50 protein-coding genes and 1 tRNA gene (1 of these 51 running past the window's edge) are annotated in these 55,775 nt (G+C 69.7%); 33 read left to right on the top strand and 18 right to left on the bottom strand.

Going from position 1 to position 55,775, the window contains the following annotated elements:
• Window positions 1-837 precede the first annotated feature (837 nt).
• Together WCD84_RS10325 and WCD84_RS10330 are read right to left on the bottom strand one after the other, a co-directional pair.
• Complete coding sequence (locus tag WCD84_RS10325) at window positions 838-1,770, bottom strand: restriction endonuclease (protein ID WP_343254051.1); 933 nt, start codon at window positions 1,768-1,770, stop codon at window positions 838-840.
• 72 nt (window positions 1,771-1,842) lie between these two features.
• The gene (locus WCD84_RS10330; RefSeq protein WP_343254050.1) at window positions 1,843-2,118 is read right to left on the bottom strand and encodes a polyhydroxyalkanoic acid system family protein; all 276 of its coding nucleotides are present in this window, start codon (window positions 2,116-2,118) and stop codon (window positions 1,843-1,845) included.
• Between the two features lie 83 nt (window positions 2,119-2,201).
• On the opposite strand from WCD84_RS10330, the gene WCD84_RS10335 reads away from it, so the two are divergent.
• Window positions 2,202-2,981 (top strand): FHA domain-containing protein, encoded by a 780-nt coding sequence (locus tag WCD84_RS10335; RefSeq protein WP_343254049.1) that lies wholly within the window; start codon window positions 2,202-2,204, stop codon window positions 2,979-2,981.
• Here WCD84_RS10335 and WCD84_RS10340 read toward each other — a convergent pair.
• Window positions 2,955-3,596 (bottom strand): protein-methionine-sulfoxide reductase heme-binding subunit MsrQ, encoded by a 642-nt coding sequence (locus tag WCD84_RS10340; protein WP_343281344.1) that lies wholly within the window; start codon window positions 3,594-3,596, stop codon window positions 2,955-2,957. The genes WCD84_RS10335 and WCD84_RS10340 overlap by 27 nt on opposite strands.
• A gap of 44 nt (window positions 3,597-3,640) precedes the next feature.
• Window positions 3,641-4,612 carry a protein-methionine-sulfoxide reductase catalytic subunit MsrP gene (gene msrP / locus WCD84_RS10345; protein WP_343281320.1) on the bottom strand — a complete coding sequence of 324 codons (972 nt, stop codon included), beginning with the start codon at window positions 4,610-4,612 and terminating at the stop codon, window positions 3,641-3,643.
• Window positions 4,613-4,719: 107 nt separating this feature from the next.
• On the opposite strand from msrP, the gene serC reads away from it, so the two are divergent.
• Genes serC through aroA form a run of 3 tightly spaced genes read left to right on the top strand, consistent with a single transcriptional unit; the run spans window position 4,720 to window position 8,274 of the window.
• Window positions 4,720-5,826 carry a 3-phosphoserine/phosphohydroxythreonine transaminase gene (serC, locus tag WCD84_RS10350; RefSeq protein WP_343281321.1) on the top strand — a complete coding sequence of 369 codons (1,107 nt, stop codon included), beginning with the start codon at window positions 4,720-4,722 and terminating at the stop codon, window positions 5,824-5,826.
• Window positions 5,819-6,940, top strand: coding sequence for a prephenate dehydratase (pheA, locus tag WCD84_RS10355; protein ID WP_343254046.1), 1,122 nt, complete (start codon window positions 5,819-5,821; stop codon window positions 6,938-6,940). The genes serC and pheA overlap by 8 nt, the downstream gene beginning before the upstream one ends.
• A gap of 17 nt (window positions 6,941-6,957) precedes the next feature.
• A complete protein-coding gene (aroA, locus tag WCD84_RS10360; protein WP_343281322.1) occupies window positions 6,958-8,274 on the top strand; it encodes a 3-phosphoshikimate 1-carboxyvinyltransferase in 1,317 nt (438 codons plus the stop codon).
• A gap of 6 nt (window positions 8,275-8,280) precedes the next feature.
• Here aroA and WCD84_RS10365 read toward each other — a convergent pair whose 3' ends face one another.
• Together WCD84_RS10365 and WCD84_RS10370 are read right to left on the bottom strand one after the other, a co-directional pair.
• Window positions 8,281-8,862, bottom strand: coding sequence for an energy transducer TonB (locus WCD84_RS10365; RefSeq protein WP_343281323.1), 582 nt, complete (start codon window positions 8,860-8,862; stop codon window positions 8,281-8,283).
• 90 nt (window positions 8,863-8,952) lie between these two features.
• Window positions 8,953-9,573, bottom strand: a complete 621-nt coding sequence (locus WCD84_RS10370; RefSeq protein WP_343281324.1) for an energy transducer TonB — start codon at window positions 9,571-9,573, stop codon at window positions 8,953-8,955.
• Between the two features lie 106 nt (window positions 9,574-9,679).
• Between WCD84_RS10370 and serS the strand changes: the two genes are divergently transcribed.
• From serS to WCD84_RS10390, 4 genes are all read left to right on the top strand, one after another.
• Window positions 9,680-11,020, top strand: a complete 1,341-nt coding sequence (gene serS, locus WCD84_RS10375; protein WP_343254042.1) for a serine--tRNA ligase — start codon at window positions 9,680-9,682, stop codon at window positions 11,018-11,020.
• Between the two features lie 160 nt (window positions 11,021-11,180).
• A complete protein-coding gene (locus WCD84_RS10380; RefSeq protein WP_343254041.1) occupies window positions 11,181-12,152 on the top strand; it encodes a LysR substrate-binding domain-containing protein in 972 nt (323 codons plus the stop codon).
• 121 nt (window positions 12,153-12,273) lie between these two features.
• Window positions 12,274-12,361 (top strand) — tRNA-Ser (locus WCD84_RS10385).
• A 149-nt stretch (window positions 12,362-12,510) separates the two neighbouring features.
• Window positions 12,511-13,161 (top strand): response regulator, encoded by a 651-nt coding sequence (locus tag WCD84_RS10390; protein WP_343254040.1) that lies wholly within the window; start codon window positions 12,511-12,513, stop codon window positions 13,159-13,161.
• A 168-nt stretch (window positions 13,162-13,329) separates the two neighbouring features.
• Here WCD84_RS10390 and WCD84_RS10395 read toward each other — a convergent pair whose 3' ends face one another.
• Window positions 13,330-16,422: an Rne/Rng family ribonuclease gene (locus tag WCD84_RS10395; protein WP_449280102.1), complete on the bottom strand. Its 3,093-nt coding sequence runs from the start codon at window positions 16,420-16,422 to the stop codon at window positions 13,330-13,332.
• Window positions 16,423-16,869: 447 nt separating this feature from the next.
• Between WCD84_RS10395 and WCD84_RS10400 the strand changes: the two genes are divergently transcribed.
• On the top strand, window positions 16,870-17,835 hold the full coding sequence (locus WCD84_RS10400; RefSeq protein WP_343279254.1) for an RluA family pseudouridine synthase: 966 nt from the start codon (window positions 16,870-16,872) through the stop codon (window positions 17,833-17,835).
• A 23-nt stretch (window positions 17,836-17,858) separates the two neighbouring features.
• Here WCD84_RS10400 and WCD84_RS10405 read toward each other — a convergent pair whose 3' ends face one another.
• Window positions 17,859-18,200 carry a 4a-hydroxytetrahydrobiopterin dehydratase gene (locus tag WCD84_RS10405; RefSeq protein WP_343254024.1) on the bottom strand — a complete coding sequence of 114 codons (342 nt, stop codon included), beginning with the start codon at window positions 18,198-18,200 and terminating at the stop codon, window positions 17,859-17,861.
• A 107-nt stretch (window positions 18,201-18,307) separates the two neighbouring features.
• Here WCD84_RS10405 and WCD84_RS10410 point away from each other — a divergent pair, with 107 nt between their 5' ends.
• Window positions 18,308-18,901 (top strand): NfuA family Fe-S biogenesis protein, encoded by a 594-nt coding sequence (locus WCD84_RS10410; RefSeq protein ID WP_343254023.1) that lies wholly within the window; start codon window positions 18,308-18,310, stop codon window positions 18,899-18,901.
• A 27-nt stretch (window positions 18,902-18,928) separates the two neighbouring features.
• The gene (locus WCD84_RS10415) at window positions 18,929-20,677 is read left to right on the top strand and encodes a hypothetical protein (RefSeq protein WP_343281325.1); all 1,749 of its coding nucleotides are present in this window, start codon (window positions 18,929-18,931) and stop codon (window positions 20,675-20,677) included.
• 102 nt (window positions 20,678-20,779) lie between these two features.
• Here WCD84_RS10415 and WCD84_RS10420 read toward each other — a convergent pair whose 3' ends face one another.
• Window positions 20,780-21,208, bottom strand: coding sequence for a c-type cytochrome (locus WCD84_RS10420; protein ID WP_343254021.1), 429 nt, complete (start codon window positions 21,206-21,208; stop codon window positions 20,780-20,782).
• A gap of 8 nt (window positions 21,209-21,216) precedes the next feature.
• Window positions 21,217-21,447 carry a c-type cytochrome gene (locus WCD84_RS10425; protein ID WP_343254039.1) on the bottom strand — a complete coding sequence of 77 codons (231 nt, stop codon included), beginning with the start codon at window positions 21,445-21,447 and terminating at the stop codon, window positions 21,217-21,219.
• 339 nt (window positions 21,448-21,786) lie between these two features.
• Here WCD84_RS10425 and WCD84_RS10430 point away from each other — a divergent pair, with 339 nt between their 5' ends.
• From WCD84_RS10430 to WCD84_RS10440, 3 genes are read left to right on the top strand one after another with little or no spacing between them, the layout of a single operon-like run.
• Complete coding sequence (locus WCD84_RS10430) at window positions 21,787-22,911, top strand: efflux RND transporter periplasmic adaptor subunit (RefSeq protein ID WP_343281326.1); 1,125 nt, start codon at window positions 21,787-21,789, stop codon at window positions 22,909-22,911.
• A complete protein-coding gene (locus WCD84_RS10435) occupies window positions 22,911-26,399 on the top strand; it encodes an efflux RND transporter permease subunit (protein WP_343281327.1) in 3,489 nt (1,162 codons plus the stop codon). Before WCD84_RS10430 ends, WCD84_RS10435 begins: the two co-directional genes overlap by 1 nt.
• Window positions 26,396-29,479, top strand: a complete 3,084-nt coding sequence (locus tag WCD84_RS10440) for an efflux RND transporter permease subunit (RefSeq protein ID WP_343281328.1) — start codon at window positions 26,396-26,398, stop codon at window positions 29,477-29,479. Before WCD84_RS10435 ends, WCD84_RS10440 begins: the two co-directional genes overlap by 4 nt.
• Before the next feature lie 150 nt (window positions 29,480-29,629).
• Here the strand turns inward: WCD84_RS10440 and WCD84_RS10445 are convergent, their stop codons facing one another.
• From WCD84_RS10445 to ykgO, 5 genes are all read right to left on the bottom strand, one after another.
• Window positions 29,630-30,880, bottom strand: a complete 1,251-nt coding sequence (locus tag WCD84_RS10445) for a TraB/GumN family protein (RefSeq protein WP_343281329.1) — start codon at window positions 30,878-30,880, stop codon at window positions 29,630-29,632.
• 55 nt (window positions 30,881-30,935) lie between these two features.
• Window positions 30,936-31,841 (bottom strand): carbon-nitrogen hydrolase, encoded by a 906-nt coding sequence (locus tag WCD84_RS10450; RefSeq protein WP_343281330.1) that lies wholly within the window; start codon window positions 31,839-31,841, stop codon window positions 30,936-30,938.
• 61 nt (window positions 31,842-31,902) lie between these two features.
• Window positions 31,903-32,934 (bottom strand): agmatine deiminase family protein, encoded by a 1,032-nt coding sequence (locus tag WCD84_RS10455; protein WP_343281331.1) that lies wholly within the window; start codon window positions 32,932-32,934, stop codon window positions 31,903-31,905.
• A gap of 4 nt (window positions 32,935-32,938) precedes the next feature.
• A complete protein-coding gene (locus WCD84_RS10460) occupies window positions 32,939-33,265 on the bottom strand; it encodes a hypothetical protein (RefSeq protein WP_343281332.1) in 327 nt (108 codons plus the stop codon).
• Between the two features lie 219 nt (window positions 33,266-33,484).
• On the bottom strand, window positions 33,485-33,610 hold the full coding sequence (gene ykgO, locus WCD84_RS10465) for a type B 50S ribosomal protein L36 (protein ID WP_005409283.1): 126 nt from the start codon (window positions 33,608-33,610) through the stop codon (window positions 33,485-33,487).
• Between the two features lie 132 nt (window positions 33,611-33,742).
• On the opposite strand from ykgO, the gene cmk reads away from it, so the two are divergent.
• From cmk to WCD84_RS10515, 10 genes are all read left to right on the top strand, one after another.
• A complete protein-coding gene (cmk, locus tag WCD84_RS10470; RefSeq protein ID WP_343254012.1) occupies window positions 33,743-34,426 on the top strand; it encodes a (d)CMP kinase in 684 nt (227 codons plus the stop codon).
• Window positions 34,427-34,585: 159 nt separating this feature from the next.
• Window positions 34,586-36,274: a 30S ribosomal protein S1 gene (gene rpsA, locus WCD84_RS10475; protein ID WP_343254011.1), complete on the top strand. Its 1,689-nt coding sequence runs from the start codon at window positions 34,586-34,588 to the stop codon at window positions 36,272-36,274.
• Window positions 36,275-36,345: 71 nt separating this feature from the next.
• A complete protein-coding gene (locus tag WCD84_RS10480) occupies window positions 36,346-36,648 on the top strand; it encodes an integration host factor subunit beta (RefSeq protein ID WP_343254010.1) in 303 nt (100 codons plus the stop codon).
• Between the two features lie 46 nt (window positions 36,649-36,694).
• Entirely contained in the window at window positions 36,695-36,949 is a 255-nt protein-coding gene (locus WCD84_RS10485) for a LapA family protein (protein WP_343254009.1), read from the top strand.
• Between the two features lies 1 nt (window position 36,950).
• Window positions 36,951-38,129: a lipopolysaccharide assembly protein LapB gene (gene lapB / locus WCD84_RS10490; RefSeq protein WP_343254008.1), complete on the top strand. Its 1,179-nt coding sequence runs from the start codon at window positions 36,951-36,953 to the stop codon at window positions 38,127-38,129.
• Window positions 38,069-39,151 (top strand): glycosyl transferase, encoded by a 1,083-nt coding sequence (locus WCD84_RS10495; protein WP_343281333.1) that lies wholly within the window; start codon window positions 38,069-38,071, stop codon window positions 39,149-39,151. The genes lapB and WCD84_RS10495 overlap by 61 nt, the downstream gene beginning before the upstream one ends.
• The gene (locus WCD84_RS10500) at window positions 39,152-41,062 is read left to right on the top strand and encodes a polysaccharide biosynthesis protein (protein ID WP_343281334.1); all 1,911 of its coding nucleotides are present in this window, start codon (window positions 39,152-39,154) and stop codon (window positions 41,060-41,062) included.
• The gene (galU, locus tag WCD84_RS10505) at window positions 41,059-41,958 is read left to right on the top strand and encodes a UTP--glucose-1-phosphate uridylyltransferase GalU (protein WP_343281335.1); all 900 of its coding nucleotides are present in this window, start codon (window positions 41,059-41,061) and stop codon (window positions 41,956-41,958) included. Before WCD84_RS10500 ends, galU begins: the two co-directional genes overlap by 4 nt.
• A gap of 118 nt (window positions 41,959-42,076) precedes the next feature.
• Window positions 42,077-42,604, top strand: coding sequence for a hypothetical protein (locus WCD84_RS10510; RefSeq protein WP_343254003.1), 528 nt, complete (start codon window positions 42,077-42,079; stop codon window positions 42,602-42,604).
• Window positions 42,605-42,726: 122 nt separating this feature from the next.
• Entirely contained in the window at window positions 42,727-43,326 is a 600-nt protein-coding gene (locus WCD84_RS10515; RefSeq protein WP_343281336.1) for a hypothetical protein, read from the top strand.
• A gap of 70 nt (window positions 43,327-43,396) precedes the next feature.
• Here the strand turns inward: WCD84_RS10515 and WCD84_RS10520 are convergent, their stop codons facing one another.
• The 3 genes from WCD84_RS10520 to WCD84_RS10530 all read right to left on the bottom strand — a co-directional run bounded on the left by WCD84_RS10520 (window position 43,397) and on the right by WCD84_RS10530 (window position 47,734).
• Window positions 43,397-44,602, bottom strand: a complete 1,206-nt coding sequence (locus tag WCD84_RS10520; protein WP_343281337.1) for an acetyl-CoA C-acyltransferase — start codon at window positions 44,600-44,602, stop codon at window positions 43,397-43,399.
• Window positions 44,603-44,714: 112 nt separating this feature from the next.
• Window positions 44,715-47,087 (bottom strand): 3-hydroxyacyl-CoA dehydrogenase/enoyl-CoA hydratase family protein, encoded by a 2,373-nt coding sequence (locus WCD84_RS10525; RefSeq protein WP_343281338.1) that lies wholly within the window; start codon window positions 47,085-47,087, stop codon window positions 44,715-44,717.
• A 29-nt stretch (window positions 47,088-47,116) separates the two neighbouring features.
• Entirely contained in the window at window positions 47,117-47,734 is a 618-nt protein-coding gene (locus WCD84_RS10530) for a TetR/AcrR family transcriptional regulator (protein ID WP_343253998.1), read from the bottom strand.
• A gap of 224 nt (window positions 47,735-47,958) precedes the next feature.
• Here WCD84_RS10530 and ndk point away from each other — a divergent pair, with 224 nt between their 5' ends.
• The 9 genes from ndk to moeB all read left to right on the top strand — a co-directional run.
• The gene (gene ndk, locus WCD84_RS10535) at window positions 47,959-48,384 is read left to right on the top strand and encodes a nucleoside-diphosphate kinase (protein ID WP_343253997.1); all 426 of its coding nucleotides are present in this window, start codon (window positions 47,959-47,961) and stop codon (window positions 48,382-48,384) included.
• Window positions 48,385-48,530: 146 nt separating this feature from the next.
• On the top strand, window positions 48,531-49,682 hold the full coding sequence (gene rlmN / locus WCD84_RS10540) for a 23S rRNA (adenine(2503)-C(2))-methyltransferase RlmN (RefSeq protein ID WP_343253996.1): 1,152 nt from the start codon (window positions 48,531-48,533) through the stop codon (window positions 49,680-49,682).
• Entirely contained in the window at window positions 49,669-50,496 is an 828-nt protein-coding gene (locus WCD84_RS10545) for a tetratricopeptide repeat protein (protein ID WP_343253995.1), read from the top strand. Before rlmN ends, WCD84_RS10545 begins: the two co-directional genes overlap by 14 nt.
• A complete protein-coding gene (locus WCD84_RS10550) occupies window positions 50,493-51,308 on the top strand; it encodes a RodZ domain-containing protein (RefSeq protein WP_343281339.1) in 816 nt (271 codons plus the stop codon). The genes WCD84_RS10545 and WCD84_RS10550 overlap by 4 nt, the downstream gene beginning before the upstream one ends.
• Before the next feature lie 131 nt (window positions 51,309-51,439).
• A complete protein-coding gene (locus tag WCD84_RS10555; protein ID WP_343253993.1) occupies window positions 51,440-52,084 on the top strand; it encodes a YfgM family protein in 645 nt (214 codons plus the stop codon).
• Window positions 52,081-53,289: an outer membrane protein assembly factor BamB gene (bamB, locus tag WCD84_RS10560; RefSeq protein ID WP_343253991.1), complete on the top strand. Its 1,209-nt coding sequence runs from the start codon at window positions 52,081-52,083 to the stop codon at window positions 53,287-53,289. Before WCD84_RS10555 ends, bamB begins: the two co-directional genes overlap by 4 nt.
• A gap of 94 nt (window positions 53,290-53,383) precedes the next feature.
• Window positions 53,384-54,799: a ribosome biogenesis GTPase Der gene (gene der, locus WCD84_RS10565; protein WP_343253990.1), complete on the top strand. Its 1,416-nt coding sequence runs from the start codon at window positions 53,384-53,386 to the stop codon at window positions 54,797-54,799.
• Window positions 54,796-55,368, top strand: a complete 573-nt coding sequence (gene mobA / locus WCD84_RS10570; protein WP_343281340.1) for a molybdenum cofactor guanylyltransferase — start codon at window positions 54,796-54,798, stop codon at window positions 55,366-55,368. Before der ends, mobA begins: the two co-directional genes overlap by 4 nt.
• 111 nt (window positions 55,369-55,479) lie before the next feature.
• Window positions 55,480-55,775, top strand: the 5' end (the start) of a protein-coding gene (gene moeB / locus WCD84_RS10575) for a molybdopterin-synthase adenylyltransferase MoeB (protein WP_343254038.1). It continues 847 nt past the right edge of the window; the window shows 296 of its 1,143 coding nt (coding positions 1-296); it begins with the start codon at window positions 55,480-55,482; its stop codon lies off the right edge, out of view.

A 55,775-nucleotide genomic window follows, 5' to 3' on the forward strand; every position in this document is an offset into this window, starting at 1 on the left:
CCCCCCCCCCCCCCCCCCCCCCCCCCCCCCCCCCCCCCCCCCCCCCCCCCCCCCCCCCCCCCCCCCCCCCCCCCCCCCCCCCCCCCCCCCCCCCCCCCCCCCCGGGCCCGGACCTTTTGCGCGGTCGGGGGAGGAAGGCAGCGGCTGCGACGTCGAAACCCGGCGGACCGTCAACCGGCATAGCCACGCCACGGTCACGGCTACGCCCACGAGCACGAGCACGGACAAGAGCGCCCGCTCTTGATCTCCGTCCCGAAGCCAAGAAACTCCATGGCCCGTCCCGTGCACAGGGGGTGTGCGGAGAGCCGGCCATGGATGGCCGGCGCCCGGCCGCTGGGAGCAGGACGCGGAGACGGCCGGCGCAGCACACCCCCTGTGTGCGGGACGGGCAGCGCGGACTAAAACGGAGAAATGCGCGGCACGGGCAGCCAGAATCAGGACTGAGCTGCTCCAGACGCAACAAATTGGTCCCGCGCTGTCGTCGATCGCGGCTGTAGCCGCTCCCACAGGCTGGGGAGGCGCCGTTCCCACAGGCTGGGGAGGCGCCGCTCCCACAGGCCGGGGGAGGCCCGCTCCCACGGGCTGGGGTGGCGCCGTTCCACGGGATTGGCCCCGGGCGGCGTGCGAGCCTTGGTTGGGAGAAGAACAAAAAAAGGCCGGGCCCGTTCGGACCCGGCAAGCAACGCAGGTATCTGGAGAGGAGGAGGACGCGGCGGACGGCCGCATCGCGCAGTGGAGGCGCGTGCAGGACGAGGCCCGGGCACTATTCCAGCGGCGAGGGGTGACCCGATGATGTCCGAACGGTGACGGTCCGGTGACAGCCGGGCAGGCGGCGCCTCAGTAGCTGCGGCACTGCCGGAAGCGGACGGCGCGGCCGCTGTCTCGCGGCGGCGTGAGCTGGATGCGCGACGAGGCCAGCGCCGGATAGCGCTCCACGAGCGGGCAGATGGCCGTGAAAGGCTCGCCTTCGCTGCCGGACCACAGGACTTCCAGCGTCGAACTGCTGGTCCAGAAGGCCCTGGATATTCCGGGCAGCGTTGCGATGGCGGCGGCCAGCTCCCGGCGCTCCGCCTGGAGCGTGGCGGCATCCGGCTCGCCCGCCGGGGTGGCCGGTTCCGCGGTAGCCATATCGGCGGCGGCATCCGCGGCAACGCCTGAGGCCGGAGCCACGGCGGCAGCGGACGGCCGCGTTGCGGGCAGCAGGCTGAAAACCGCCACGCCTGCGATCAGGGCCAGCAGCCAGCCTGCCAGGCTGCGCTCACGCGCGCGCTTGGCGGAGGCCTTTTCCATCGGAGCAAGCGTCGGCGCCGGCATCAGCGGCCGGAGTTCGGGCCACAGGGTCGCGCCGTCCAGCAGCTCCACGGCCTGGCCGTGTGCAGTCCGGCGGGCGTCGTCGTCGATGCGCCCTTGGGTGACCAGCAGTCCGCCCACGGCACCGGCCAGGCCCATGGCCGCGGTCAGCTCGTTGACGGCGGCGCGCCCGAGCACGAACGCGCTGCCGTGCTTGGTCGACAGCAGCCAGTGGTCGCCGTTGCGGACCAGGGTGTGGTCGCTCTCGCCGGAGGGCGCCTCGCGGTCCACCAGGCGGTGGTATCCGCGGCGCGACAGGGCTTCGAGCACGATGCGGATGAATTCGCGCCACGACATCGCCGACAGCGCGGTGATCCCGGCGGCGGTTTCGTCACGGCGGCGCAGTGGGCCATGCGCCAGCCAGGTGGCGGCCGCCCCGATCGCGAGCACGACGACGATTGCCAGCGTCCATTTCAGCATGTGTTCCGCCCCTGTCCCCGGAACCCCAAGGATAGACCCGCGCGCGCCCGGTTGGCGGCCGGCGTGCCGCGCTCAGCCGAAGTGCTTGCCCAGCACGCGCCGGATCTCCGATTCGATCGGGCCCTGCATCGCCGCGAACAGGAAGCCGAGCTGCGCGCGCACTTGGACTTCGCCGGGTTGCAGCGAGATGGTCCCGTCCACGCCCGCGCGGCTGAAGCCGAGCACGTCGCCCTGCCACCGGCAGTCCACCCCGAAGCGCTCGACCAGCTTGTCGGCGACCTGCTGCACGGCGTCGCGCGCGGCTGCCATGGACAGCTGGTGCGGGTGGTGGATGTCGATGTCGGCCATGGGCTGCTCCGTGTACTTGGGCCGACATTCTGGAGGCGACGGCGGCTCGATCCAAGGGTGGCGCGTGATAGATTCCACCGCGCATGGACACTCTCAGGCTGCGCTTCGATTCCACCGGCGACGACTACCCCCTGGCCGTCGGCGTGCACGGCATCGGGCGGGCCGCTGGCGACGCCACGCTCGGCCCGGTGCATGACGCCGCCATCGTGAACTTCTGCGTCGACCGCCGCGGCGTCTGGCTCACCGTCCCCGAAGGCACGCGCGGCGTGCACGTCAACGGCCGCCCGGTGCAGCGCATGGCGATGCTGCGCGTGGGCGATGCGGTGTTCGTGGACGGCAGCGGCATGCGCCTGGTCGCACCGCAAGCGCCGCGGCAGCCGGAGGGCGGTTTCGGCGACAGCACCGGCGAGGCTGGCGACGTGCGCGTGGTGCTGCGCGGGGTCGGTGGCCATTACCACGGGCGCAGCTTCACGCTCGAGCGCCCGCGCCTGGTCGGGCGCGCGCCCGAAGCCGACATCCGCATCGACGAAGCCGCGTTTTCCGAGCGCCATGCCCGCCTGGAGATGCTGCGTGGCGAAGTGGTGCTGCGCGACCTTGGCTCGGCCGAGGGCAGCCAGGTCAACGGCGAGCCGGTGCGTGACGTGGTGCTGCGTCCCGGCGACCAGGTGGTGTTCGACGCCCATCATCGCTTCGTGCTCGAGGCGCCGTCCGGTGCGCGAGGGGATTCCAGGGCCGAGGCGGCTCCCGCCGAGGCACCGGCCGCGGGCGGACGCGGCGGCGCGATGCGCTTGCCATGGCTGCTGGTCACGGCCCTGGTGCTGGCGGGACTGCTGGCGCTACTGCTGCTGTTCGGTACCGGCTGAAGCCCGGGCCGGCGACGGCGGCGCGCTTCGCCGGCGCCGCCGGGCAAGCCGCCATCCCAGCAGGACGGCGAGGATCGCCGCGTACAGCAGCGGCTCGCGGACATCGGACTTCACCACCCACCAGAAATGCAGCACCGCAAGCGTCGCGATGACGTAGACCAGGCGATGCAGCCGTCCCCAGTTCCTGCCCAGCCGCCGCATCCAGCCGCGGGTCGAGGTCAGCGCCAGGGGAACCAGCAGCAGCCAGGCCGCGAAGCCCACCGTGATGTAGGGCCGCTCGACGATTTCCATCAGCACCTGGGCCCACCAGCCACGCAGGTCGAGCACCAGGTAGGCGCTGAAGTGCAGACTGGCGTAGACGAATGCGTACAGCCCGAGCATGCGCCGGAAGCGCATCAGCAGCGGCTGCTGCAGGAGCTGGCGCAGGGGCGTCACCGCCAGCGTGGCGAGCAGCAGGCGCAGCGCCCACAGCCCTAGCTCGTGTTCGATCGCGGCCACCGGGTCGGCACCGAGTGCGTCGATATCGGCGCCGCTGCCCACCTGCCAAGCCTGCCAGCCGAGCAGCGCCAGCGGCGTCAGCGCGAGCGCGTGGACGCCGGCCTTGGCCGCGACCAGGCCAGTACCGCTGCGCGGAGCATTCCGCGCCCCGCCGGGCGCGTTCAATACCAGCGTGCCAGGTCCATGCCCTGGTACAGCGAAGCGACCTGTTCGGCGTAGCCGTTGAAGGGGCGCGTGGCCATGCGGTCGGCGAACAGCCGGTTGCCGTCGCCGGCAATCCGCCGCTCGCTCGCCTGGCTCCAGCGCGGGTGGTCGACGGCCGGATTCACGTTGGCAAAGAAGCCGTACTCGCGCGGCTGCATGTCGTTCCATGCGGTGCTTGGCGCCTTGCGGGTGAACTCGATCGCGACGATCGATTTGATGCCTTTGAAGCCGTACTTCCACGGCACCACCAGGCGCAGCGGCGCGCCGTTCTGCTGCGGCAAGGGCTTGCCGTACATGCCCGTGGCCAGCAGCGTGAGCGGATGCATGGCCTCGTCGATGCGCAGGCCCTCGCGGTAGGGCCAGTCGATGATTGGCGCGCGCACGCCCGGCATCTGCCGCGGGTCGGCGAGGCTGGTGAAGGCGACGTACTTCGCGTCCGACGTCGGCTGGAAACGCTTGAGCACCTCGCCCAGCGGCACGCCGAGCCAGGGGATCACCATCGACCAGCCTTCGACGCAGCGCATGCGGTAGACGCGCTCTTCCGGCACCAGGCCCTTGAGCAGCGTCTCCAGCGGCACCGTGCCCGGGCGGGCGCATTCGCCTGAAACCGCCACCGACCACGGCGAGGTCACCAGCGTCTTCGCCGCGCGCGACGGATCGGCCTTGCCGCTGCCGAACTCGTAGAAGTTGTTGTAGCCGGTGGCGTCTTCGTAGCGGGTCAGGGGCTCGTCGGTGTCGAAGCCGGTGCGCGCGCCGGTGCCGGCGGTGCGCGGGACGTCGACCGGTGGTGGCGGCTCGGCGCCGCGGCAGCCTGCCGCGAGCAGGGCCGGCGACAGCGCAAGCATCTGCAGCAATCGGCGCCGGTCGCGGTAGACGGCCTCGTCGGTGAGTGGCTCGCCGGGAAGTCGCGCGTACTGGTAGCGGGACATGTCCGCATCTCGCCTTGGGGGAGGGCCAATCCTAACGCCGGCCAGGTGATGCCGCGCTGCTGCATTGCGGCATACTGGATCGCCCATCCGTACCCCGAGGTCCAGCCATGTCGCGCGCCTACAACTTCAGTCCCGGTCCCGCCATGCTGCCGGAGCCGGTGCTGCTCCAGGCCCGGGACACGATGCTCGAATATGGCGAGGCCGGCGCCTCGATCGTTGAAATCAGCCATCGCGGGCCTGAATTCATCGAAATCGCCGCCCGCGCCGAGGCCGACCTGCGCCAGCTGATCGGCATTCCAGCCGACTACGCGGTGCTGTTCCTCCCCGGCGGCGCCACGGCGCAGCAGGCGCTGCTGCCGCTGAACTTCGCCGCCCCCGGGCAGCGCGCCGACTATGTGCTCACCGGCCACTGGGGCGCGATCGCCACCCGCCAGGCCGCGCCCTATGTCGACCTGAACGTGGCCGCGAGCAGCGAGGCCGATGGCTACCGCAGCATCCCGCCGGCCGCGGGCTGGCGCCTCTCCGAAGACGCGGCCTATGTGCACGTCACCGCCAACGAGACCATCCACGGCGTCGAATTCCGTCCGCCGGTGGCGGGAGGCCACGCCTATCCGGAGACCGGCAAGGTGCCGCTGTTCGCGGACTTCAGCTCCAGCATCGCGTCCGAGCCGATCGACGTCTCGCGCTTCGGCGCGATCTATGCCGGCGCGCAGAAGAACCTCGGCCCGGTCGGCATCGGCGTGGTGATCGTGCGCCGCGACCTGCTGGAACGCGCCGGCCAGCCGCGCGCCGACATCTTCGACTACCGGCTGCAGCTGGCCGCGGATTCCATGCTCAACACGCCGCCGACCTGGAACTGGTACGTCGCCGGCCTGACCTTCCGCTGGATGCTCGAACAGGGCGGGGTGGAAGAATTCGCGCGCCGCAGCGAAGAGAAGGCGAAACTGCTGTATGCGGCCATCGATGGTTCCGGCGGCTGGTACCGCAACCAGGTCGAGCCGGCCGTGCGCTCGCGCATGAACGTGCCGTTCTTCCTGCCCGACCCCGCGCTCGACGAGGCCTTCCTTGTCGAAGCGCGCGAGGCCGGCCTGATCGGCCTCAAGGGGCATCGCGTGGTCGGCGGCATGCGCGCGTCCATCTACAACCCGATGCCGCTGGCCGGGGTGCAGGCGCTGGTCGATCACATGGCGGATTTCCAGCGTCGACATGGCTAGCAAGGACGATAAGGGCGAGGGCGGCGGGTCGGCGGCGAAGCCGGACCTTGCCGCGGTGCGTGCCCAGATCGACGGCATCGACCGTGAGATCCAGGCGCTGATCGCGGAGCGCGCGTTGTTCGCCCGCCAGGTCGGCCGCGCCAAGGGCAGGCTTGCCGCCGCCATCGACTATTACCGGCCCGAGCGCGAGGCGCAGGTGCTGCGGCGCGTGGTCGACCGCAACGACGGCCCGCTGGCCGACGACGTGCTGCTGCGCCTGTTCCGCGAAATCATGTCCGCCTGCCTTGCGCAGCAGGAGCCGCTGAAGATCGGCTATCTCGGCCCCGAGGGCACGTTCTCGCAGCAGGCGGTGCAGAAGCACTTCGGGCACTCGGCGCTGGGCCTGCCGTTGGCCAGCGTCGAAGAGGTCTTCGACGAGGTTGCGTCGGGCGCCGCCGATTTTGGCGTGGTGCCGGTGGAGAACTCGGGGCAGGGCACGATCCAGTCGACGCTCGACATGTTCCTCACCTCGCCGCTGATGATCTGCGGCGAAGTCGAGCTGCGCATCCACCAGTACCTGATGTCGCGCACGGGGCGGATCGGGGATGTCGAGCGGATCTATTCCCACGGACTGTCGCTGGCGCAAAGCAAGAACTGGCTGCGGCAGCACCTGCCCCTGGCGGAGAAATTCCCGGTGTCCAGCAACGCCGAGGGTGCGCGGCGCGCGCGCAACGCCGACGACGCGGCGGCCATCGCCGGCGAAAGCGCGGGCCGGGTCTACGGGCTGAAGACGGTCGCGGGCCCGATCGAGGACCGCAGCGACAACACCACGCGCTTCCTCGTGATCGGGCGCGCCGCGTTCCCGTCGTCGGGACACGACCGCACCTCGCTGATGGTGTCGATCCGCGACCAGCCCGGCGCGCTGTACAAGATCCTCGAGCCGCTGGCGCGGCACGGCATCAGCATGAACCGCATCGAGTCGCGGCCCTCCCATGGCGCGCTGTGGGAGTACGCGTTCTTCATCGACGTCGGTGGACACGCCGAGGAGTCGCCGCTGAAGGATGCGCTGGCCGAGATCGATGCATTCGCCGGCGACGTGCGTGTGCTGGGCTCGTACCCGGTCGCCGTGCCGTGAGCGGCGGGCGAGCGGCGATGGGCGCGAACAACCCGGTGGGCTGGGTGGCATCGCGCGGCAGGGCGCTGTCGGGCGAATTCACCGTGCCGGGCGACAAGTCGATTTCGCATCGTGCGGTGATGTTCGGCGCGCTGGCCGATGGCAGCACCCGCATCGACGGTTTCCTCGAGGGCGAGGACACGCGCGCCACCGCTGCGATCTTCAGCGCCATGGGCGTGCGCATCGAGGCGCCGTCTCCGGCGTGCCGCGTGGTGCATGGCGTCGGCATCGACGGCCTGCAGCCGCCCACCGGCGTGCTGGACTGCGGCAACTCCGGCACCGCGATGCGCCTGCTGGCCGGGTTGCTCGCAGGCCAGCGCTTCGACACGGTGCTTTGCGGTGACGCCTCGCTGTCGCTCCGCCCGATGCAGCGGGTGACCGCGCCGCTGCAGGCGATGGGCGCGGTGATCGACTCCGTCGACGGCGAGCGGCCGCCGCTCCGGATCTGCGGGGGCTTGCCGCTGCACGCGATCGCATACGAACCGCCGGTGGCCAGCGCCCAGGTGAAGTCCGCGGTGCTGCTTGCCGGCCTGTATGCCGATGGCGAGACCAGCGTCCGCGAGCCGCGGCCAACGCGCGACTACACGGAGCGCATGCTGGCCGCGTTCGGCTGGCCGGTGGACGCATCGGCCGGCGCGGTGCGGCTGAGCGGTGGGCATCGCTTGCGCGCGCGCGAGATCGACGTGCCGGGCGACTTCTCGTCGGCGGCGTTCTTCATCGTGGCCGCGACCCTGGTGCCGGGTTCGTCGCTGCTGCTGCGTTCGGTGGGGGTGGATCCCCGGCGCACCGGCCTGCTCGATGCGCTGCGCACGATGGGCGCCGACATTCGCGAGATGGACCGGCGCGCCGGTGCCTGCGGTCCGGTCGCGGACATCGCGGTGCGCCATGCGACGCTGCAGGGCATCGACCTTCCTGAAGCGCTGGTCGCGGACATGATCGACGAATTCCCGGTGTTCGCGGTGGCCGCGGCCTGTGCTCGCGGCACGACGCGCATCAGCGGGGCCGCCGAGCTCAGGGTCAAGGAGTCGGACCGCATCCATGCCATGGCCGTCGGCCTGCAGGCGCTGGGCATCCGCGTGCGCGAGCTGCCCGACGGCATGGAGATCCAGGGCGGGTCGCTGCTCGGCGGCCGCGTGGAGAGCATCGGCGACCATCGCATCGCGATGTCCTTCGCGGTCGCGGCACAGCTGGCCGCGGGCGAGGTCGTGATCGGGGACGTCGCCAATGTCGCGACCTCCTTCCCCGGTTTCGAAGCGATGGCGCAGGCCGCGGGTTTCAGCCTGCGCCAGGGCTGACCGCGCCTAGCCCTCGTCGAGGCGGAAGGTCACCGGGACTTCGACGGTGCTGGACACGGGGTCGCCACCGCTGATCGCCGGCTGGAAGGTCCACTTCCTTACCGCTTCGATCGCGGCCCGGTCGAGATCGCGGGATCCGCTGCGGCTCGCGATCGTCACGTCCCCCGGCCGGCCGTCGATGCCGACCACGGCGCTCACCAGCACCGTGCCTTGCGCGCGGTCGCGGTAGGCCGCCGGCGGGTACACGGGCTGGATGCGGGTCAGCGGTTTCGCGCCGCGATCAGCAGTGATCGCGGGTGCGGCGGGTCGGGGCGGCTCCGGCGTCCGGCGACGGGCGTCATCCGCGGCACGCTCGCGCTCGGCGGCGTCGTCCTGGCCATCACCGATCTCGACGGCCGGTGGCGGCAGCGCTTCGGGCGCGGCGGTGACGCCGGCGCGCTGGCTGTAGATGAACCACCCGAATGCAAGCAGCGCCAGGAGCAGCACGATCCACAGCAGCGGTGCAGCGGTCCTGCGCTCCGGCCCGGCAGCGGGTGGCGGTTGGGGTGGCGGTGGGGGTGTGTTCGGATTGCGGTCCGGATCGGCCATGCACGGCTCCTTGGCTGCGTGCGCAGTGCAGCAGCTGGAGGAAGCCTTCCACAGGCCAGGTCGCGGCCGTGTGTGCAGGCTGGCGCGCGGTCAGCGCCCGCTGTCGAAGCGGATCGGGACGGTCACGGTGCCCGCGCTGGGGCTGCCGTCGCGCATTGCCGGGCGGAAGCGCCAGCGCCGGGCCGCACGCTGGGCCGCGCGGTCGAGGTCCCGGGAGCCGCTGCTCGATGCGACGTCGACCTGGGCGGGGACGCCGCGCGCGTCCACCTGGATGCGCAGCAGCACCTCGCCGGATTCGCCGCGGCGCAGGGCGCGTGCGGGATAGGTCGGGCCCGGTGAACTGATCGGCACCGGGGAGCTGGCCGACAGCTCGACGGGCTGCACGGCCGGTGCGGCGGGATCCGGGGCGCGGCCTGCGGCCAGGGGCGGGGCGCTGGGCGCCGGCTCTTCCACGCGGGCACCGGACGAGGGCATTTCCGGGACGCCCGCGCCCATCGAAGTGCCCGAGCGGGGCGGGGTGGGAAGCGGCTGGAACACCTGCGCGGATGCCCCGGGCGGCTGCACATCGGCGCGATACGGGTCGCTGCCGTCGCGCTGCACGAACCAGAGCACGAGGAAAATGGCGATGCCCGCGGCGATGCCGGCGCCCACGAGCCACCAGCCGCGGCCGGTGGGAAGGGGCAGGGGACGGCGTGACGGGGTGGCTAGCATGTGGCGCCCTGCGATTGCGGATGCCCCGATTCTGCCACGGCGCCGCGGAGCAGATGCCCTCGCGACGCGCGATAATCCCCGGTCCGCCACTTCATGAAGCGACGCGATGCTTGATCCCAATCTTCTGCGCCAGGACCCTGCCGCGCTCGCCCTGCGCCTGCGCGAGGCCCGCGGCTTCGAGCTCGACACCGGCGCGTTCGAAACCCTCGAAGCAGGTCGCAAGGCGCTGCAGGTACGCACGCAAGAGCTCCAGAACCTGCGCAACACGCGCAGCAAGGAGATCGGCATGCTCATGGGGTCGGCTGCGCGCCTCAAGGCTGCCGGTGAGTCCCAACAGGCCGCGGACAGCATCGCGAACGCGGAGGCGATCAAGGCCGAGGTGTCCGGCTTCGGCGATGAACTGAAGGCTTCGGAGGTCGAGCTGGAACGCATCCGCGTCGAGCTGGATGCCATTGCCATGGGCATCCCCAACCTCCCCGACGCGAGCGTGCCCGCCGGCAGCGACGAATCCGGCAACGTCGAACAGCACCGCTGGGGCACGCCGCGCGCGTTCGATTTCAACATCCGCGACCACGTCGACCTTGGCGCCCGCCACGGCTGGCTCGACGCCGACGCGGCCGCGCGGCTATCCGGTGCGCGCTTCACCGTGCTGCGCGGCCAGCTCGCGCGCCTGCACCGCGCGCTGGCGCAGTTCATGATCGACCTGCACGTCGACGAGCACGGCTATGGCGAAACCAGCGTGCCGGTGCTGGTCAACGCCGAGGCCATGCGTGGTACCGGGCAGCTGCCGAAGTTCGAGGACGATCTGTTCGCGACCATCGTTGGCGAGGGCGAGGCGGCTTCGAAACGCTATCTGATCCCCACCGCCGAGGTGCCGCTGACCAATCTGGTCGCCGACACGATCGTGGACGCCGCGGCGCTGCCGCTGCGCATGGCGGCGCACTCGATGTGCTTCCGGGCAGAGGCCGGTGCCTACGGGCGCGATACCCGCGGCATGATCCGCCAGCACCAGTTCGAAAAGGTCGAACTGGTTTCGGTCACCCGCCCCGACGACAGCGATGCCGAACACGAACGCATGACGCGCTGCGCGGAAGTGGTGCTCGAGCGCCTCGGCCTGCCGTACCGGCGCATGCTGCTGTGCTCGGGTGACATGGGCTTTGCCGCGCGCAAGACCTACGACCTCGAGGTCTGGCTGCCGTCGCAGGACACCTGGCGCGAGATCTCCTCCTGTTCCAACTGTGGCGACTTCCAGGCCCGTCGCATGCTGGCACGCTGGCGCGGCGACGCCAGCGGCAAGCCGGAACCGGTGCACACGCTCAACGGGTCCGGCGTGGCGGTCGGCCGCGCGCTGGTGGCGGTCATGGAGAACGGCCAGCAGGCTGACGGATCGATCACGGTGCCCGAGGTGCTGCGGCCCTACATGGGTGGCGTGGACGCGATCCGCTGACCTCCGGCGTGGCTGCAGCCCGGTCTTGGCGCCGCGGTGCAGGCGACGGCATCCGGAGTGGTTCCGTCCTCCGTTCGGCGAGCCAGCCCACCGGCATTCGTTGCATATATGGGACGACTATGCTGAAATATCAGCAATTGTTTCGGTGAGGTAAGGGCAGATGCAGGATCTGAACGATCTTTACTATTTCGCCATGGTCGTCGACCACGGCGGGTTTGCCGCGGCGGAGCGTGCGCTGGGAATTCCCAAGTCGCGGCTTTCGCGGCGCATCAGCCAGCTCGAAACCGAACTCGGCGTCCGCCTGCTGCAACGTTCCACGCGCCGCTTCGCGGTGACCGACGTCGGCCAGAGCGTCTATCGCCACACCCAGTCGATGCTGGCCGAAGCCACCGCCGCGCGCGAGGTCGTCGACCGCCTGAGCGCCGAGCCGCGCGGCATTGTCCGCGCCAGCGTGCCCGTGAGCCTGGCGCAGCAGCAGCTGCCGAAGCTTTTGCCGGAGTTCCTCGCGCGCTACCCGCAGGTGCGCGTGCAGATGCACGTCAACAATCGCCGCGTCGACGTCATCAACGAGGGCTTCGACGTCGCCATCCGCGTGCGCAACAAGCTCGATGACGACGGCAGCCTGGTGATGCGCAGCTTCGGCCAGATCCAGGAGCTGCTGGTCGCAAGCCCGACCTACCTGGATCGCGCCGGCCGGCCGGCCACGCCGGAAGAGCTCAACGACCACACCACCATGACCATGAGCGAGGACGAGGTCCGCCAGCGCTGGGAACTCCAGGGCGTCGATGGCGAAGTACGGCGCGTCGACCTCAAGCCGCGGATCGCGGGTGGCGACTTCCCGATGCTGATGTCGCTGGCCCGGCAGGGCCTGGGCATCACCATGCTTCCGGAAACCCTGTGCGCCGACGCGGTCCGCAGCGGCGAGCTGGAAGTGGTGCTGCCCGAGTGGCGCCTGCCGCAGGGCATCGCGCACCTGGTGTTCGCATCGCGCCGCGGCCTGCTGCCGGCAGTGCGCGTGTTCATCGATTTCCTGGCGGAAAAATTGCCGCCGCTGATCGAGGCGTCGCGCCTGGACTGCGAGAGCTGCGGCGAACGACACGCCGGGGCGGGAGCGCCGGCCGCCGCGGCCTGACCGGCCGGGCAGCACGGAGGGAAGGGCGCCTGCGTCATGTCGTGCGACAATCGCGGCGCGTGATCACCCGGCATCGGATACCGCAGCTCGACGCTCCGGGAAGATGCCGCCAGGCAGTTGCGGAAGAGTGGCCGAGCGGTTGAAGGCACCGGTCTTGAAAACCGGCAATGGGAAACCATTCGTGGGTTCGAATCCCACCTCTTCCACCAAATTGCAAATCGTTTCCCGTCGTTTTCCTCGCGCGCTGCGCGCCGCATCACATTGTGTCCGGTACTGCGTCCCGCTCCTGCTTGCGACACCTCGCCACCGGCGCTAGCCTCGTGGCAGGGGTTCATGAAAGGTGGCGAAGGGGACAAGGATGACCATCAGAGTCTACGTGGTGGATGACCACGCACTGGTACGCGCCGGGATGCGCATGATTCTGTCGGCAGAAGCCGACATCGAAGTGGTGGGCGAAGCCGAATGCGGCGAGGATGCCCTGCCGCAGATCCGGGCGCTGAAGCCCGACATCGTACTTTGTGACCTGCACCTGCCCGGCGTCAGCGGGCTGGAGGTCACCGAGCGCATCGTCCGGGGCGAATACGGCCCCAGGGTGATCGTGGTGTCGGTGCTCGAGGACGGACCGATGCCCAAACGGATGATTGCCGCGGGGGCCGCGGGCTACGTCGGCAAGGGCGGGGATGCGCAGGAGCTGCTGCGCGCTGTCCGCGAGGTCGCGGCAGGACGGAGGTTCCTGGCGAGCAAGGTGGCGCAGCTGCTGGCCCTGTCGGGCCTCGATGCGGCGGAATCACCGTTCGATGCGCTGTCGCCGCGGGAAACCGAAGTCGCGATGCTGCTGATCCAGGGCATGCGCCAGGAAGAAATCGCGCGCCGCCTCAGCCTGAGCGCAAAGACCATCAACACCCACAAGACGCGGCTGTTCGAGAAGCTGCGGGTGCACGACAACATCGCGCTTGCGCGCCTGGCCAGCCAGTACGGCATGGCCGACCCCGCGCACGCCATCGTCTAGCGTACGCGGGGGGGGCTTCGATCAGGCGCCGGTGGGCGCCTGGTCGTCTTCTGCGCGCGGCGCGGGGTTCGCCGCATCCGTGGCCGCGTCTTCGGCATCCGCATCCGCATCCGCGACTGCTTCCGCAGCGGCGTCCGCAGGCGCCGCGGGGGGGGGGGGGGACACGGCTTAGGGAGAGGGAAGGGGGAGGGAGGCGGAGGAAGATACTGCCGGGGCGGGCGACGAGGCTGTGTCGGATGCGGGTTGGAGCCCGTCGAACAGGCCGCGCGGCTGTGGGCTTGCCGGCGGCACGGTCCCGATCGGCGTCGCCTGAAGGGCCTCGGCCGCAGGCGCATCGATCGCCGGGGCTTCGATCGCCGGCGCTTCGGTCGCCGGCGCCACCGGCGCGGCCTCGATCACGGACGTCCCGGTCGCAGGCGCAGCCGTGTCCTCGACCCGGGCCAGGCCCGCGTTCGCGGCGCCCTGCGGTTTCGCATCCGCAGGCTCGCCGATGTTCGCGTCCGCTGGTTCCGGCGTCTGCTGCTGCACGACCGTCGCTGCGACCGCGGTGGCGGCCACGGCTGCCGGAGTGGCGGCGGCTTTCGGAGTTTCCGCAGTGTCCGGCGCGGCAGGAGCAGCCGAAGCGACCGTGGTCGCATCCGCCGCCGGCGATTGGCGCTGGACGGGCTTCGCCGCCGGCGCATCGTCGACGAAGTCGAATTCCGGCTGCGGCGCATCGTCGACGAAGTCGAATTCCGGCTGCGAGCTGCGTGCAACCGGAACGTCCGAAGCGTCCTCGCCCGTTGCGATGTCGACGCCGTTGGCGTTGTCACCGCTGCTCTCTTCGCCCGCACCGCGACGGCGACGGCGGCCACCGCGGCGTCCGCGGCGACGCTTCTGCGCGGCCTGGCCGGAGTCGTCGTCGGAGTCGCCGGCTGCCGTCCCGGCATTCACGGAATTGCCGGAATTGCCGGTGTCGGCACCATCCGAGCCCGGCAGCTCATCGCTGGCCGAGGCCGCGGGCGCGCGGCTGCGGCGCGCGCCGTCGCCCTGCGTGCCCGGGTCGACGGCCGGAGTCTGCGAAGCCGCCGACCCGCTTGCGGCCGCGGCTGCAATCGCGGTCGCCGCCGGAGCGACCACCGCTGCATTGTCGCCAGCGTCCTGCGCGAGCTTGTCGCCCGCAGCCGGGACCTGCACTTCTTCGCTGCGACGCCTGCGGCCCTGGGTACCACGCTCGCCTTCCGGCCGCTCGGTGCGCTTCTCGCGTGCCGGCTTCTCGCGCGGCTGCTTCTGCGCCGTGGCTGCCTGGCTGTCGGGGCTGTCATGGCCGTCCTGGCTGCTCTGGGCCGTGGCCTTCTGCTGCCTGCCCGCGCCCTGTCCGCCGTTGCCACGACGACCATCGCGGCGACCACCACCCTTGCCGCCGCGACCGTCGCGTTCTGCGTCACGTCCTCCGTCACGCTCCTGCCGCGGACCGCGTTCGCCCCGGCGCTGTCCGCCGGACTTGTCCGCGGCCGGCTTGCGCACATCGGCCTCGGGCTGGCCCACGAACAGGGCCTTCAGCCAGCCGACGATCCCGCCGCTGGCGGCGATCGCCGGCAGGGCGGGCACCGCGGCGGGCGTGGCCACCGGAGCGGGTGCCGGCGCCGCCTCGGGCGCCGGGCGCGGCTCGCGCACCGGTGCCGGGCGCGAATGCTGGACCTTGGTGACTGCGGCCGCGGGCACGTTGAGGTTGGCCTTGGTCAGCGCGATGGTCGCCACCTTGCGCGGCGTGCCGCGGCGGTAGCTCGGCTTCGCGGACTCGTCGTCGAGCTCGTTGGTACGCAGGCGGGTGACTTCGTAATGCGGCGTATGCAGCTGCTCGTCGGCGACGATCACGATCGGCGCGTCGTGGCGCTTCTCGATCTCGCGCAGGGCGCTGCGCTTTTCATTGAGCAGGTAGTTGGCGATTTCCACCGGGGCCTGGACCAGGACCTGTCCGGTGTTGTCCTTCATCGCATGCTCTTCGGCCAGACGGATGATCGCCAGCGCCAGCGATTCGACGCTGCGCATGCGGCCATGGCCCTCGCAGCGCGGGCACACGATCTGGCTGGACTCGCCCAGGCTCGGGCGCAGGCGCTGCCGGCTCATCTCAAGCAGGCCGAAGCGCGAGATGCGGCCCAGCTGCACGCGTGCACGGTCGTACTTCAGCGCACCCTGCAGGCGGTTCTCGACCTCGCGCTGGTGCTTGTTGGAGGACATGTCGATGAAGTCGATCACCACCAGGCCGCCGAGGTCGCGCAGGCGCAGCTGGCGGGCCACCTCTTCGGCAGCCTCGAGGTTGGTGTGGAACGCGGTTTCCTCGATGTCGCCGCCCTTGGTGGCGCGCGCCGAGTTGACGTCGACCGCGGTCAGGGCCTCGGTCTGGTCGATCACCAGTGCGCCGCCGGAGGGCAGGCGGATGGTGCGCTCGTACGCGTTCTCGATCTGCGATTCGATCTGGTAGCGATTGAACAGCGGCACGTCGTCGGTGTAGTGCTTGAGCTTGCGCAGGTTGTGCGGCATCACCAGCTCGACGAATTCCTTCGCCTCTTCGTACATCTCCGGCGTGTCGACCAGGATCTCGCCGACGTCGGCGCGCATGTAGTCGCGCAGCGCACGGATGATCAGGCGCGATTCCTGGTAGATCAGGAACGGCGCGGGCTTGCTCAGCGCGGCCTCGGCCACCGCCTTCCAGATCGACAGCAGGTAGTCGAGGTCCCACTGCAGCTCTTCGGCGTCGCGGCCGACGCCGGCGGTGCGGATGATCACGCCCATGTCGTCGGGGATCGCCAGCGCGTCCATCGCCTTCTTCAGCTCGGCGCGGTCGTCGCCCTCGATGCGGCGCGAGACGCCGCCGGCGGTCGGCGAGTTCGGCATCAGCACCATGTAGCGGCCGGCCAGCGAGATGAACGTGGTCAGCGCCGCGCCCTTGTTGCCGCGCTCGTCCTTGTCCACCTGGACCACCACTTCCTGGCCTTCGCGCAGGAGCTCCTTGATGCCGGCCTTGTTGTGGTCGACGCCGGAGGCGAAGTAGTCGCGGGAGATTTCCTTCAGCGGCAGGAAGCCGTGGCGCTCGCCGCCGTACTCGATGAAGGCGGCTTCAAGCGAGGGCTCGATGCGGGTGATGCGGCCCTTGTAGATGTTGGACTTTTTCTGTTCCTGGGAGGGTTGCTCGATGTCGATGTCGTACAGGTTCTGGCCATCGACGATGGCGACGCGCAGTTCCTCTGCCTGCGTCGCGTTGATCAGCATGCGCTTCATTGTTGCGTTCCTTACGCGCTCTCGCACGCGGAACGCCGGGGCGTTTCGCCTGGATCTGACCTGCCGCCGGCGCGCGAGCGCCTGGCGACTCCGGTTGCTTCCAGCGCTGCACACCACGGCGGGCCGCGGGAGCGCTTGTTCCATAATGCTTTTTTGGGCCGGCGGCAGCGCAGGAGCACCCCCTTGGGGGCAGGCCTGCGCGCCGCGCGGGACATGTTCAGCGCCGGTGCGTGCACCGGGCGATCACAGGAGCTGCCGTCCAGCCGCTAACATGGCTGCCCCGGGGGCAGTGGTCGCGCTCTGGAGGGACTCGCGGAAGGCCGGCTTTTGGCCGGGGAACTTCCAGCGAAATCAGGACCTTATCTCGCCCGGCGAGTGTAGCAGAAAAGAATTCAGGCAAGACGCCCCGCGAAGGGCGGCTTCCAGCACCCCGCAGGGAATCCACGCATGTCCGATCCAGGCAAGACCCCAGCAACCGGCGGCGTACGCCAGGTCCGCATTTCCGAGGATCGCGACGGCCAGCGCCTCGACAATTTCCTGCTCGCCTATCTCAAGGGTGCTCCGCGCTCACTGGTCTACAAGATCGTGCGCAGCGGCCAGGTGCGGGTGAACGGGGGGCGCGTGCGCGCCGACCGGCGCCTGGAGGGTGGCGACGAGGTCCGCATCCCGCCGGTCCGGATCGAGGATCCGGCGGACAAGGGCAGCCCGTCGCCCGGCCTGCTCGAGGCCGTGGCCGGCAGCGTCGTGTTCGAGGACGCGCGCCTGCTGGCGATCAACAAGCCTTCCGGCGTCGCCAGCCATGGCGGCAGCGGGATCAGCTTCGGCGTCATCGAGACGCTGCGCGCCCTGCGCCCCAACCAGGAGCTGGAGCTGGTCCACAGACTGGATCGCGACACTTCGGGGCTGATGGTGGTGGCCAAGAAGCGTTCGGCGATGTCGGAGCTGCAGGCGCTGATGCGCGAGGGCACCGGCACCGGGCTGCGCAAGCGCTATCTGGCCCTGCTGCTGGGGCGGATGCCGGATGGCGTGATGAGCGTCGATGCGCCGCTGCACGTCGGCCTGCGCCAGGGCGGCGAGCGCCATGTCCAGGTGGATCCCTCCGGCAAACCCTCGCTCAGCCACTTCCGCGTGCTCGAGCGCCGCGGCGGACAGTCGTACTGCGAGGTGCGGATCGAGACCGGCCGCACCCACCAGATCCGCGCCCACGCCCGCCACATCGGCCATGCAGTAGCCGGCGACGACAAGTACGGCGACGCCGAGGCCAACCGGCGCCTGCGCGACAAGGTCGGCCTGCGCCGGCTGTTCCTGCACGCCGCCTCGCTGGAGTTCTCGCTCGATGCAGGGCAGGCGCCCTATGTGCTCAGCGCGCCACTGGCGCCCGACCTGGTCGAGGCGCTCGATCGCCTCGGCTGAACACGATGCCCCGGGGCCGTGGTTCAGGCGGCCAGGTCGTCGGTGCGCGCGGCGCAGATGAAGTCGTTTTCGCTCAGGCCGCCGACGTCATGGGTGGAAAAGCGCACCTCGCAGCGGTCGTAATGCACCCCAAGGTCGGGGTGGTGGTCTTCGCGGTTGGCCATGTGCGCCAGGGCATTCACGAAGGACATGGTGTGGCGGTAGTCGGGGAAGCGGAAGGTCCGCAGCAGCGCCTTGCCCTCCTCGGCCAGGGTCCATTCGGGCACTTCGGTCATGAGTTCGCGGATCCGGGCGTCGGACAGGCGGTGCTCCGGGCCGCGGCGCGGAGTGCAGTGGGCGTGGGCAAGCGAGGTGTGGTCGGACATGGTCGGCTCCTGGACAGGCGGCCCGGGCTGCTGAACGCGCGGTATCGATCGGCACGTCGCCAGCCGGCATCGCCGGCAAACCCGGGCGGGGCGGCTAGAATACCCGCATGATCCAGATCTCAGATTCCGCACAGACCCATTTCCGCAAGCTGATCGAGCGCGAGGCCGTGCCCGGCATGGGCGTTCGCCTGGGGGCGACGCGCCCGGGTACGCCGCAGGCCGACGTGCGCCTGGAGTTCGCCGCGCCCGATGAGCTGCGCGGTGACGAATGGGCGGTGGACTGCACCGGCTTCACCCTCTGGCTGGACGCCGAGAGCGTGCCCTTCCTCGAAGGCGCCGAAATCGACTACACCACCCTGGCCACCGGTGGCCAGCTGCAGATCCGCGCGCCGCGCATCAAGGGCGTGAAGCCGGAGGACGAGGCCTCGCTGGTCGAGCGCGTGCGCTGGACCATCGAACACGTGGTCAATCCCCAGCTGGCCTCGCACGGTGGCCATGTCAGCGTGCAGGAAGTCAGTGCGGAGGGCGTGGTGATCCTCAGCTTCGGCGGTGGCTGCCATGGCTGCGGCATGGCCGACGTCACCCTCAAGCAGGGGATTGAAAAGACCCTGCTCGAGCAGGTGCCGGGCGTGACCGCGGTGCGCGATGCGACCGACCATGACACCGGTGCGGCGCCGTACATCCCGCGCGCTTCGGCCTGATCGTCCGACACGCTTCGACGCCGACGGATGTTCACTTCCGCCGAACTGATCGAAGCCCTGCGCCGGCGCACGCGGCGCTCATTGCGTCCACTGCCGCCGCCCGGCGAGTTTCCGCCGGCCTGGCGCGACTGGTTCACAGCGATGGCTGCGCGACCCGGGCGCATCAGCGGCGCCACTGCGGACGACCTGCTCGCGGTCCTTGCCGCGCGTGAGCCGGTGCTGCCGGCCGGCACGGTCGAGCGCCTTGGCCGCTGGCGGGCCTTCACCACGCTCTGGCGCCAGGAATGGCAGCCGGCCAGCCGCGACGAGCGCTGGACGCGCGTCATTGCGACGTCGGGAAGCCTGCTGCTGCACCTGCTGTTCGCGGCGGCGCTGGTGTGGCTGATGCTCGCCCGCTTCCATTTCGCCGCGCCCCCGGAGGATGCACGCGACGGCGAGGAGCACGTGCTGCAGGTGGAGTACATCGGCGAGGGCACGCCGGACGACAGCGGCGGCGGCGCGGTCGAGGCAGCGGTCGAATCGCCCGCGGAGCCCGCGTCCGCGGCGCCGGCAGCGGCGAGCGACTTGCCGCGGGACGTTGCGGCCGCCGCGGAAGCGCTGCCGGACGTGCCGCCCGGGAGTGCACCGGCCGCGCCGCCACCGCCGCTGCCGGAGCGCGAGTTCGTCCTCGACGTGCCCGAGCTTGCGCCGCCGCAGGTCCATGTACCCGACGTGCTCCAGGTCACCGAGGTCGACATCCCCGACAGCGACTTCGTCGTGCCGCCGGCGCGCGCGGTCGCGCTGCAGGCACCTTCGATTCCGGCGGCTGAAGTCTCCGTGCGGAACCGCGAGATCGAGGTGCAGGCGCCCGCCGAGGTGCCGGTGCCGCTGGCGCCGGCGACCCGCGCGCTGGACGTGGCCGTGCCGCAGCCCTCGCCCCGCGGCGTGGCGGTGGTCGAACGCGAGATCGAACTTCCCGAAGCCCGCGATGTCACGGTCCGTCCGTCGCGGGACATCGCCCCGATCCGCACCCGCGAGGCTGCGACCGCCGCGCCGGCGGTTCGCGAGCGCGCGGTGCCGATGCCCGCGGCGCGTCCGGCTCCCGCCGCTGCCGGCGCGACTGCCGGCACGGCCGGCCCCCGGCCTGCGTCGACGCCGTCGGAACGGGCCGCGGGCGAAGGGGCGGCAAGCGGGCAGAGCGCCGCTGCCGGCGGCCGTCCGGAGGCCGGCCCTGGCGCGCGCAGCACCGGGGCCCAGGCGCCGGGTGCCGGGCAACGACCCGGACAGCCGCCAGGTGCGCTTCCGTCCGCGGGTGCCAGCGACGACTGGGGCGACTCCGCGCGCGATGTGCCCGGCCGGCAGGCCGGCACGCCGGGTGCCGCGGGCCTGTTCAATGCCGACGGCAGCCCGCGGCTGCCGGGCGATGGCCGCGTCGGCGGCGGCCTGCCGCCGGGCACGATCACCGAGGACTTCGAGAACATCGACCGCCACGGCACCTGGCTGAAGCGCCCGCCCTACGACTACGAGCCGACGTCCTTCGATCGCTTCTGGATGCCCAGCGAGAGCCTGCTCGAGGAATGGGTGCGGCGCAGCGTCACCGAAGTGCTGATCCCGATCCCCGGCACCACCAAGTCGATCCGCTGCGTCACGGTCATGCTCGCCCTTGGCGGCGGCTGCGGCATCGTCGATCCCAACCTGCAGGAGCAGCCGGCGGCGGCGCGCCCGCCCCCGGAGGTCCCGTTCAAGCGGGACCTGCAGGAGGACCAGGACAGCCTCGGGCCGCCGCCGGAGTCCTGAGCGAAGGCCCCGCCGGGCTGCGGTACTGCGGTACGGATGCTCCAGACGGCACGAAGCCCGCGCATGGCGGGCTTCGTGGACAGCTCTTGCCGGGCGTCGACCTCAGTTGATGCTGTGGACGCCGTGGAGGTCGCGGACCTGCGCCGGACGCGATGCAAAGTAGGCGGCGAGGTCGGCGATCTGCTGGTCGTCGAGGTCGCGCGCCTGGTTGGACATCAGCGGATGGTCGCGATCGCCGCTGCGGTAAGCCTGCAGCGCATGCGCCAGGTAGTCCTGGTACTGGCCGCCGATCTTGGGATAGGTCGCGTCCAGCGGCGCGTTGCCATCTGCGCCGTGGCAGTCGATGCAGGTCTGCCCCGTGGCCTCGCCCTTGACGTTGGCGCGCGCCTCGCCTTCGGCGATGCGGCCCACGGGGAGCGAGTTGACCGAGGTGGCCTCCACCAGGCCCGGCTCCGCAGGTGCGCCCCCGCAGGCGACGAGGAGGAGGCTGGTGCCCAGTGCGACGGCAAGGCCGAGTGCGGAAGTCTTCATGGCGCGGCTCACTGCGTCAGGCCCGAAAGGAAGGCGGCGATGTCGGCGATGTCCTGGTCGGAGAAGCTCTGCGCCTGGACTTCCATGGTCGGATGCTTGCGCGTGCCGTTGCGGTACTCGGTAAGCGCGTTGACCAGGTATTCGCTGGACTGGCCGCCAATCCTTGGCACGTGGTAGTGCGGATAGGCGTTCTTGTAGCCTTCGATGCCGTGGCAGCCCACGCAGGTATAGGTGAGCATGCGGCCTGCGTCGGGCGTGCCCTCGGCGACGACCTGCTGCGCGAGCGCGGCGGGTGCGTGTACGGCGAAGGCAAGGGCAAGGCAGGCGGCGATCGGCAACGGTCGCATCATGTCGTGTTCCGCGTCCTGTAAAAGTTGAAGGAGGGGCCGGCGACGATTCCCCCGCCGTCGACCATCACCGCAGTATAGCGACCGAGCGGAGCGCTGTTAAAGCCGTCCGTGTCGCGGCGGTGCCACGCCGGCCCCGTCACATGCCATTGGGATGCATGACCTTCGGCGGATTCAGCCACCTGTCCCAGTGATGTACCTTCCTACCACACCATTCTGGCCCCATCTTCCATGTCCGCAATCCGTCCTCCTGTCCGACGTTCCTTCGCCGGCACCGCCGTCGCCCTGCTGGCCGCAACGCTCCTCCTCGCCGGCTGTGGGGGCCGTGCGGAAAGCGAGGCGGCGAAGGAGGGCGACGAGCCGCCACCGGTCACCGTGGAAGCAGTGGCGGCGGCACCGCGCGCGATGGCCGCGAGCTACAGCGGCAGCGCGTCGCTGGAGGCGCGCGCCGAGGCCCAGGTGGTCGCCAAGACCTCCGGCGTCGCGCTCCAGGTGCTGGTGGAAGAAGGCGACGTGGTGCGCGCGGGCCAGGTCCTGGTGCGCATCGATGCCGATCGCGCGCGGCTCAACCTGGCCCAGGTCGATGCCCAGGTGAAGAAGCTCGAGGCCAACTTCCGTCGCGCCAGCGAACTGGTGAAGGAGCAGATGGTCAGCGTCGGCGACCATGACCAGCTGCGCTACGACCTCGAGAACGCGCGCGCCACCTGGCGCCTGGCGCAGCTCGAACTGTCGTACACCAACGTCACCGCGCCGATCTCCGGCGTGGTCGCTTCGCGCTCGATCAAGCCGGGCAATTTCGTGCAGATCAACACGCCGATCATCCGCATCGTCGACAACTCGCGGCTCGAAGCCACGCTCAACGTGCCGGAGCGCGACCTGACCACGCTGCGCGAGGGCCTGCCGGTGCGAATGCAGGTCGATGCCCTGTCGGGTCGCCAGTTCGTGGGCGTGGTCGACCGGATCGCTCCGGTCGTCGATGCCGGCAGCGGCACCTTCCGCGTGGTCTGCGCCTTCGATCCGCACGACGGCGCCCTGCAGCCGGGCATGTTCGCGCGCATCGGCATCGACTACGACAACCGCGCCGCGGCGCTTGCAATCCCGCGCGGCGCGCTGCTCGAGGACGACGGCGAGCCCGCGGTCTACGCGGTCCGCGACGGCAAGGCGGTGCGCACCGCGATCACCACCGGCTATGTCGACGGCGACTACATCGAGGTCCGCGACGGACTGGTGGAAGGCGACCGGGTGGTCACCGCGGGCAAGATCGCGCTCCGCGACGGCAGCGCGGTGCAGGTGATCGGCGATGCGCCGGTTGAAGTGGCCGGTGCCGGCGACGACGCGAACGACGGGACGCAGTAATGGAGGGCCAGGGGAGGGAACACGACGGCGTGGACGGCACGCTGCGCGCCGACGGCCTGGTCGGCTTCTCGGTGCGCCGCCGGGTGACGGTGGCAATGGTGACGGTCAGCCTGCTCTTGTTCGGCCTGATCGCGCTCGGCAACCTCAAGGTCAACCTGCTGCCCGACATCAGCTACCCGACGCTGACCGTCCGCACGGAATACACCGGCGCCGCGCCGCAGGAAATCGAGACCCTGGTCAGCGAACCGGTGGAAGAGGCGCTGGGCGTGGTCAAGGGCGTGCGCAAGCTGCGCTCGGTCTCGCGCACCGGGCAGAGCGACGTGGTGCTGCAGTTCGCCTGGGGCACCGACATGGACCAGGCCAGCCTGGAGGTGCGCGACAAGCTCGACACCCTGGCGCTGCCGCTTGAGGTCGAGCCGCCGGTGCTGCTGCGCTTCAACCCCTCCACCGAGCCGATCCTGCGCCTGGCGCTGAGCGCCGGCGACGGCGACGGCGACGCGATCCGCCAGCTCACCCTGCTGCGCCGCTACGCCGACGACGACCTGAAGAAGAAGATCGAACCGGTGCCGGGCGTGGCCGCGGTCAAGGTCGGCGGCGGGCTCGAGGACGAGATCCAGGTGGAACTGGACGTGCAGGCGCTCGCGCGCATCGGCCTGTCGGTGGACGCGGTCGTGCAGCGCCTGCGCGAAGAGAACATCAACCTGTCGGGCGGGCGCCTGGAGCAGGGCACGCAGCGCTACCTGGTGCGCACGGTCAACCAGTTCGCGAGCGTCGACGAGATCCGCGGAATGCTGGTCGCCACGCAGGCGGGCGGGTCCGGCGGCGGCGGCGCCGACGAGGTGGCGCGCATCGCGGCCGCGTCCGGCGACGCGTCGGTGCTGGCCGCCGCGATGTCCGCGCAGAACGCCGCGGCATCATCCAACCGCGCCGTCGCCGACGGTCGCGCGGTGCGCCTGGGCGACGTGGCCGAAGTCCGCCAGGGCTACAAGGAGCGCGAGGCGATCATCCGCCTCGATGCACGCGAAGCGGTGGAGCTGGCGATCTACAAGGAGGGCGACGCCAACACCGTCGCCACCGCCGCGGCGGTCGAAGAGCGGCTGCAGCGCATCCGCAAGGAGCTGCCCGAGGGCGTGCGCCTGGACGTGGTCGACGACCAGGCACGCTTCATCCGCGCGGCGATCTCCGACGTGCGCACCGACGCAGTGCTCGGCGGCACGCTGGCGATCCTGATCATCTTCCTGTTCCTGCGCAGCGGCTGGAGCACCTTCGTGATCGGCGTGTCACTGCCGGTCTCGATCATCACCACGTTCTTCTTCATGGACCAGATGGGGCTCAGCCTCAACGTCATGTCGCTGGGCGGCCTGGCGCTGGCCACGGGCCTGGTGGTGGACGACTCGATCGTGGTCCTGGAAAGCATCGCCAAGGCGCGCGAGCGCGGGCTGGGCGTCCTTGACGCGGCGATTGCCGGCACCCGCGAAGTGAGCATGGCGGTCGTGGCCTCGACGCTGACGATCATCGCGGTGTTCCTGCCGCTGGTGTTCGTGGAGGGCATCGCCGGGCAGCTGTTCCGCGACCAGGCGCTGACCATCGCGCTGGCGGTGGGCATTTCGCTGGTGGTGGCGATGACCCTGATCCCGATGCTCAGCGCGCTGAAGTCGGAGGCGCCGATGGCCTTCCCGGAGGAGGCGCCGCATCCGGAGTGGCGGCCGACTTCCGCCTGGCAGCGGCCGTTCGCGTTCGTGGCGCGCTGGGCGGGCACGATCTTCCGCGCGATGGCATTCGGCATCGCGTGGCTGGCGATCCGCGCGGGCCGCTTGCTGACGGCGGTGGTGGGGCGTCCGATGGGTGCCGCGAGCCGCTTGGCCATGGCGCCCTACGACCGTGCCGAGCGCGGCTACATGCGCGTGCTGCCGGGTGCGCTCGCGCGGCCACGGCTGGTGCTGGCCGTGGCCGTGCTGGCCTTTGCGGCAAGCATGGCGATCGTGCCGACCCTGGGCACCGACCTGATCCCGCAGCTGGCGCAGGACCGGTTTGAAATGACCATGCGGCTGCCGCCGGGCACGCCGCTGCGCGAGACCGATGCGCTGATGCGTCGCGTGCAGCAGGCGCACGTGGATGACGAAGGCACGTCGGTGCTGTTCGGCGTCAGCGGCACCGGAACCCGGCTGGACGCGAACCCCACCGACAGCGGCGAGAACATCGGCCGCCTGTCCATCGTGATGGATGGCGGGGGCAGCGCCGAGGTCGAGGAACGGCTGACCCGGGGCCTGCGCGACACCATGCAGGGCGAGCCCGGGGTGCAGGTCGACTTCAGCCGGCCCGCGCTCTTCAGTTTCTCCAGCCCGCTGGAGATCGAGCTGCGCGGCCATGACCTGGACCAGCTCGCAGCCGCCGGCAGCCGCCTGGCTGCGCTGCTGCGCGGCAGCCCGCACTACGCCGACGTGAAGTCGACGGTGGAGCAGGGCGCGCCCGAGATCCGCATCGTCTTCGACCAGGAGCGCGCCGGGGCCATGGGCCTCACCACCCGCCAGGTGGCCGATGCAGTGGTCAACTCGGTGCGCGGCGAAGTGGCCACGCGCTACGATTTCCGCGACCGCAAGATCGACGTGCTGGTGCGCGCCCGCGAGTCGGAACGTGATTCGGTGCGCGCGATCCGCGATCTGATCGTGAACCCGGGCTCGGCGCAGCCGGTGCGCCTGTCCGCGGTCGCCGACGTCGTGGCCACCACCGGCCCGAGCGAGATCCATCGCGCGGACCTGGGGCGCGTGGCAGTGGTGTCGGCCAACCTGCGCGACATCGACCTCGGCGCCGCGGTCGACGAGGTGCGCGGCCTGGTGGCGGCCAACCCGCTGGGCGCGGGCATCGGCATGCACGTCGGCGGCCAGGGCGAGGAGCTCGCGGAGTCGCTGTCGTCGCTGCTGTTCGCCTTCGGCCTGGCGATCTTCATGGTCTACCTGGTGATGGCATCGCAGTTCGAGTCGCTGCTGCATCCCTTCGTGATCCTGTTCACCATCCCGCTGGCGATGGTGGGCGCGGTGCTGGCGCTGCTGCTGACCGGCAACACGATCTCGGTGGTGGTGTTCATCGGCCTGATCCTGATGGTCGGCCTGGTGGTGAAGAACGCGATCATCCTGATCGACAAGGTCAACCAGCTGCGCGAGGCCGGTGTGGCCAAGCGCGAGGCCCTGGTGGAGGGCGCGCGCTCGCGCCTGCGCCCAATCGTGATGACCACGCTGTCGACGCTGTTCGGCTTCATGCCGCTGGCGCTGGCCTTCGGCGAGGGCGCCGAGGTCCGTTCGCCGATGGCGGTGACGGTGATTGGCGGCCTGCTGGTGTCGACCCTGCTCACCCTGCTGGTGATCCCGGTGGTCTACGACCTGGTCGATCGTCGTGGCGACGCCTGGTATCTCGAGCGCGGGCGCCGCGCGCGGCTCGCTTCAGGTGGCGACGGCGACGGCGACGGTGGTGACCGGGGGCTGCCGGCGTGAGCGTCGCCGAGTTCAGCCTGCGGCGCCCGGTGACCACGGTGATGGTGTTCATATCGCTGGTGGTGGTCGGCTTGATCTCGGCGTTTCGCCTGCCGCTGGAGGCGCTGCCCGACGTGTCGGCGCCGTTCCTGTTCGTGCAGCTGCCGTACGAAGGCTCGAGTCCCGAAGAGGTGGAGCGGAACCTGCTGCGGCCGGCGGAAGAGGCGCTGGCGACGATGACCGGCATCAAGCGCATGCGTGGCCAGGCGAACGCCAACGGTGCGTCGGTGTTCCTGGAGTTCCGCGACTGGGAGCGCGACATCGCGATTACCGCGTCCGAGGCACGCGAGCGCCTGGACGCGATCCGCGACGAGCTGCCCGACGACTTCCGCCGCTACTTCGTCTTCAAGTGGTCCAGCGGCGACCAGGCGATCCTGCGCGTACGCCTGGCCGGTGACGCCGACATGTCGTCGTCGTACGACCTGCTGGACCGCCTGCTCAAGCGCAGGCTCGAGCGGGTGCCCGGGGTGGCGCGGGTCGAGATCAACGGTGCGCCGGCCAACGAAGTCGAAATCGCCATCGACCCCGACCGGCTCAACGCCCACGGCGTGGCCCTGAACACGCTGGCCCAGCGGCTGCAGACGGTGAATTTCTCGGTCTCGGCCGGGATGATCGAGGACGGCGGCGTGCGCCTGCGCGTGCAGCCGCAGGGCGAGATCACTGCGCTGGACCAGCTGCGCGAACTCGTCATCGATCCCAGCGGGCTGCGCCTTGGCGACATCGCCGAGGTGCACCTGAAGCCCGAGCGCATGGACTATGCGCGCCGCCTGGACGGGCGCAGCGCGGTGGGCCTCGAGGTCTACAAGGAGCGCGACGCCAACCTGGTCGAGGTCTCGACCACGGTGCTGGCCGAGATGCGCGCTGCCGCAAGCGAGCCGGGGCTTGAGGGCATCGACTTCAAGGTCATGCATGACATGGGCGAGGAGGTGACGAGTTCACTCATAGAGCTGGCCGAGGCTGGCGCCATCGGCCTGCTGCTGTCGATCGTGGTGCTGTTCTTCTTCCTGCGCCACTGGCCCTCGACGCTGATGGTGACGCTGGCGATCCCGATCTGTTTCATCATGACCCTGGGCTTCATGCACTTCTTCGGGGTCACGCTCAACGTGCTGAGCCTGATGGGCCTGCTGCTGGCGGTCGGCATGCTGGTCGACAACGCCGTGGTGGTGGTCGAGAGCATCTACCAGGAGCGCGAGCGCGACCCGGGCAATCCGGTGCGGGCGTCGCTCAACGGTACGAAGCACGTCGCGATCGCGCTCTCGGCCGGCACGCTGTGCCACTGCATCGTGTTCCTGCCCAACCTGCTGGGTGAAACCAACGACATCAGCATCTTCATGGCGCAGATCGCGATCACGATCTCGGTGTCGCTGCTGGCCTCGTGGCTGGTCGCGGTCAGCCTGATCCCGATGCTGTCGGCGCGGATGCGCACGCCGCCGGCGGTCGCCGCGAAGGGTGGCGCCATCCGCCGCCTGCAGGACCGCTACGCGCGCATGCTGCGCTGGTCGCTGGCGCACCGCGGCTGGAGCGTCTTCGGGATCATCCTGGTGGTGGCACTGAGCATGGTGCCCGCGACCCGGACCACCTTCGACATGTTCGGTGGCGGCGAACAGGGCGAGATCCAGCTCTACTACAAATGGAACGGCGGCTACACGCTGCCGCAGATGTCCGACGAAGTGCAGCGCGTCGAGGCCTTCCTGCAGGCGAACCGGAAGGAGTTCCGGATCACCCAGATCTACTCCTACTTCAGCGAGGGCGACGACGCCGGCACGATGATCACCTTCGAGGACGGCATCGCCGATCTCAAGCCGCTTTCCGAGGCGATCAGCAAGGCGCTGCCCAGCTCCGCGCGCGCCGAAATCGGCGTGTCGGGCCCGGGCGGGCAGGGCGGCGGTGGCGGCGGCATGGGCCAGAACGTCAGCGTGCAGCTGGTGGGCGACAGCGCGGCGGTCCTGCGCGAACTCGCCGCCGACGTGGTGCCGATGCTCGAGGCGCGGCCCGAGCTGCGCGACGTCCGCGTGGACGACGGCAACCGCAACGACGAGCTGGCCGTGCGCGTCGACCGCGAGCGCGCGGCGGCGTTCGGTTTCAGCGCCGAACAGGTGTCGTCGTTCGTGTCGATGGCGCTGCGCGGCACGCAGCTGCGTGAATTCCGGCGCGGCGAAAGCGAAGTGCCGGTGTGGGTCCGCTTCAGTGGCGCGCAGGACTACGGTCCCGCCAACGTCGCCTCGTTCATGGTGCGCTCGCCCGACGGCCGCCAGGTACCGCTTTCGGCGATGGTGAACATGGAGGTGGCCGCGTCTGCGGCGCAGATCTCGCGCCATGATCGCCAGACCGCGCTCGGCATCCAGGCCAACCTCGAGGGCGAGGCGACGATGGAGGAGGCGCGCAAGGGCATGGAGGACGTGCTGGAGGCGGTGTCGTTGCCGGCCGGCTACGGCCACACGTTCTCGGGCAGCGGTTTCGAGGAGGGCCAGCAGGCGATGAACCAGATGCTGTTCAACTTCGTGCTGGCGCTGGTGATGATCTACGTGGTGATGGCCGCGGTGTTCGAGTCGTTGCTGTTCCCGTCGGCGATCATGAGCTGCGTGCTGTTCTCGATCCTGGGCGTGTTCTGGCTGTTCTGGCTCACCGGCACCTCGTTCACGGTGATGGCCTTCATCGGCATCCTGGTGCTGATGGGCGTGGTGGTGAACAACGGCATCGTGATGGTCGAGCACATCAACAACCTGCGCCGCCGGGGCATGAACCGCACCGACGCCCTGGTCGAGGGCAGCCGCGAACGCCTGCGCCCGATCCTGATGACGATGGGCACCGCGATCCTGGCGATGGTGCCGATCTCGCTCAGCGAGACGGTGGTGCTGGGCGGCCTGGCGTATTCGCCGATGGCGCGCGCGGTGGCCGGCGGCCTGGCGTTCTCGACGGTGGTCAGCCTGCTGTTCCTGCCGACGATCTACGCGATCCTCGACGATCTTGCTGGGGGCACGTCGCGGCTGCTGCGGCGGGCGCGGCGGCGGCGCGGCGAAGCGGTAGTTGCGGCGGCCTGAGCGGCGGCGGTGATGGCAGCAGATCCGGCTGCGGTACCGGTTTGTCGGAGCGGCCATGGCCGCGATCGGGGTTGCCGGTTGGTGCGGTCGCAGCTATAGCTGCTCCTACTGTGGGAGCGGCCATGGCCGCGACTGGCGGGCGACGGGCGGTCAGCCGACCAGCTGGCCGAGCATGCGCAGGCCGCCCGTCCATACGCCGATGGCGGTGCCGAGACTGGTCAGGAAGAAGTTCAGCAGCACCCGTGCCACGCGGTTGCGCCACCAGCCGCGCGCGGTGTTGACGTCTTCGCGCAGGGCCATGAAGTCGTCGTAGGTCGGCTTGCGCAGGGCGGCCTCGACCACGGCGCTGACGGTGCCCGATGCCAGCGCAGGGTGCAGCGGCGTCAGCGGGGATGCGATGAACGCCGACAGGATGCTCAGCGGGTGGCCGCCCGCGATCGCGCAGCCCAGCGCGCCCAGACCGCCGGTGACCAGCACCCACTGCAGCACCAGGTCGGTGCCGACGTCGAAGCCGCCGCGCCAGAAGCCCCAGGCGAAGCCGCCGATCACGACCAGGCCGATGATCAGCTCCATCCACGGGATGCGGGACTTGGGCTTCACCTGCTCCAGCGTTCCACGGATCTCGGCCGGTGGCGCGGTGTCTTCGCGCAGGTGCGCGGCCAGGCCCTTGAGGTGGCCGGCGCCGACCACCGCCAGCACATTGCGCGCATCCGCCGGCGCGTCGCGCAGATTCGCGGCCATGTAGCGATCGCGTTCGGCGATGATCGCCTCGTAGAGCTCCGGCGTCTGGCCGGCGAATTCGGTGAAGCTGGATTCGAGCACGTCGCCCTGCTTCAGCCGTTCGATGTCCTCTTCACCCACTTCATCGCTCGACAGCAGCCCCATCAGCAGGCTGGCGCTGACCTTGGCGCGTCCCCACCAGCCCAGGCTCTGCATCGCGCGCTTGAAGGTCAGGCCGACATCGCGGTCGATGAGCTGCAGCGGCAGCCCGCGCGCATTGGCGTCGGCGGCCGCGGCCTTGAGCTCGGCGCCGGGCTCCACGCCCATCTGCTCGGCCAGGCGGCGCTGGTAGGCGGCCAGCGCGAGGTTGGCGGCGAACAGCGGGGTCTTGCCCTCGCGCAGCACCTTCACCAGGTCCAGGCTGCCCAGCGTCGCGGGATCGGTCATGGCCTTCAGGCGCTGCGCGTCCAGTTCGACGGCGATGGCGTCGTAGTCGCCGGTGGCGATCGCCGCGCGCACGGCGTCGACGCTGGCGCGCGATACGTGCGCGGTGCCGAGCAGGGTGTAGCGCACGCCGTCGCGCTCGACGATGGCATGCGGCTGGCTGGCGAGGTCGAAGCCGGTGGCAGCGGCATCGACGGATTCGATCCCGCCGGTGGCCGGGGTGGTGGTTTCAGTCATGGAAGTCCGGGTCGGGCGTGGCTGCGGCCGCGGCTGCGGCGCGCGCGTCAATCAGTCAGTCGCGGTAGCGGCGCAGCAGGTCGCCATAGGCGTCGATGCGGCGGTCGCGGAGGAAGGGCCAGATGCGTCGCACGTCCTCGCTGCGGCCCAGGTCGACTTCGCAGGCCAGCACGGTGGCGTCGCCACCGGCCTCGGCGATGAATTCGCCCTGCGGGCCAAGCACGTGGCTGTTGCCCCAGAAGTCGATGCCGGAAGCGCCGGTGCGATTGTCGGAAGCATGCGGCGACGGCTCGTGGCCGACGCGGTTGCAGGACAGCACCGGCAGCCCGTTGGCGACCGCGTGGCCGCGGTGGCTGAGGATCCAGGCGTCGCGCTGGCGCTGCTTCTCGTCCTGGTCGTCGGTGGGATCCCAGCCGATGGCGGTCGGGTAGAGCAGCAGTTCGGCACCCGCGAGCGCCATCAACCGCGCGGCTTCGGGATACCACTGGTCCCAGCACACCAGCACGCCCAGACGGCCGACCGAGGTGTCGATCGGTTCGAAGCCGAGGTCGCCGGGCGTGAAGTAGAACTTCTCGTGGAAGCCGGGATCGTCGGGGATGTGCATTTTGCGGTACTTGCCGGCGATGCTGCCGTCGGCGTCGAGCACCACCGCGGTGTTGTGGTACAGGCCGGTGGCGCGCTTCTCGAACAGCGAGCTGACCAGGACCACGCCGTGCTGCCTGGCCAGCGCCGACAGCCGCCCGGTGCTGGGCCCGGGAATCGTCTCGGCGAGGTCGAACTCATCGACCGACTCGTGCTGGCAGAAATACGACCCGTTGTGCAGCTCCTGCAGCACGACCAGCTTCGCGCCCTGGCGCGCGGCTTCGCCGACGCGGGCCTCGATCACCTCGAGGTTTTCCGCGGCACCGCCGTGGTTGCGTTCCTGGACGAGGGCGACGGGGAGCGTGTTGGTCTTCTTCATCGAGTGCAGGCCTGCAGCGGTGTTTCGTGGGCCGGCCATTGTAGGCCGGCGCTGCTGTCCGCTAGATGAGGCCGGCCGGCAGCTGCATGGAAATGCAGTGCAGGCTGCCGTTCTGCCAGATCAGTGCGCGGCAGGGCACCTGCACCACTTCGCGACCCGGATGGGCTTCGGCCAGCACCGCGGCGGCGAGGTCGTCGGCCGGGTCGTCATAGGCGGGCATCAGCACGGCGCCGTTGATCACCAGGTAGTTGGCGTAGCTGGCGGCGAGCCGGCGCCCGCGGTCGAGCACCGGCTGCGGCCAGGGCAGAGGGAACAGGCGGTAGGGGCGTCCGTCGGCGGTGCGCAGCACGGCGATCTCGGCGGCCATGGCCGAGAGTTCGGCATGGTGCGGGTCGGCGGGGTCGTCGCAGGCCTGGAAGACGATGGCGTCGTCCGGCGCGAAGCGGGCGAGGGTGTCGACGTGGGCGTCGGTGTCGTCGCCTTCGAGGTAGCCGTTCTCAAGCCACAGCACCCGGTCCTGGTGCAGCCAGTCGCGCAGCCGGGCGTCGAGTTCTTCACGCGGGACCTGGGGATGGCGCTCGTGCAGGCAGCGCCAGGTCGTCAGGAGAGTGCCCTGGCCGTCGGTTTCTATACCGCCGCCTTCCAGAGCAAAATCAACAACTTGCACAGAACTTTGAATGAAGATTCCAGTTTCGTCCAGGCGCTGCACAAGGCGGTCGTCCTCGCCGGCCTCGAACTTCCCGCCCCAGCCGGTGAAGCGGAAATCGAGCAGCCTGAAGCCTTCCCCGGCCCGGAGCGTGATCGGGCCGGTATCGCGCAGCCAGGTGTCGTTGTAGGGCAGGGCGATGAAGCCGACCCGCGCCATGTCGATCCGGTTGGAGGCCAGCCTGGCGCGGGCGTAGGCCTCGACGTCGTCATCGGCCACGCAGATGAGCACCCGCTGGAAGCGGGTGATCGCGGCCACGTGGGCGATGTAGGTCTCCTCGACCTCGCCCAGGCGCTCGGCCCAGTCGGTGCCGGCGTGCGGCCACGCCAGCAGGATCGCGGACTGGGGCTCCCACTCCGCGGGGAAACGCAGGGTCTTGGGGGTCATCGGCTCAGCGGATCGGCGGCTTGGGCCCGGTCTCGACCGCGGTGGCCTGGTTGGCGACGGCGTCGATCACCCGGCTGTTCTCGAAGTAGACGGTGAAGGCCGGATAGACCCAGCGGTTGATGGTCGGCCACTGGCTTTTCTGTCCGCCGCGCGGGTCGAGGCGTTCGGCGGGGGCGCCGAAGCGGGCCTCGACCGCGGACATGGCCATGCCGCGGCTGGGCAGCGCGACGCCGGCTTCCTGCTGGACGCGATCGATCAGCAGGGTGTCGGCGCTGGCGCCGCCGGCGGCGGCAAGCAGGGCGGCGGTGGTCAGTGCAAGGAACAGGCGCATGTCGGATCTCCCCGGTGACGCTGCACGGACTGCAGCCGCAGCGGTTTTAGCAGATCGCGCGTGCCGGCAGTGGGCACGGGCGAAGAAGCGGGCGGGCGGTCACGCCGCATGGGTGTCCCGGTCCCGGGCCGAAAACGCGAAAGGCCGCATCGCTGCGGCCTTCCAGGGCGTTCGGACGAACGTGGCATGCAGCGCACGCCGGTCGCCCTGGCGCGCAGCTCAGCGCTGGCGGGCCTTGAAACGCGGGTTCGACTTGCAGATCACGAAGATCTTGCCGCGACGACGAACGACCTTGCAGTCGCGGTGACGGGCCTTCGCCGACTTCAGGGAGGACAGGACCTTCATGACAAACCTCGAAAAAATGGTTGGGACAAAACAAGCCCGCAATTCTAGCGGGTATTGACGTCGCGGATCAAGTGCTTGCGGGCCCGCGGGCGCCGGCCGGTCTAGAATGGCCACCCCCTCCCGGAGCCTGCCATGACCGACGCCGCCATCCCCGTACTCACCATCGATGGCCCCTCTGGCTCGGGCAAGGGCACGATCAGCCGCGCGGTAGCCAAGCGGCTGGGCTGGAACTACCTCGATTCCGGCGCGCTGTATCGCGCGGTCGGCGTGGCCGCAGGCTGGGCCGACCTCGACCTGGACGACGCCGGAGCCCTGGTCCGCTGCGCCTTCGACACCGAGATCGGCTTCCGCGACAGCGCCGACGGCGAGCCGCGGGTGCTGGTCAACGGCAATGATGCCACCGACGAACTGCGCACCGAGACCGCGGGCGCCGCCGCCTCGGCGATCGCCGCCATCCCCGAGGTGCGCTCGGCGCTGACGGAGCGCCAGCGGGCCTTCCGCCGGGCACCGGGCCTGGTGGCCGACGGCCGCGACATGGGCACGGTGATCTTCCCCGATGCCGCAACCAAGGTGTTCCTCACCGCAAGCGCCGAGGAACGCGCGGAAAGACGCTATAAACAGTTGAAGGACAAGGGGGTTTCCGTTACATTGGCCGGTCTGCTGCGGGAGATTCTTGCCCGCGACGCGCGCGATGCCAGCCGCGCGGTGGCACCGCTGCGACCGGCCGAAGGCGCCGTCCGCATCGACACCACCGCCCAGGGCATCGATGCCGTGGTCGCACGCGTCCTGGCCCTGGTGCCCGGTGGCGCGGCCTGACCTTCCGTAGCAGGTGGCCCCGCGCAGCATCCGCCGCGCGGATTTTCCTTTTCCAACCAGCACTCACGGCAAGGCGCAATCCCGCGCACGCCGACAACGGGTGGACCGATGGCCCGCGCACGCGGCCCCGGTCTGTTTCATCAACAGAGTATTTTTCCAATGACCGAATCATTCGCAGAACTGTTCGAACAGAGCGAGGCCCACCTGGCCAAGCTGAAGCCGGGCTCCATCGTCACCGGCACCGTGATCCAGGTGCGTACCGACGTGGTCGTCATCAACGCCGGCCTCAAGTCCGAAGGCATCGTGCCGATCGAACAGTTCCGTAACGACGCCGGCGAGATCGACGTCGCCGAGGGCGACATCGTCAAGGTCGCGCTCGACTCCCTCGAGAACGGCTTCGGCGAGACCGTGCTGTCGCGCGAGAAGGCCAAGCGCGCCATGGTGTGGGACGAGCTCGAGGAAGCCCTCGAGAAGAACGAAACCGTCACCGGCCGCATCAGCGGCAAGGTCAAGGGCGGCTTCACCGTCGACATCAAGGACGTCCGCGCGTTCCTGCCCGGTTCGCTGGTCGATGTGCGCCCGGTGCGCGACCCGGTGTACCTGGAAGGCAAGGAGCTCGAGTTCAAGCTCATCAAGCTCGACCGCAAGCGCAACAACGTGGTCGTCTCCCGCCGTGCGGTGGTCGAGAGCGAGCATTCGGAAGAGCGCGAGCAGCTGATGGAGAAGCTGGTCGAGGGCGCCGTGCTGAAGGGCGTGGTCAAGAACCTCACCGACTACGGCGCGTTCGTGGACCTCGGCGGCATCGACGGCCTGCTGCACATCACCGACATGGCCTGGAAGCGCGTGCGCCATCCGTCCGAAGTCGTTGAAGTCGGCGCCGAGCTCGACGTCCGCGTGCTCAAGTACGACCGCGAGCGCAACCGCGTCAGCCTGGGCCTCAAGCAGCTGGGCGAGGATCCGTGGGACAACATCGCCCGCCGCTACCCGTCCAACACCCGCGTGTTCGGCAAGGTCTCCAACGTCACCGATTACGGCGCGTTCGTCGAGATCGAGCCGGGCGTCGAAGGCCTGGTGCACGTGTCCGAGATGGACTGGACCAACAAGAACGTCAACCCGCAGAAGGTCGTGCAGGTCGGTGACGAGCTCGAGGTCATGGTGCTGGACGTCGACGAAGAGCGTCGCCGCATCTCGCTGGGCATCAAGCAGGTCACGTCCAACCCGTGGGAGACCTTCGCGGCCATCCACAAGAAGGGCGACAAGGTCGACGGCCAGATCAAGTCGATCACCGACTTCGGCATCTTCATCGGCCTGGACGGCGGCATCGACGGCCTGATCCACCTGTCCGACATGAGCTGGGCCACCACCGGTGAAGACGTGGCGCGCGAGCTGAAGAAGGGCGACACGCTGGAAGCCGTGGTGCTTGCGGTGGACCCCGAGCGCGAGCGCATCAGCCTGGGCGTCAAGCAGCTGGAGCAGGATCCGTTCGGCCAGTTCATGGCCGCCAACCCGCGTGGCTCGAAGGTCACCGGCACGGTGAAGGAAGTCGACGCCAAGGGCGCGGTGATCGAGCTTGCCGACGGCGTCGAGGGCTACGTGATGGCGCGCGACATCTCCGACGAGCGCGTCGAAGACGCCAGCCAGCACCTGAAGGTCGGCGATTCGATCGAAGCCAAGTTCACCGGCATGGATCGCAAGGGCCGCACCCTGCAGCTGTCGATCAAGGCGAAGGACGAGGCCGAGGTGGCCGATACCCTGGCCGAGTACAACCGCGCTTCGGCCGATGCCTCCAGCGGCACCACCAAGCTGGGCGCGCTGCTGCGCGAGCAGCTCGGCGGCAAGTCCGAGTAATACCGCAGTAACCGGCGGCGGCCTGGGTCAAACCAGGCCGCCATCGGCTGTCCGACGCCAGCCAGGGCACCATGACCAAGTCTGAACTCATCGAAATCCTCGCCCAGCGCCAGGGGCACCTGAAGGCCGACGACGTCGATCTTGCGGTGAAGTCGCTGCTGGAGGTGATGGGAGGCGCTTTGGCCAACGGCGAGCGCATCGAGGTCCGGGGGTTTGGCAGTTTTTCGCTGCACTACCGCCCGCCGCGCACCGGCCGCAATCCCAAGACCGGCGAAGCCGTCGCGCTGCCGGGCAAGCACGTTCCCCATTTCAAGCCCGGCAAGGAGCTTCGCGAGCGCGTCAGCGACGTCATGCCGCTGCCGACCGAAGACTGAAGCATTTGCTGACTGCAGGCCACGGGCTCGGCTAAGCTAGCCGCCCATGCGCCCGATTCGCATCCTCATCGCCATGCTGTGCCTCGTCACGGGCGTTGCAGTGGGCGCACTCAATCCCCAGGTGGTCCAGGTCGACTTCGGCCTTGTCGTGCTGCGGCCCACGCTTGGCGTGGCCCTGCTGGCAACCCTGCTGCTTGGCGTCATCGCCGGTGGACTGGCAATCATGGTTTCGGTGGTCCTGCCGCTGCGCCAGCGCCGGCGCCGGGAAGCCGCCGGCCCCAATGCAACGGACGCGAACTGACATGGCTTTCGTCACCGAGTGGTTCTGGTTCTTCCTGCTGCTGCCGATCGCCGCGCTCAGCGGATGGGTGATCGGGCGCCGCGGTGGCGAACGTCACAGCGACAGCCAGGTCAGCAAGCTCTCCACCACGTATTTCCGCGGCCTGAACTACCTGCTCAACGAGCAGCCGGACAAGGCGATCGAGCTGTTCCTGCACATCGCCGAACTCGACAAGGAAACGTTCGAGACCCAGGTCGCGCTGGGCCACCTGTTCCGCCGCCGCGGCGAGGTCGACCGTGCGATCCGGCTGCACCAAGGCCTGGTCCAGCGCCCCGACCTCAACGACCAGCAGAAGGTGCAGGCGCTGCTGGCGCTGGGCGAAGACTATATGCGTTCGGGCCTGCTCGATCGCGCCGAGACCGTGTTCACCGAACTTGCCGCCATCGACCAGCGTGCGCCGCAGGCGCTGCGGCACCTGATCGACATCTACCAGGCCGAACGTGACTGGCCGAAGGCGATCGAGAACGCCACCCGCTACGAACAGGTGACCGGCGAGCCGATGGGCAAGCTGATCGGACAGTTCGAATGCGAGCTTGCCGAGCGCCTGCGCGCCGGGGGCGACCGCGATGGCGCACGCCAGGCGGTGGTGCGCGCGTATGCCGCGGACTCGACATCGGTACGCGCCGGCATGCTCGAGGGCCGGCTTGAGCTTGACGCCGGCAACGACGCCGCCGCCATCCGCGCGTACGAGCGCGCGGCGCGTCACGATCCGGACTACCTGCCCGAAATCCTCCCGCCGCTGCGCTCGGCATACGACCGCGTCGGCGACTCTCCCGGCGCACGCGCGTTCCTGACCGAGATGAGCGAGCACTACCGGGGCGTCGCTCCCGTCCTCGCGCTGACCCGGCTGGTCGAAGCGGAAGAGGGGGTTCCGGCAGCCCGGCGTTTCCTGGCCGAACAGCTCAAGGACCGCCCCTCGGTTCGCGGCGAGGCCGCCCTGATCGACCTGACGCTGGCCGAAGGCGGCCACGAAGCCACCACGCTGCAGGACCTGCGCCACATCACCGACCAGTTGCTCGTGCGCAACCCCGCGTATCGCTGCAACCGCTGCGGCTTCGGGGCGCGCAGCCACCATTGGCAATGCCCTTCCTGCAAGGAATGGGGCAGCATCAAGCCCTTGCTGAACTACGCCGTGGTCTGATGGCGCAGCTCGACTGGACAAGCACGCTGCCGTGGCTGGCGATGGCTGCCACGGTGGCAGCGGCGGGGGCATGGCTGGCGAGGCGCCACGCGCTTCGCCACGGCCTGCTCGACATGCCGGGGGAGCGCCGCAGCCACGAGGTGCCGACTCCGCGCGGAGGCGGCATCGGTATCGCGGTCGCGTGGCTGCTGGCCTGCGTCGCGCTGGCGGCGGAAGGCCGACTGCCCGGCCCCCTCGCTGCGGCCGCCGTGGCCGGGGTGCTGCTCGTGGGCGGTGCCGGTTATATCGACGATCACCGACCACTGTCGCCCTGGTGGCGGCTTGCGGCCCATCTGGTCGCGGGGCTGGCCCTGGCCGCGGGGCTCGTGGCTGCCGGTGGCGCGGCCTGGCTTGCGGCCGCGGCGCTGCTGGCGGTCCCGGTCCTGGTCAACGTCTGGAACTTCATGGACGGAATCGACGGCCTGGCCACCAGCCAGGGGGCGCTCGTGGCGGTTGGATTCGCGCTGCTGTCCAGCGACCCCGGAGCGGCACTCGCCGCCCTGGGGCTTGCCGCCGCATGCCTGGGCTTCCTGCCTTTCAATTTCCCGCGGGCGACGATCTTCCTCGGCGATGTCGGCAGTGGAGTCCTCGGCTTCGCGCTGGCGGTGCTGGCCGTCCTGCTCCTGCTCCCGGAGCGCACGGCGGAGGGCGCAGGCCTGGTGCCGCTGGTCTTCCTTCCGCTCTCGGCCTTCCTCATTGACGCGGCGTTGACGCTGGCAAGGCGCATCGTCCGCCGCGAGCGCTGGTGGTCGGCGCACGTCGGGCACGCGTACCAGCGCCTGGCGGCCGCCCGCGGGTCGCATGTACCGGTCACCTTGCTCTATGGTGCGTGGACCCTGGCAGCCGTAGTCATGGCCAGCGCGGCGGAGGGACACGGCGTCACGATCGGACTGGCGTTGGCAGTGATCTGCGTCGTGACCGGGACACTGGCCTGGCATGCCATCACTAACGCCGACCACATCAGGAAAAGGAATGCCCGCTAGATGATCAGCTTGAGCGACCGCGTCAGGACAGGCCTGCCGCGTGCTTCGGTGGTGGTGCATGACCTGCTCATGGTCTGGGCGGCATGGGCGGGGCTCAACTATTTCCGGCATTCCGCACTCGACCAGGCGGCGGTTGCACCGTTGCTGTCGCCGGAGATGCTGCTGATCCTGATCGTGCAGGGACTGATCTTCTGGCAGGTCGGCCTGTACCGCGGGGTCTGGCGGTTCGCGAGCATTCCCGACCTGGTCAACATCATCAAGGCGAGCCTGTTCGGGTTGCTGGCGATCCTGCCGCTGCTGTTCTTCGTCTTCGACCGCGCCGGCCAGGTTTCGCGCACGGTGATGCTGGCCTATCCAGTCGTGCTGTCGGCGCTGCTGGGCATGCCCAGGCTGCTGTACCGGGCGTGGAAGGACCACGGCAACGAGCGGACCGACAAGGCGGCGCTGCGGGTACTCATCCTCGGCGCGGGCCAGGCAGGCGAAGCGCTGGTCCGCGACCTGCGGCGGGTCGGCGCCTACCAGCCGGTCGGCTTCCTCGACGATGCCGCCAAGCTGCGCGGCAGCTATCTGCAAGGCCTGCCGGTACTGGGACGCATCGATGACGTCGTGCGCATCGCGCCGGAAACCGCGGCCAAGCTGCTGGTGATCGCGATGCCGTCGCTGGATGCGACCGCCATGCGCCGCGTCGTCGCCGCCTGCGAACGCACCGGGCTGCCGTTCCGCACCGTGCCGCGGCTCAATGACCTGCTCGAGGGCCGGTCGCTGCCGGGCGAGCTCAAGGAGGTCGCCATCGAGGACCTGCTGGGCCGCAAGCCGGTCACACCCGACTGGAAGGCGATCCGCGGCTGGCTGGGCGGGCGCAGCGTGCTGGTCACCGGTGCCGGTGGCTCGATCGGCGCGGAGCTGTGCCGCCAGTGCGCGCGCCACGGGGCGCGGCAGATCACCCTGATCGAGATCGACGAGCTGGCCCTTGCGACCACCCAGAGCGAGCTGCGCCGCGACTTCCCGCAGATCGATTGCCTGCCGGTGCTCGGCGACTGCGGCGATCCGGCCGTGATCCGCCACGCCCTGTCGCTGTCGCCGCCGGAAGCGGTGTTCCATGCGGCCGCCTACAAGCAGGTACCGGTCCTTGAGGGACAGCTGCGCGAGGCGGTGCGCAACAACGTCCTGGCCACGGCCACGGTCGCGCGCGAGGCAAACGCCGCGGGCGTAGGTACCTTTGTCCTGATCTCCACCGACAAGGCCGTCGATCCGGTCAACGTGCTTGGTGCGACCAAGCGCCTGGCCGAGATGGTCTGCCAGGCGATGACGGGGGTCGAAGGCACGCGCTTTGTCACCGTGCGCTTCGGCAACGTGCTTGATTCGGCAGGCAGCGTGGTGCCGCTGTTCCGCGAGCAGATCCGCCAGGGCGGGCCGGTCACGGTGACCGACCCGGAGGTCACGCGCTACTTCATGACCATCCCCGAGGCCTGCCAGCTGATCCTGCAGGCGGTCGCGATCGGTTCGCTGCAGGCCGTCTACACCCTGGACATGGGCGAGGCGGTGTCGATCCGCCTGCTCGCCGAACAGATGATCACCCTGGCAGGCAAGCAGCCGGGGCGCGACATCGCGGTGGTCTATACCGGCCTGCGCCCGGGCGAGAAGCTGCACGAAACCCTGTTCCACTCCGAGGAGCGCTACCGGCCCACGGCGCATCCCAAGATCCTGCAGGCCGAGGCGCGCAGCGTGGCCGGCGACCGCATCGAGTCCGCGCTCGCCAAATTGCACGAAGCGGTGGCAAGTTACGATATCGACACCCTTGGCAGGGTGCTGCGCGAGTCGGTGCCGGAGTTCGCGCCGCTGGCGGCGGATTCGGGGCCGCGGGCGGCAACCGTGGTCGCATTTCCAGCAAGGAACGCAAGAAGGACATGACACAACGCATTCGCAAGGCCGTATTCCCCGTGGCGGGCCTGGGCACCCGGTTCCTGCCCGCCACCAAGACCGTTCCCAAGGAGATGCTGCCGATCGTCGATCGCCCGCTCATCCAGTACGCGGTCGACGAGGCAATCGACGCAGGCTGCGACACCCTGGTGTTCGTCACCAATCGCTACAAGCACGCCGTGGCCGACTATTTCGACAAGGCCTACGAGCTGGAGCAGAAGCTCGAGGCGTCGGGCAAGCTGGAGCTGCTGGAGGTCGTGCGCAACGTGCTCCCGGCCGGGGTCCAGGCGATCTTCGTGACCCAGACCGAAGCCCTCGGCCTGGGCCACGCCGTGCTGTGTGCCAAGCCGGTGGTGGGCGACGAACCGTTCGCGGTGATCCTGCCCGACGACCTGATCTGGAACCGCGACGGGCCGGGCGCACTGCGGCAGATGGCCGACCTGGCCGAAGCCAGCGGCGCCAGCGTGATCGCGACCCAGGCGGTGGCCGCGGAGCAGGTCTCCAGCTATGGCATCGTGGCGACGGGCGAGTTCAGCGATCGCCAGGGGCCGGTTACCGCGATCGTCGAGAAGCCGGCGCCTGCCGATGCTCCGAGCAACCTCGCCGTGGTCGGACGCTACGTGCTGTCGCCGCGCATCTTCGGGTTGCTCGAAACCACCAGGCCGGGCGCCGGTGGCGAGATCCAGCTCACCGACGCAATATCCGTGCTGCTCGCCGAAGAGCAGGTGCTGGCCTATCGTTTCCAGGGCACGCGCTTCGATTGCGGCACCCACCTCGGGCTGATCGAAGCCACGATCAGGCACGCGCTGGACCATGAAAAGCTCAGTGAGTCGGCCCAGGGCTTCATGCGCGACGCGCTGGCCGAGCTGGGCGTGGTGGATTCATAAGGTGCGTCCGACAGGTGACATTGTCGGGAGCGCAGGGGTATATTCAGATGGTCAGGACGGGTGCGGGTTACGTGCCCCTGATCGCTTGACAGCACATCACCAAGGGAGAGAACGCTTCATGAAGCTTGCAACAACCATTGCTGGCCTGACGCTTGCCGTCGCGGCCACGTACAGCATTCCGGCCACCGCGCAGTCGCTGCACGGAAACTCCTCGCAGCCGGCCGCACGCTGCCAGGGGGCGCTGCCCGCCTTTGAGACGGCGATCCGCAAGCGTCCGCTGGCCATCCAGAACGAAGGTTCGCAGGCCAGCTACGTCACCTGCGGCTTCGAGTTCGACTCCGCCGCTGCCGTGAACAACTCGTCGTTCCTCGTCGATACCTACTTCACCAACAGCACCGACGCAGTGGCCACCGTGACCTGCACCGGCGTGACCGGCTACGCCGGTGGCGAGAACGAGTACGTGTCGATGAGCGTCGATATCCCGGCCAACGGCAGCGGTGAAGACGCCAACCTGTACTGGTTCGACGACGACTTCGCAGGCGGCGGCATGCAGTCCGGCCTCGTCGCCATCAGCTGCCTCCTGCCCGCAGGCGTCGGCATCAACGATACCTACGTGTTCTGGGACGAAGCCGACGTCGCGGTCTGATCGCGGCTGAAGCCTGCTCCACGCGACATCCAAAGGGCGCCGGGTAACCCCGGCGCCCTTTTTTTGATCCGGGCAATCATTGACACTTGCAGTCACCCAGAAAAAGCAGGCAGTACCGATTGATGAAACCAAGCAACAGGATCCCCCTTATCGCCGCTGGCGTCGTCGTGCTCGCGGTGATCGCCGGAACCTTTGTCCTGCGCGGGCGGGACCAGGTCGATACCCACGACCCTGCGCAGCAGGTGGCTGAAGCGCCCGTGGCCAGCGTGCCCGGAGCGGCGCCGCCGGAGGCGACGCGGGTGCGTACGCCGCAGGCCGACAGGTCGCTGCGCGACGAGGGCGTGCTCGGTCATGTCGAGCGACGGGCCCAGATGCGCGAGGAACACCAGGCGCGCATCAAAACCCTGCGCGAGGAGTCCGCGCAGCGCTTCGCCAGCGAGCAGGTCGACCCCGCATGGGCGCCCGGAAAGATCAAGGAACTCACCAGCCTGGCGAGCCAGCCGGAGTTTGTGGTGGCCAATGCCGAACCGCAGCAGCTGAGCGTCGATTGCCGCAGCAGCACGTGCCGGATCGACGGCCAGTTCGAGACCAACGGCAAGGCCGAGGACTGGATTCTGATGTATATGTCGGGCGTCGGCAGCGGCATGCCGAACTCGGTGGTCTCGCGCAGCACGAACCCCGACGGCACTACGCGAGTGGAAATCTACGGCCGGGCGCGCTGAACCCCCGGTACCTGCCGCGCTCCCGCGGGCAGGTCAGGACGCAAAGGGGCGCCGAGAGGCGCCCTTCCCGTTACAGGGCCTCGAAGATGCCCGCGGCGCCCATGCCGGTGCCGATACACATGGTGACCATGCCGTACTTCTGCTTGCGGCGCCGCATGCCGTGGACGATGGTCGCGGTGCGCACGGCACCGGTCGCGCCGAGGGGATGGCCGAGTGCGATCGCCCCTCCGAGCGGGTTGACCTTGTCGGGATCAAGCCCGGAGTCGCGGATGACGGCCAGTGCCTGGGCTGCGAACGCCTCGTTGAGTTCGATCCAGTCCAACTGGTCCTTGGTCAGGCCGGCCTGCTTCAGCGCCTTCGGGATCGCCGCGATCGGGCCAATGCCCATCACCTCGGGACGTACGCCTGCGACCGAGAAGGACACGAAGCGGGCCAGCGGGGTCAGGCCGTAATCCTTGATCGCCTGCTCCGAGGCAACCAGTACGGCACCGGCACCATCGCTCATCTGCGATGAGTTGCCGGCGGTCACCGTGCCCCCGAACTGCCCGTTGCGGAACACCGTGCGCAGCCTGGCGAGGCCTTCAAGCGAGGTGTCCGGGCGCGGGCCCTCGTCGTGCTCGACCAGCAGCTTCCTGAGCCGCATGCTGCCGCCGCCCAGGTCCGGCTGGCGCGAAATGATCTCCAGCGAAGAGATCTCGTCGCGGAACTCGCCGGCCTTCTGCGCCGCCAGCGCCTTCTGGTGCGACGCCAGCGCAAACGCGTCCTGGTCCTCGCGCGAGACCTTCCATTCTTCGGCAACCTTTTCCGCGGTGATGCCCATGCCGTAGGCGATGGCGACGTGGTCGTCGCGGAACACGGCCGGGGACAGCGCGACTTTGTTGCCCATCATCGGCACCATGCTCATGCTCTCGGTGCCGCCGGCCAGCACCAGATCGGCGTTGCCGAGGCGGATCTGGTCCGCCGCCAGCGCCACGGCCTGCAGCCCCGACGAACAGAAGCGGTTGATGGTCTGCGCGGCCACGGTGTCGGGCAGCCCGGCCAGCAGCACGCCGATGCGCGCCACGTTCATGCCCTGCTCGCCCTCGGGCATGGCGCAGCCGATGATGGCGTCGTCGATGCGGTTGACGTCGATGCCCGGCACCTGCGCGACCACGGCCCTCAGCACGTGGGCCAGCATGTCATCGGGCCGGGTATTGCGAAACACGCCCTTGGGCGCCTTGCCTACCGGAGTGCGGGTGGCGGCGACGATATAGGCGTCCTGGATTTGACGGGTCATAGACTGTTCTCTCTGGAATTCAAAGGCTGCAGCTTCTTGTGGGAGCGGCCGTGGCCGCGATCAGCTGACGGGCGGTGGGAAAATCGCGGCTGTAGCCGCTCCCACAAAAGCGTCAGTTGCGCAGCGGCTTGCCGGTCTTGAGCATGTGCGCGATGCGGGCCTGGGTCTTCTCCTGCTGCGCGAGTTCCACGAAGTGCTGGCGCTCGAGCCGCAGCAGCCAGTCCTCGTCGACCACCGAATTCCGGTCGACGTCGCCGCCGCTGACCACGGTCGCGATGCGCTGTGCGATCTCGTAGTCGTATTCGCTGATGAAGCGGCCTTCGAGCATGTTCTCCAGCAGCATGCGGAAGGTGGCGATGCCGACGTCGCCGGCCACGCGCACGCGGCGGGCGGGCAGGGGCGGGCGGTAGCCGGTTTCGGCCAGGCCGCGCGCTTCCTGCTTTGCGATATACAGCAGCTCGTGGGCGTGGAAGGCGATCTTGTCCTGCGGGCGCAGCAGGCCGAGCTCCTTCGCCTCCATCGCCGAGGTGGACACCTTGGCCATTGCCACCGACTCGAACCAGCCCTTGAGCTCGGCAAACACATCGCCGTCCGGGCCGGCCGCCTCCGACGCGCGTACGGCGAACTCCTTCAGGCCGCCGCCGGCCGGCAGCAGGCCGACGCCGGCCTCGACCAGGCCGATGTAGCTCTCGAGGTGCGCGACGGTGCGCGCCGAGTGCATCTGGAACTCGCAGCCGCCGCCCAGAGCCAGGCCGCGCACCGCGGCCACGACGGGCACCAGCGAATATTTGATGCGCTGGCTGGTGGCCTGGAAGTTGGCGACCATCGCTTCGAAGGCGTCGACCTTGCCGGCCTGCAGCAGGCCGAGCGCGCCGGCCAGGTCCGCACCGGCGGAGAAGGGCTCCTTCGGCTGCCAGATCACCAGGCCCGCGAAGTCGCGCTCGGCGCGGGCGACGGCCTCCTGGAGGCCATCGAGCACGTGGTCGGAAACGGTGTGCATCTTGGTCTTGAACGAGGCCACGGCAATGTCGTCGCCATCGGTCCACATGCGGATGCCGTCGTTCTCGAACACGGTCTCGCCGGTGGGGAAGGACTCGCCCAGCAGCGGATCGGGGAAGCGCTGGCGCCTGTAGACGGGCAGGGCGGAGCGGGGCAGGCGGGCGTTCTTGCCCGGGCTGTAGCTGCCCTCGGCGGAGTGCACGCCGTCGCGGCCGTCGAAGACCCAGTCGGGCAGGGGGGCGTCGCTCATCGCCTTGCCGGCCACGATGTCGTCGGCGATCCACTGCGCGACCTGCTTCCAGCCCGCGGCCTGCCAGGTCTCGAACGGGCCGAGCGACCAGCCGTAGCCCCAGCGGATGGCCAGGTCGACGTCGCGCGCGGTCTCGGCGATGTCGGCCAGGTGGTAGGCGCTGTAGTGGAACAGGTCGCGGAACACGCCCCACAGGAACTTCGCCTGCGGATGCTCGCTGGCACGCAGCGCGGCGAACTTCGCCACCGGATCCTTCGTCTTCAGGATCTCGACCACCTCGTCGGCGGCCTTGCGGTCGGCCGCGCGGTAGTCCTGCTTCTCCAGGTCCAGGACCATGATGTCCTTGCCGACCTTGCGGAAGATGCCGGCGCCGGCCTTCTGGCCCAGCGCGCCCTTCTCGACCAGCGCGGCCAGCCACTTCGGCGACTTGAAGTACTTGTGCCAGGGGTCGTCGGGCAGGGTGTCGGCCATGGTCTTGATGACGTGGCCCATGGTGTCCAGGCCGACCACGTCGGAGGTGCGGTAGGTCGCCGACTTCGGGCGCCCGACCAGCGGGCCGGTCAGGGCATCGACCTCGTCGAAACCCAGGCCGCCCTCGACGGTGTGGTGGATGGTGGCGAGGATCGAGAACACGCCGATGCGGTTGCCGATGAAGTTCGGGGTGTCGCGCGCGTAGACCACGCCCTTGCCGAGCGTGGTGGTCAGGAAGGTTTCCAGTCCCTGCAGCACGGCCTTGTCGGTGCCCTTGGCCGGGATCAGCTCGGCCAGGTGCATGTAGCGCGGCGGGTTGAAGAAGTGCACGCCGCAGAAGCGCGGCCGCAGCATTTCAGGCAGGACTTCGGCCAGTTTGTTGATCCCCAGGCCCGAGGTGTTGCTGGCGAGCACGGCGTGATCGGCAATGAAGGGTGCGATCTTCGCGTACAGGTCCTGCTTCCAGTCCATGCGTTCGGCGATCGCCTCGATCACCAGGTCGCAGTCCTTGAGACGCTGCAGGCCCAGCTCGTAGTTGGCGGGGGCGATCGCCGCGGCCAGGGACTTCGAGGCCAGCGGTGCGGGGCTGAGCTTGCCCAGGCTGGCGATGGCGCGATTGACGATGCCGTTGGCTTCGCCTTCCTTGGCCGGAAGGTCGAACAGCACGGTGTCGACACCGGCGTTGGTGAGATGGGCGGCGATCTGGGCGCCCATCACTCCGGCACCGAGCACGGCGGCCCGACGCACAAGCAATTTCTCAGACATGTTATGCAACTCCTTGATGCAAGGGAGATTCAACTCTTGATTCCGGCGACCGCGAAGCGGATGAGCTCCTCCGCGGCGCGCTTGCGGTGGGCGATTTCAGCCACCCCGGTGGGGCGCTTGATCAGCCCGAAATCGGACATTGCGTAGGTCAGCGCACCGGACAGGAAGTCCAGGCGCCAGTACAGCTGCTCCTTGTCCAGCTCGGGCACGCACTCGGCGATCGCCCGCGCGAACTCGCGCAGCACATGGCCGTACTGCTCGGACAGGAACTTGCGCAGGCCATCGTTCTTCTCGGCGTAGGCGCGCGCGATGACGCGGATGAAGGCGCCGCCGCCCTGGCGGTCGCGGGCCAGCGCGAGCGCCGGCTCCACGAACGCGGCGAGGACCGGGGCCAACTCGCCGGGGCTGCTGGCGCGGGCCTCGGCCAGGGACGCCAGTCGCTGTCGGCTCATCTCGTCCATGCGCCGCCGGAACACCTCGTTGATGAGGTTTTCCTTGCTTCCGAAGTGGTAATTGACCGCGGCGATGTTGACGTCGGCGCGTCCGGTGACCTGGCGCAGCGAGGTGCCGCTGAAGCCGTGCTGGGCGAACAGCTCCTCGGCGGCGCCGAGGATCCGGTCCTTGGTCGAAAACTGGGTGCTTGCCATGACGCGGGAGGGGTCCTGCCTGAATCAAACGCTTGTTTGGATAGTAGGCCGGCCGTGAATGGCGGGTCAACCCGGAATGATCGCGAAACCGCGTGCAGACGGCGTGCACGATCCGGTAGAATCAGACACAGCCTTGTCGGCTAAACCCGCGCCCCGGCGTGGGTTTTTCTGTTACCTTTCGGGTCTGCCCAGGATGGCCGGCCCGTTTTACCGGAGACCTTCCCATGGCGCTGGAGCGCACACTGTCGATCATCAAGCCCGATGCCGTTGCCAAGAACGTCATCGGCGAAATCTATTCCCGCTTCGAAAAGGCCGGCCTGAAGATCGCCGCCTCGAAGATGAAGCAGCTGTCGCGCGCCGAGGCCGAAGGCTTCTACGCGGTGCACCGCGAGCGTCCGTTCTTCAACGCGCTGGTCGAGTTCATGATCAGCGGCCCGGTGATGATCCAGGTCCTCGAGGGCGAGAACGCCGTCCTCAAGCACCGCGACCTGATGGGCGCCACCAACCCCAAGGAAGCCGCCGCCGGCACCATCCGCGCCGACTTCGCCGACTCGATCGACGCCAATGCAGTGCACGGCTCCGACGCCGCCGAAACCGCCGCCGTCGAAATCGCGTACTTCTTCCCGTCGACGGACGTTTACGCCCGTTGATTTTTTGCCACGGATCCACGCGGATGAACGCGGATCAAGCAAAAGCAGACGTGACAAAGCCTGTCTTTTTCACGCGCTTTCCGCTCTATCCGCATTGATGCCCTCGTCCGCGTGATCCGTGGCAAATGCCTGACCCCGGAAACACAGTGACCCAAGCCACGCCCAAGCAGAACCTCCTTGACCTCGATCGTGCGGGGCTTGAGAACTTTTTTGCCGACGAACTCGGCGAGAAGCGTTTCCGTGCGCACCAGGTCATGAAGTGGATCCACCACCGCCACGTCACCGACTTCGAGGAAATGACCGACCTCGGCAAGGCGCTGCGCGCCAAGCTGCAGGAGCGCGCGAACGTCATCGTGCCGCAGGTCCATTTCGACAAGGCGTCCGAAGACGGCACCCACAAGTGGCTGTTGGGCATGGACGGCAAGAACGCGATCGAGGCCGTCTACATCCCCGACAAGGGGCGCGGCACGCTGTGCGTGTCCTCGCAGGTCGGCTGCGCGCTCAACTGCACCTTTTGCTCCACCGCGACCCAGGGCTTCAACCGCAACCTGTCGACCGCCGAGATCATCGGCCAGGTCTGGGTGGCGGCGAAGCACCTCGGCAACATCCCGCACAAGCAGCGCCGCCTCACCAACGTGGTGATGATGGGCATGGGCGAGCCGCTGGCCAATTTCGACAACGTCGTGCGCGCCATGAGCGTGATGCGCGACGATCTCGGCTACGGCCTGGCCAACAAGCGCGTGACGCTCTCGACCGCCGGCATGGTGCCGATGATCGACCGCCTGGCCGAAGAGAGCGACGTCTCGCTCGCCGTGTCCCTGCATGCGCCCAACGACGCGCTGCGCACCACCCTGGTGCCGCTCAACAAGAAGTATCCGATCGCCCAGCTGATGGACGCCTGCGTGCGCTACGCGCTGCGCAAGAAGGGCGAGTCGGTGACCTTCGAGTACACCCTGATGAAGGGCGTCAACGACCAGCCCGAGCACGCGCTCGAGCTCGTGCAGCTGCTGCGCGCGTTCGACCGCGCCGTGCAGATGAAGGACGCCGCCAAGATCAACCTGATCCCGTTCAACCCCTTCCCGGGCACGCGCTATGAGCGCCCCGGCGAACTCGCGATCAGGACATTCCAGAAACTGCTCAACAGCGCCGGCATGATCGCGCCGGTGCGCCGCACCCGCGGCGACGACATCGATGCCGCCTGCGGCCAGCTCAAGGGCCAGGTGGCCGACCGGACCCGGCGCCAGGCGGATTTCCGCCGCAGCCTCGAGGCGGGGAAGGACAGCCATGCGCCTTCCTGATGGCGCAGCGGCTGTGGTTGCACTCACGCTCGTCGTACTTGTTTCCGGGTGTTCGCGGCTGAGCTTCGTCAAACCGAGCGCTGCGCGCGGCAGCTCCGAACAGGTGGCGCAGACCTACGATTTCAGCGACGACAAGCGCAGTCGGAATGGCGCCGGCAACGCGCGTGCGCACCTGCTTCGCGGCGAGCAGGCGCTGAGGGAAGGGCGCACCGCTGATGCCAGGGAGCAGGCGGGGCTGGCGCTGAAAGCCGACGCCGGCAACCCGCTCGCACACACGCTGATGGCGCTGGCACTGGAGCGCCAGGGCCAGGCCGGCGAGGCCGGCGGGTACTACGCCCGCGCCGCGGAGCTGGCACCAGCCTCGGGGCCCGCGCTCAACAATTACGGCAGCTGGCTGTGCCTCAACGGGCGTGCGCCGGAGTCGCTGGACTGGTTCGACCGGGCGCTGGCCGATCGCAGCTACGCGAGTCCGGAGTCGGCCCTCGCCAACGCGGGTGCCTGCGCGGTGGAAGGCGGGCAGCCGGGGCGGGCCGAGCGCGACCTGCGCGCCGCGCTGCGGCTGGATCCGGTGAACGCGGTTGCGCTCGAAGCGCTGGCACGGCATCTTTACGGGCAGGGGAAAGATTTCGAGGCGCGGGCGTTTTCGCAGCGTCGCCTCGACGCAGCGCCGGCAACGCCCGCCGCGTTACTACTTGCGTCACAGATCGAAGAAAAGCTCGGCGACAAGGCTGCCGCCGCTCGTTATGTTCAGCGTCTGCGGACGGAATTTCCGCAAGCGCAGGCAGCGCTGCCCGGGGACAGCAGTTCACGATGATGCCGCCAGACCAAAACACCGCCGATGTCCACCAGGGCTGCGGCCAACGCCTCCGCACCGCGCGTGAAGCCGCGGGCCTGTCCGTGCAGGACGTGGCAAGCCGGCTGAAAATGCCGGTGCGCGTGGTCGAGTCGCTCGAAGCCGAGGACTGGAGCCGCCTCGGCGCGCCGGTCTTCATCCGCGGGCAGCTGCGCAGCTACGGACGCCTGCTGGGACTTGCCACCGACACCGTGCATGCCGCCTCCGGCGTCGCCGCCGTGCAGCCGGTCGAACTCATGCCGCGGACCTATGTGCCGCGCATGCGCATCGTGGCCGAGCAGTTCGCGCGTCGCCTGGTCTATGTCGTGATCACCGGCGCCATTGCACTGCCGGTCTGGTTGCACCTGTCGCCCCAGGACACGGTGTCGGGCTCCCTCGACGTGCCGGTCTCCACGCCCTCGCCGACGGCGGTGCCGGTACAGCGCGGCCCCACGCCGCTGGTGGCGTCGATGGCGCCGGTGCAGAGGCACGCACCGATCCCGGTGGCGTCGCTGCCGGTCGAAGCGGAAGGGGCGCTCGAACTGCGCGTAGACGCCGACAGCTGGGTCGAGATCACCGCGCCGGACGGCAGCCTCATCGAGCAGTCCCTGCTTGGCGCGGGGGCCGTGCGCAGCTTCGCCGCGGGCGAGGTCGGCCGCGTCGTGCTCGGCAATGCCGGCGCCGTGGCCGTGCGCCGCGACGGCGTCGAGCAGGATCTCTCCCCCTACCTGCGGGCGAACGTCGCCCGCTTTACGGTATCCTCTGACGGTTCGCTGGCGCCTGTCGAACACTGAGTACGACGCGCAGCGGATGCGGCGGCCCGGTCGGGCCCGGCGCATGAAACCGGCGGCCCGCTCACGGGCCGTTCCCTTTCCGGTGCCTGCCCCTCGAATGGCGGCGCGGTACCCAGCACGATCGGACGGACATGGCAGTAGACGAGTTGCTCGATGAGCACGAACAGGGCGAACGCGTACGCGAGTGGATCCGCCAGAACGCCTTCGGGGTCATCGCAGGCATCGCGGTCGCGCTTGCCCTGGTCTACGGATACGGGAAGTGGCAGGACCACCTGCTGGCCCAGCGCGTTGCCTCGGGCGATGCCTACGCCGCGATAAGCGACAGCATCGCCGCGGGCGAACTCGACAAGGCGCGCACGCTTGCCGAAGGGGCAGGGCTTGGCGACGGCGTCTACGGCACGCTGGTGGCCCTTGAGCTCGCCGCCGCGCAGGTCGGGGCGGGTGACGGCGAAGCCGCGATCAAGACGCTTTCGGACATCGGCGATCCCGAGCCGGCGCTGGCCCCGGTGGTCGCGCGCCGCCGCGCGGTGCTGCTGGTCGACGCCGGCAGGATCGACGAAGCACTGGCGGCGCTCGGCGATGCCGACGATGCCGGCAGCCTCGAGGTCCGTGGCGACGCCGAGTACGCCGCCGGCCGCATGGAGCAGGCCCGCGAGGCGTACCTGGCGGCGCTCACCAGGCTCGACGAAGCGGCGGTGAGCCAGCGCCAACTGCTCGAAATCAAACTGATCGACGTCGGCGGCACGCCCGCCAGGATCGAGGAAGAAGCCCCATGACCGCCCTCACGCACACGCACTCGCGCCGCCACGCCCGGCGCTTTGCCGCACGCGCGCTGCCCCTGCTCGCATGCGTCGCCATGGTCACCGGCTGCAGCACCGTCCGGGGCTGGTTCGGCGGGGATGACGACAAGGCCCATACCGAGCCGGCCGAGCTCGTGGAGTTCCAGTCGTCCGCCACGCCCAGCCGCATCTGGACGGCCAGCGCCGGCAAGGGCGACGGCGACACCGGCGTGGCCCAGGCGGCAACCATCGCCGATGGACGCGTCTATGCCGCGTCGGTGAAGGGTGGGGTGCGCGCATTCGACCTCCAGAGCGGCAGCAGCCTTTGGCACCACGAGACGGACCTGCGCCTGTCTGGCGGGCCGGGCGCGGGCGACGGCCTGGTGGCCGCCGGCTCGCTTGATGGCGACGTGGTGGCGCTGGACGCCGGAACCGGCGCCCTGCGCTGGACCGCCCAGGTGCCCAACGAGGTGATCACGCGCCCCGCCGTCGGCCAGGGCCTGGTGGTCGTGCGCTCCAACGATGGCCGGGTCACCGCCTTCGATGCGGCCAGCGGGGAACGCCGCTGGTTCTGGGTACGTGAACTGCCGTCCCTGACCGTGCGCGGCAATGCACCGGTCACCCTGGCGCCCGGCCTGGCGTTCATCGGCACCGATGAAGGAAACCTGGCCGCGCTGTCGCTGGCGGACGGGCGCCTGGTCTGGGAACAGCCGGTCGGGGCGCCCGATGGACGCACCGAGCTGGAGCGCATGGCCGATGTCGACGGCGCGCCGGTGGTCGATGGCAGCGCCGTGTTCGCCAGCAGCTACAAGGGCACCACCATGGCATTCGAAGGCCCGTCGGGCCGTCCGCTCTGGGCCGCTGAAAGTGGCGGTGCAGGCGGCGTCGGCATGGCCGACGACCGGGTCGTGGTGAGCGATGCCGCCGGCACGGTCTGGGGAATCGACAAGTACGTGGGCACGGCCTATTGGCAGCAGCCTGCGCTGGCCCGGCGCAACCCGGGTCCGGCGGCAGTGCAGGGCAGCTATGCCGTGGTCGGCGATTTCGACGGCTACCTGCACTGGATGCGCCTGTCCGACGGCGAGTTCGCCGCGCGCACGCGCGCCGGCCGGGCGGCCATTGCCGGGCGTCCGGCCGTGGCCGACGGCATCCTCGTGGTCCAGAACGTCAACGGCGACCTCAGCGCCTGGCGCATCGACTGAACCCGATAAAATGGCGGACAGCCGCGGCCCCGGGTAGTCTCACTGCCCGGGGCCGCGCGTTTCCGCCCCGCACCGCACCAAGGCACGACACAGCATGCTTCCCCTGATCGCCCTCGTAGGCCGCCCCAACGTCGGCAAGTCGACGCTCTTCAACGCGCTCACCCGGACGCGCGACGCGCTGGTGCACGACCAGCCGGGCGTGACCCGCGACCGCCACTACGGCGTGTGCCGGATCGATGAAGAGCGCCCGTTCGCGCTGGTCGATACCGGTGGCATCGCCGATGGCGGGGTGCACCTGACGACCGGCAACCTGGCCGGCGCCACCGCGCGCCAGGCCCGTGCCGGCGCCGACGAGGCCGACCTCGTGCTGTTCGTGGTCGACGGCCGCGAAGGCCCGTCGACCGTGGACGACGAGATCCTGGCCTGGCTGCGCAAGTCGGCCCGGCCGACCCTGCTCGTGGTCAACAAGACCGACGGCATGGACGCCCGCGCCGCCGTGGCGGAGTTCGCGCATTACGGCTTCAAGGACGTGCTGGCGATCTCCTCCGCGCACCGCCAGGGCATCGACGACCTGGTCGACGAGATCCGCGAACGGGTGCCAGAGGAAGGCGCGACCGAAGCGCTGGCCGACGACCCGAAACGCATCCGCCTCGCCTTCATCGGCCGGCCCAACGTCGGCAAGTCGACCCTGGTCAACCGGATCCTCGGCGAGGAGCGGATGATCGCCTCCGACGTTGCCGGGACCACCCGCGATTCGATCGCGGTCGACCTCGAGCGTGACGGCCGCCTGTACCAGCTGGTCGATACCGCCGGCATCCGCCGCAAGTCGCGGGTCGACGAAGCGGTGGAAACGTTCTCGATCATCAAGACCCTGCAGTCGATCGAACAGTGCCAGGTCGCGGTGGTGATGATCGACGCCCGGGAGGGCGTGACCGACCAGGATGCCAGCGTGCTGGGCGCGGTGCTCGATGCCGGCCGTGCGCTGGTGGTCGCGGTCAACAAGTGGGACGGGCTGGACACCTACCAGCGCGAGCAGGTCGAGGCGCTGCTGTCGCGCAAGCTCGCCTTCGTGCCCTGGGCCGAGGCCGTGCGCATCAGTGCGCTGCATGGCTCCGGGCTGCGCGAGCTGTTCGCCGCCGTGCACCGCGCCCACGCCTCGGCCACGCGCATCTTCAGCACCGCCGAAGTGACCCGCGCGATCGAAATGGCCGCGGAGTCCAATCCGCCGCCGGTCGTCCGTGGCCATGCCGCCAAGCTGCGCTTCGCGCACCCCGGCGGCGATACCCCGCCGACGATCGTGGTCCACGGCACGCGGCTGCGCACCTTGCCCGACAGCTACCGGCGCTACCTCGAGAACTTCTTCCGCAAGCGCTTCAAGCTGGTGGGTACGCCGGTGCGCTTCGTGTTCCGCGAAGGCGAGAACCCTTACAAGGACCGCAAGAACGTGCTCAGCGAGCGCCAGGTCGCGAAGCGCAAGCGCCTGGTCAGGCACGCCAAGCGCGGCAAGTGAGCGCCGCGGCGACCACGCTCGGGCTGCTGGCCGGAGGGCGCGCCACGCGCCTGGACGGCGCCGACAAGGCCTGGCTTGAAAGAAGCGGGCAAGCGCAGGTGCTGCGCCTGGCGCAACGTGTCGAGGCGGAAGTGGACGCGGTGCTGGTGTCGGCCAATCGCGACCTGGAGCGCTATGCCAGCCACGGGCTGGCCGCGATCGCCGACCGCCGCGCCGGCCTTGGTCCGCTGGGCGGGCTGGAGGCCCTGGCAGACGCCTGCACGACCCCCTGGCTGCTCACCCTCCCGGTCGACCTGGTCTCGGTCAACGACTGCCTGTTGCGCAGCCTCCGCGCTGCGGGCGGCGACGGTGCCTGGGCCGAAGACGATGACGGCCGGCAGCCGCTGGTCGCGCTGTGGCGGGTGGAGGCGCTGCGCGCGGCATTGCCCGCCGTGCTCAGCTCCGGCGAACTCTCCGTGCACGGCCTGCAGTCGCGCCTGGGCATGGTCGCTGTGCGCTTTGCCGGCCTGCGCTTCGGCAACCTCAATACGCCGGCCGACCTCGCCGCCGCGGGCTTCGCGCCGGTCTGAACGGTGCGTCCCGCGGCCGGCCCGGCGCGCGGCCCTGCCATGGCGTAGGGTAGGGCGCAATCGGGGCACGCCACAGTCGGCGGGAGTGGGCCCATGCAGGATAATCGCGGCATGCCGGTCATCGATATCACACCACGCGAGGCGCAGCGTCGCATCGCCACCACGGGCGCCATCCTCGTCGACGTACGCGAGGAGCACGAGCGCGAGCTCGGCATGGCCGAAGGCGCGCGGGGGATCTCCCGCGATGAACTCGAAATAGAACCCGACTTCCATTTCCACGACCGCGACGCGGAGCTGCTGCTCATCTGCCAGAGCGGCGGGCGTTCGATGCTGGCGGCCGAGACCCTGCTGCGGCAGGGATACCGCAACGTGCACTCCGTTCGCGGCGGCACCCTGCTGTGGGCCGC

It is taken from the genome of Luteimonas changyuni (assembly GCF_039548395.1).
Taxonomy (GTDB): Bacteria; Pseudomonadota; Gammaproteobacteria; order Xanthomonadales; family Xanthomonadaceae; genus Luteimonas.

What these genes read in the sequence shown, in the direction of transcription:
- serC (WP_343281321.1), top strand. Translation starts at nt 4,720, where the DNA reads ATGTCGCGCGCCTACAACTTCAGTCCCGGTCCCGCCATGCTGCCGGAG.
- WCD84_RS10495 (WP_343281333.1), top strand. Translation starts at nt 38,069, where the DNA reads ATGCCCTTCCTGCAAGGAATGGGGCAGCATCAAGCCCTTGCTGAACTA.
- WCD84_RS10430 (WP_343281326.1), top strand. Translation starts at nt 21,787, where the DNA reads ATGTCCGCAATCCGTCCTCCTGTCCGACGTTCCTTCGCCGGCACCGCC.
- WCD84_RS10390 (WP_343254040.1), top strand. Translation starts at nt 12,511, where the DNA reads ATGACCATCAGAGTCTACGTGGTGGATGACCACGCACTGGTACGCGCC.
- WCD84_RS10325 (WP_343254051.1), bottom strand. Translation starts at nt 1,770, where the DNA reads ATGCTGAAATGGACGCTGGCAATCGTCGTCGTGCTCGCGATCGGGGCG.
- WCD84_RS10485 (WP_343254009.1), top strand. Translation starts at nt 36,695, where the DNA reads ATGCGCCCGATTCGCATCCTCATCGCCATGCTGTGCCTCGTCACGGGC.
- rpsA (WP_343254011.1), top strand. Translation starts at nt 34,586, where the DNA reads ATGACCGAATCATTCGCAGAACTGTTCGAACAGAGCGAGGCCCACCTG.
- WCD84_RS10480 (WP_343254010.1), top strand. Translation starts at nt 36,346, where the DNA reads ATGACCAAGTCTGAACTCATCGAAATCCTCGCCCAGCGCCAGGGGCAC.
- WCD84_RS10515 (WP_343281336.1), top strand. Translation starts at nt 42,727, where the DNA reads ATGAAACCAAGCAACAGGATCCCCCTTATCGCCGCTGGCGTCGTCGTG.
- WCD84_RS10525 (WP_343281338.1), bottom strand. Translation starts at nt 47,087, where the DNA reads ATGTCTGAGAAATTGCTTGTGCGTCGGGCCGCCGTGCTCGGTGCCGGA.
- WCD84_RS10545 (WP_343253995.1), top strand. Translation starts at nt 49,669, where the DNA reads ATGCGCCTTCCTGATGGCGCAGCGGCTGTGGTTGCACTCACGCTCGTC.
- WCD84_RS10520 (WP_343281337.1), bottom strand. Translation starts at nt 44,602, where the DNA reads ATGACCCGTCAAATCCAGGACGCCTATATCGTCGCCGCCACCCGCACT.
- WCD84_RS10530 (WP_343253998.1), bottom strand. Translation starts at nt 47,734, where the DNA reads ATGGCAAGCACCCAGTTTTCGACCAAGGACCGGATCCTCGGCGCCGCC.
- WCD84_RS10445 (WP_343281329.1), bottom strand. Translation starts at nt 30,880, where the DNA reads ATGACTGAAACCACCACCCCGGCCACCGGCGGGATCGAATCCGTCGAT.
- bamB (WP_343253991.1), top strand. Translation starts at nt 52,081, where the DNA reads ATGACCGCCCTCACGCACACGCACTCGCGCCGCCACGCCCGGCGCTTT.
- lapB (WP_343254008.1), top strand. Translation starts at nt 36,951, where the DNA reads ATGGCTTTCGTCACCGAGTGGTTCTGGTTCTTCCTGCTGCTGCCGATC.
- WCD84_RS10435 (WP_343281327.1), top strand. Translation starts at nt 22,911, where the DNA reads ATGGAGGGCCAGGGGAGGGAACACGACGGCGTGGACGGCACGCTGCGC.
- galU (WP_343281335.1), top strand. Translation starts at nt 41,059, where the DNA reads ATGACACAACGCATTCGCAAGGCCGTATTCCCCGTGGCGGGCCTGGGC.
- WCD84_RS10550 (WP_343281339.1), top strand. Translation starts at nt 50,493, where the DNA reads ATGATGCCGCCAGACCAAAACACCGCCGATGTCCACCAGGGCTGCGGC.
- WCD84_RS10425 (WP_343254039.1), bottom strand. Translation starts at nt 21,447, where the DNA reads ATGCTCACCTATACCTGCGTGGGCTGCCACGGCATCGAAGGCTACAAG.
- WCD84_RS10370 (WP_343281324.1), bottom strand. Translation starts at nt 9,573, where the DNA reads ATGCTAGCCACCCCGTCACGCCGTCCCCTGCCCCTTCCCACCGGCCGC.
- WCD84_RS10455 (WP_343281331.1), bottom strand. Translation starts at nt 32,934, where the DNA reads ATGACCCCCAAGACCCTGCGTTTCCCCGCGGAGTGGGAGCCCCAGTCC.
- msrP (WP_343281320.1), bottom strand. Translation starts at nt 4,612, where the DNA reads ATGTCCCGCTACCAGTACGCGCGACTTCCCGGCGAGCCACTCACCGAC.
- serS (WP_343254042.1), top strand. Translation starts at nt 9,680, where the DNA reads ATGCTTGATCCCAATCTTCTGCGCCAGGACCCTGCCGCGCTCGCCCTG.
- WCD84_RS10400 (WP_343279254.1), top strand. Translation starts at nt 16,870, where the DNA reads ATGTCCGATCCAGGCAAGACCCCAGCAACCGGCGGCGTACGCCAGGTC.
- pheA (WP_343254046.1), top strand. Translation starts at nt 5,819, where the DNA reads ATGGCTAGCAAGGACGATAAGGGCGAGGGCGGCGGGTCGGCGGCGAAG.
- ndk (WP_343253997.1), top strand. Translation starts at nt 47,959, where the DNA reads ATGGCGCTGGAGCGCACACTGTCGATCATCAAGCCCGATGCCGTTGCC.
- WCD84_RS10365 (WP_343281323.1), bottom strand. Translation starts at nt 8,862, where the DNA reads ATGGCCGATCCGGACCGCAATCCGAACACACCCCCACCGCCACCCCAA.
- WCD84_RS10420 (WP_343254021.1), bottom strand. Translation starts at nt 21,208, where the DNA reads ATGAAGACTTCCGCACTCGGCCTTGCCGTCGCACTGGGCACCAGCCTC.
- ykgO (WP_005409283.1), bottom strand. Translation starts at nt 33,610, where the DNA reads ATGAAGGTCCTGTCCTCCCTGAAGTCGGCGAAGGCCCGTCACCGCGAC.
- WCD84_RS10335 (WP_343254049.1), top strand. Translation starts at nt 2,202, where the DNA reads ATGGACACTCTCAGGCTGCGCTTCGATTCCACCGGCGACGACTACCCC.
- der (WP_343253990.1), top strand. Translation starts at nt 53,384, where the DNA reads ATGCTTCCCCTGATCGCCCTCGTAGGCCGCCCCAACGTCGGCAAGTCG.
- WCD84_RS10555 (WP_343253993.1), top strand. Translation starts at nt 51,440, where the DNA reads ATGGCAGTAGACGAGTTGCTCGATGAGCACGAACAGGGCGAACGCGTA.
- WCD84_RS10395 (WP_449280102.1), bottom strand. Translation starts at nt 16,422, where the DNA reads ATGAAGCGCATGCTGATCAACGCGACGCAGGCAGAGGAACTGCGCGTC.
- WCD84_RS10500 (WP_343281334.1), top strand. Translation starts at nt 39,152, where the DNA reads ATGATCAGCTTGAGCGACCGCGTCAGGACAGGCCTGCCGCGTGCTTCG.
- WCD84_RS10460 (WP_343281332.1), bottom strand. Translation starts at nt 33,265, where the DNA reads ATGCGCCTGTTCCTTGCACTGACCACCGCCGCCCTGCTTGCCGCCGCC.
- WCD84_RS10410 (WP_343254023.1), top strand. Translation starts at nt 18,308, where the DNA reads ATGATCCAGATCTCAGATTCCGCACAGACCCATTTCCGCAAGCTGATC.
- WCD84_RS10415 (WP_343281325.1), top strand. Translation starts at nt 18,929, where the DNA reads ATGTTCACTTCCGCCGAACTGATCGAAGCCCTGCGCCGGCGCACGCGG.
- WCD84_RS10330 (WP_343254050.1), bottom strand. Translation starts at nt 2,118, where the DNA reads ATGGCCGACATCGACATCCACCACCCGCACCAGCTGTCCATGGCAGCC.
- cmk (WP_343254012.1), top strand. Translation starts at nt 33,743, where the DNA reads ATGACCGACGCCGCCATCCCCGTACTCACCATCGATGGCCCCTCTGGC.
- WCD84_RS10510 (WP_343254003.1), top strand. Translation starts at nt 42,077, where the DNA reads ATGAAGCTTGCAACAACCATTGCTGGCCTGACGCTTGCCGTCGCGGCC.
- WCD84_RS10380 (WP_343254041.1), top strand. Translation starts at nt 11,181, where the DNA reads ATGCAGGATCTGAACGATCTTTACTATTTCGCCATGGTCGTCGACCAC.
- WCD84_RS10450 (WP_343281330.1), bottom strand. Translation starts at nt 31,841, where the DNA reads ATGAAGAAGACCAACACGCTCCCCGTCGCCCTCGTCCAGGAACGCAAC.
- aroA (WP_343281322.1), top strand. Translation starts at nt 6,958, where the DNA reads ATGGGCGCGAACAACCCGGTGGGCTGGGTGGCATCGCGCGGCAGGGCG.
- WCD84_RS10405 (WP_343254024.1), bottom strand. Translation starts at nt 18,200, where the DNA reads ATGTCCGACCACACCTCGCTTGCCCACGCCCACTGCACTCCGCGCCGC.